This window comes from Billgrantia saliphila (genome assembly GCF_002930105.1).
Classification (GTDB): Bacteria; Pseudomonadota; Gammaproteobacteria; order Pseudomonadales; family Halomonadaceae; genus Halomonas; species Halomonas saliphila.
Genome location: NZ_PJRN01000003.1, coordinates 284328 through 341998 on the forward strand (window position 1 = coordinate 284328; position 57671 = coordinate 341998).

Consider the following 57671-nt stretch of genomic DNA (forward strand, 5'->3'; position numbering starts at 1 on the left):
ATCGCCGGTGTGGTACCAGCCGCCCTCCAGCGCCTGCTCGGTTGCTGCCTCGTTCTTGAGGTAGCCCTTCATCACGTTGTTGCCGCGCATGAGGATCTCACCGATGGTTTGGCCATCCTTGGGCACCGGCTCCAGGGTGTTGGGATCGGCCACGCAGAGCGCTTCGAGCATGTGATAACGCACGCCCTGGCGCGCCTTGATCTTGGCCCGCTGCTCGAGCGGCAGCTCGTTCCACGCCTCGCGCCAGGCGCACACGGTCACCGGGCCGTAGACCTCGGTGAGGCCGTAGACATGGGTGACCTCGATGCCGAGTGTCTCGACGCCGGTTATCACCGAGGCAGGCGGCGCGGCGCCAGCGGTGGTGACCTTCACCGGGTGATCGAAGGTGCACTTGTCCTCGGCCGGAAGATTGACCAGGCCATTGAGCACAATGGGCGCGCCGCTGAAGTGGGTCACCTTCTCGTCGGCGATCAGGTTCATGATCTTCCTGGGGTCGACCCGGCGCAGGCATACGCTGGTACCGGCGTTGGCGGCGATGGTCCAGGGGAAGCACCAGCCGTTGCAGTGAAACATCGGCAGGGTCCAGAGGTAGACCGGATGGTGCGGCATGGCCCATTCGAGGATGTTGCTCACCGCGTTCAGGTAGGCGCCGCGATGGTGATAGACCACCCCCTTGGGCTTGCCGGTGGTACCGGAAGTGTAATTGAGCGAGATCGCCTGCCATTCGTCCTCGGGAAGATGATAGGCGTAGTCCGGGTCGCCCTCGGCCAGCAGTTCCTCGTACTCCAGCTCACCGATGCGCCGCACCTCCCCCTCGAACAGGGCATCGTCGACGTCGATCACCAGCGGCTTGATGGCAAGCCGCGACACGGCATCCTCGATCACCCCGGCGAATTCCGGGTCGACCAGGATCGCCCGCGCCTCGCCGTGCTCCAGCATGTAGGCGATGGCGTCGGCATCGAGGCGAATGTTGAGCGTATTGAGCACGCAGCCGGCCAGCGGCACGCCGAAGTGCGCCTCGAACATGGCCGGCACGTTGGGCAGCATGGCGGCCACCGTCTCGCCGGGGTTGATGCCGCGCTGCTCCAGCGCCGAGGCGAGCCGGCGGCAACGCATCCAGGTCTCGCGCCAGCTGCGGCGAACATCGCCATGAATGACCGCCGGGTAGTCGGGATAGATGGAGGCGCTGCGCTCGATGAAGGTCAGCGGCGATAGCGCCACGTGGTTAGCCGGCGTCTTGGGCAGGCCCTGTTCGAAGATGCTGTCGTTCATGGTGGGCTCCGGTGGGTATCGTTATTGTGATAGGCAAGCATGCGCCGCCGGCACGCAGAAGGCCGGCGACGCCGCCGGTTCAGTGGGCCGCGACGTCAAGGTCGGCCAGGCTCGCCAGCCCCGCCTCGATGACGCGGAGGTTGCCACGGCCCACCGGCAACCACTGACGCAGAGCATAGTCGGCGGCGGCCAGCTTGTTGCGATAGAACGGCTCGCTGCTGCCGGCCGCCTGGGCGACGCTGGCCTTGAGCGCCGCCCGCCCCATCTGCCAGGCGCACAACACGTGGCCGGTCAGGCTTAGGAATGGCGTGGCGTAGGCCTGGACGGCATCGATGCCCCGCTCGGGGTCGCTGCCCTGCTCCAGCAAGATGGCCATGGCGGCGCGCAGGTCGGCCGCTCCCGCCGCCAGGTTCTCGCCAAGCACTTCCAGGCCCTCCTGCTGCTGCAGGGCGCGTGCGGTGGTCTCGACGTCATCGATCAGGCTGGCCAGGGCCGTGCCACCGTCACGCTGCAGCTTGCGCCCGGCCAGATCGAGCGCCTGGATGCCGTTGGTGCCCTCGTAGATCGGCGCGATGCGGGCATCGCGTAGCAGCTGGGCGGCACCCGTCTCCTCGATGTAGCCCATTCCGCCATGTACTTGCACGCCCAGCGAGGCGATGTCCACCGCCTGGTCGGTGGAGAAGGCCTTGACCACCGGGATCAGCACGTCGACCCGCGCCTGGGCGGCCTCGCGTTCGGTAGCCTCCGCGGCGTGGCGAGCCACATCGAGCTCGGCGGCACAGTACAGCGCCAGCGCGCGCAGGGCATCGGTGCGGGCACGCATCGACAGCAGCATGCGGCGCACGTCCAGATGGCCGCTGATGGTGCTCTCGCCATCGCCACGCGGGCTTCTGCCCTGCACGCGGTCCAGGGCATAGGCGAAGGCGTGCTGGCAGGCGCGTTCGGCCACGCCGATGCCCTGCACGCCGACCTTGTGGCGCGCCTCGTTCATCATGGTGAACATGTGGTTGAGACCTCGCCCCTCCTCGCCCACCAGGTAGCCGATGGCACCGTCGCCTTCGCCGAAGCTCAGGGTGCAGGTGGGCGAGCCGTGGATGCCCAGCTTGTGCTCTATGGAAGCGCAGGTGACGTCGTTGCGCTCGCCCAGGGTGCCGTCCGCGTCGACCAGGAACTTGGGCACCAGGAATAGCGAGATACCTTTATTGCCCTCGGGGGCATCGGGCTTGCGAGCCAGCACCAGGTGGATGATGTTCTCGCTGGCGTCGTGCTCGCCCCAGGTGATGAAGATCTTCTGGCCGAACAGGCGGTAGTGATCGCCCTCTTCATCAGGACATGGCACTGCGCGGGTACGCACCTTGGAAAGATCGGAGCCAGCCTGGGGCTCGGTGAGGTTCATGGTGCCGGTCCAGCTGCCCTCGACCAGCTTGGGAAGGTAGATCGCCTTGAGGATATCGCTGCCGTGGTGCGCAAGCGCCTCGATGGCGCCGGCGGTGAGCATCGGGCACAGCCCCAGCGCCATGTTGGCGCCATGCAGCATCTCCTGCACGCTACTGGCAACCACCTCGGGCAGGCCTTGGCCACCCAGCGCCTGGGACACGCCGATGCCGTTCCAGCCACCTTCGACATAGGCCTGATAGGCCTCAGCGAAGCCGTCGGGGAGCGTTACGCCGCCGTCCTCGCGGCGAACGCAGCCCTGCCGATCGCCGCTGGCATTGAGCGGCGCCCAGACCTCACCCGACAGCCTGGCGGCCTCCTCCAGCACGGCCTCCACCAGGTCGGGGCTGGTTTCCTCGAAGCCGGGCAGGTCGAGCGAGCGCTGCTCGAGCAGCTCCTCGAGCACGAAGCGAAGATCACGAACGGGGGCGGCGAAGGGAAACATGGCAATACCTCAGGAAAACGATAACGGCGATAGTAGATTCACTATTTCACGTTAACCATTATCCCTAGGTCGCAGTCAGGTGGCCATGGCAACCGACCGTATAACGCAACGCGCCCGGTGCGATGGCACCGGGCGCGAAGAGGAAACGGGAGTATGGATCAGGGGCGGCTGGCGCGCGTCGCATCGTCACCGGTCATGACCGGCTCGTCCGCTCGCTTCTCGTCCTCCTCATACTCATCCCTGTCACCTTCGGGATAGAAAACGATGTGCGGCTCGTCGGGCGGAGGCGGGCCGACCAGCGGTTCGGCCACTTCCACATCGGGCACAAGAGCGGACAGATCCTCCATATGCTCATGCTCGATGGCGCCCTGCATCAACTCCTCGGTGACGGCCAGCTCGGCACCCACCGACGACATCGGTGTCGAGGGAGCGAAGGGCGCCACCGGCATCGGCGCCGGGCGCACGCTGCGCCGCCAAGTGAAGAAGCCCACCAGGAACAGGCTCAGGGCACCGAAGGCCCAGAACAGTCCGGTATCGCCGACCCAGGCCATGACCGGCGAGATCATCGGCGGACTCACCGCCGAGCCGATGGCGTTGATCATCAACAGGCCCTGGCTCATGCGCACCAGCGCTCCCGCCGGCGCGCGGTCGGCGGCATGGCTCACCGCCACCGGATAGAGCGCGAAGACGCCGCCGCCGAGCAGGAACAGCAACGCCGCCAACACCCACGACTGAAGAGGTAACAACAGCATGCCGGCGGAAATCAGGGCGCAGAAGGCACCGATCAGGATCAGCACCATCTGGCGGTCGTGGCGGTCGGACCAGCGCCCGATGGGATACTGCAGCAGCATGGCGCCAAGCACCACGACGGCCATCATCTGGCCGACCTGCGCGACCGACAGGCCGACGCGCTGCAGATAGAGCGGCAACAGGGAGTAAACGGCCGCCACCGCCAGGCCGGAACCGAAGCTGCCCATTACCCCGGTGGGCGTCATGGTGATCAGGCGCATCGGCGACAGCGGCTCGGCATGCTCGATCAGCGGCGAGACCCGCGGGATCATCGCCATGGGGAGCACCGACAGCGAGGCCAGCATGCCGATGACCATGAAGGGGGCGGTTTCGCCCATGGCGTCGGTCACCCCCAGCAGCAGTTGCCCGACCACACCGGCGGCATAGAGCGAGATCATGTAGAGCGCCAGCAGGCGCCCGCGCACTTTCTGGTCGCCCGAGGTGAGCAACCAACTCTCGATCACCAGGTAGACCCCGACCGTGGCCCAGCCACCGACCAGGCGTAGCGCAAACCAGGCCCAGGGCTCGAAGAACAGCGCCTGCAGCAGCACGGTGACCGCCACCAGCGAGGCGAAGCTGCCATAGGCGCGAATGTGACCGATGCGCAGCAATAGCCTGTCGTTGAACATGGCGCCCAGCGCCAGGCCGATGAAATAGGCGGACGAGACCCAGCCGATGACCACCGGCGACTCCCCGGCCGCATCCAACCGCAGGGTAATCAGCGTGGCCAGGAAACCGTTGCCGATCCCCAGAATGAACAGCCCCAGTAGGGGAGCCAGGGCCATGGCCAGCAATTGGCGCGACATGCAGAAGCCTCACTCGGAAGGTGACACGTGACGATACGAGAAGATGGCAGATAACCCCGTTGACTGCCTACGCATGACACGTACGAGCGACTCGGGCGATACGCCGCCCTTGACCAGGGCGCGCGAATCATACGCCCGCTGCGCCACGAGTCAATCGCTTTCTCGGGGTGCCTGGTGAGATATGGTGTTTTCGCCGGGAACTCAACCCCACCGCAGCCACTTTCACTGTTTTTGCAGCAGCGCTACATCGGCGGCGGGAAACTCGACGCACATACCGAGCCGCCCCGCCAGCCATTCGAAGCTAATCTCGCTGAAGAAGCACACATGGGTCGGGTCGAGAATGTAGTGCCAGCGGGCAAAGGCCTCTTCAGAGGTCACGCGCTTGGTCATTACTCCAAGCCACCCACCGGCAGGGAGCAGCGCCGCGAGCCGCTCGAACTCACGGCCCGGCCGGAACAGGTGTTCCGCCACTTCGGTCGCGGTGACGAAGTCGTAGCCTCGATCGAGTACCGCACGATCCGGGGCGTAGAAGGGATCGTAGATCGCCATGGAGTGCCCCGCCTCCTCGAACATCAGCGACAGCGTGGGCCCGGGGCCGGCGCCGAAATCGAGCCCGCACGCGCCGGGGGCCAACCGGCTGTGCAGCGGCTCGAACAGTCGCGCCAGGAAGCGCCGGTAGCCCGGGTCGTCGGGACGGTTCTGGTGCTGGTCGTAGACGGCCTTCTCCGCCTCGGGCGCGATGCGCTGCTCGGGGGGCACGAAAGCCAGCTGGCAGCGCTCGCAGCGATAGTAGTCGCGGCGCGCATCACGATGGAAATGGCGCGTGCGGGTCGCATCGCATAGCGGGCAGGTCGGCATCGTCGTATCCTTTTATGGCTGACGAATCAAAGCGTATCGAATACACACCACAACGAGGAGGCCTGCATGCTGTCAGGTCTGGATCATCTGGTCATTACCGTAACCGACATTTCACGCGCCGTGGACTTCTACTCCCGGGTGCTCGGGCTCGAAGTGCGCTATCGCGACCGCGAGCGCGTCGATCTCATGCTCGGCGACATTGCCCTGCGCCTGCACTGGACCGACACCGACATCGTGCCGCGAGCCGCCACCCCGACGCCGGGCAGCCTCGACCTCTGCTTGCGCAGCCTGCTGCCGCTGGAGGAAGTGCGCCGCCACCTGGAGGCCCTCGACGTCGAAGTGGAACTGGGGCCCGTCACCCGCCAAGGGGCCAACGGCAGCATCGAATCGCTCTATCTTCGCGACCCCGACGGCAACCTGCTGGAAATCAGCCGCCCGTCCCGCGATGGCGGCGAATGATGCTCACCGCTGGCATTGTCGCTGTCGGCCGGTATCATTGGCGCCAACATTCCGTTTTTGGGACGCCGCATGAACGACAACCCGCAGCGCAACGATGCTTCCGATCATCATGTCGTGACCGAATCGGGCGGCAAGCCCGACACGACCCTTCCACTCGTCGTCTACGCCCTCTACCTGGCGGGCATCGTGACCGGGGGATTGACCGCCCTGATAGGCATCGTGATCGCCTACGTCTACCGGGGCAACGGGCCGCACTGGCTCGATGAGCATTACCGCTACCAGATCCGCACGTTCTGGCTGGCCATGCTCTATTTCGCCATTTCGGCCCTGCTGACGCTGGTGATGATCGGCTTCATCACCTGGTTGCTGGTCGTGGTCTGGCTGGTGGTACGCTGCGTCAAGGGCATGAAGCGACTGCAGGAACACCGCGAACCGGCCAACGTGGATGCCTGGCTGCTCTGAGCCCATGAGCGATACGTCGTCCCCCGCTTCCACCCTGCAGGGCCGGGTCATAGCCCTGCTCTGGCGCACGCTGGCCGGGCGCCGGCCGCACACGCTATGGCGGTTGGCTCACATGGCCGGCCCCCTCATCTATCGCTTCAGCCAGCGTGAACGTGAAGTCACCGAAATCAACCTGGCGGAAGTCTTTCCCGAGCGCAGCGCAGCGGCACGACGCCGCCTGGCGCGGGAGAGCCTGGTTCATTCGACTGCCACCATGCTGGAGCTGGGCTTCGCCTGGATGGCCCGCCCGGAACGGGTCGAAGCCGCCATTCGCGAGATCCACGGCCGTGAGCTGCTCGACGAGGCCCGCGCCGAAGGCCGGGGCGTCATCGTGCTGGCTCCCCATTTCGGCAACTGGGAAGTGCTCAATTTCTGGCTATCGAGCCACTTCCCCTTCACCGCCATGTACGAGCCGCCCAAGATCGCCGAGCTAGACCCAGTGATCCGCCAAGGGCGTGAGCGCATGGGTGCCAAGCTCGTCCCCACCAATCCGCGCGGCGTGGCGGCGCTACTGAAGGCGCTCAAGCGTAGCGAGGCGGTGGGAATCCTGCCCGATCAGGAGCCGAGCTGGGGTAGCGGCGTGTTCGCTCCCTTCTATCACCGTCTTGCCTACACCGCGACCCTGCTGCCCAAGCTGGTCGCGCGCACCGATGCGCGCGTGGTCACCGGCGTGGCCCGCCGCCTGCCGCGGGGCGGCTTCGCCATCCATTTCCTCGCCGCGGACGAGCGCGTCTATGCCGCCGACGACGAGACCTCTGCCACCGGCGTCAACGCCTGCGTCGAGGCTGCCATCGCCCTCGATCCCGCCCAGTACCAATGGGAGTACAAGCGCTATCGCAAGGTAGTCGAGCAGCAGCAAGGCCACCCGGATCACAAATCGTTCCGTCTCTACTGACACTGCATCGACACGCATTTACCATCGCTGGCTGGCAAGCCGGCCCTATCCTGCTAGACTGCCTGCAACGCTTGACGGGGTGCCGGTGGAACCGGCTGAGATCGCCATACGACACTGCTTGCAGGCTGTCGTCACGGCGGGGCCCGTAGAACCTGATCCGGCTCGTACCGGCGTAGGGATCAAGCGGTGGCCGCGTACCCTGCCCTTCCGCGTCACCTCTTTCTCCTCGCCCGCTCCGGATCGTGCCACGTACCGGAGGCAAGATGGGCTACCGCTTCACCGACCTTACGAACGCCTGCCAGGCCGACTGGCGTGCCTACATCGAGCACGACTTCGTGCGCGAGTTGGGCGCCGGCACTCTCGAGGAAGGCGCCTTTCGCCACTACCTGCAGCAGGACTATCTGTTCCTGATCCACTTCGCCCGTGCCTATGCCCTGGCCGCCTACAAGAGCCGCAGCCTCACCGACCTGCGCCAGGCTCATGAAGGCCTCAAGGCGATCCTCGACGTGGAACTCGATCTGCACGTGGGCTACTGCCGCGAATGGGGCATCGACGAGGAGCAGCTGGCTGCGTTGCCCGAAGCCCGGGCGACGATGGCCTATACCCGCTACGTACTCGACACCGGTAACCGCGGCGACCTGCTCGACCTGCACGTGGCGCTTGCTCCCTGCCTGGTGGGCTATGGAGAGATCGCCCATTGGCTGAATGCCCAGGCGTTTACCGTGCGTGGCGCAGCCAACCCCTCCGAGGCGTGGATCGCCATGTACGAGAGCGAGGAATTCCAGGACGCCATGCGCGCCGAGCTCGGATGGCTCGACGCACGCCTGGCCGACGTGACCCCGGCGCGCTTTGACGAGCTCTCCGAGGTGTTCCGCGATGCCACGCGACTCGAGATCGATTTCTGGCAGATGGGACTGGATCGCGCGATCTGACCCGCTGCCGTGCAAGACCGTTGCCGCTGCGAAGCATGAGGAGCGGAAACGACCTGCCCGCCGATAGTGGCGGGCGAACACGCTTGACGGGGTGCCGTTGAAGACGGCTGAGATCATGCAGCGCCGCGCGCCCAGCATGGATCCCGTTGAACCTGAACTGGCTAGGACCAGCGTAGGGATCAAGCGACACGCAGCCGGGCTCCCCCGCCTGCCCCTGTCCTCCCCAGCTGTCCTCCCTGACGACCCACAACAAGGGAGAACACCCATGAGCAAGACCACCCATTTCCTCGCCGAGACCGCCCAGGTCGACGCCGCCACCGTTCAGCCGCTGCCCGGCTCGCGCAAGGTCTACATCGAGGGTTCCCGCCCCGACGTGCGCGTCCCCTTCCGCGAGATCGCGCTGTCACCGACCAAGACCTCCGGCGCCGACGAAGCGAACCCACCGCTACTGGTCTATGACACCTCGGGCCCCTACACCGACCCGGCGGCCGAGATCGACTTGCGCCGCGGTCTGCACGAGCTACGCCGCGCCTGGATCGAGGAACGCGGCGATACCGAACGTCTCGACGGACCGACCAGCGAATACGGCAAGCGCCGCGCCAACGACCCGCTGCTCGCCCCGCTGCGCTTCGACCTCAGGCGCACGCCGCGCCGCGCCAAAGCCGGCAGGAATGTCACGCAGCTGCACTACGCGCGCCAAGGCATCATTACGCCCGAGATGGAGTTCATCGCCCTGCGCGAGAATCAGCGCCGCCAAGCGCTAGGGACGGAAGAGGTCGAGCGCATCCTCGGCCACCAGCATCCCGGCCAAGGCTTCGGCGCGCGCCTGCCCGAGGAGATTACCCCCGAGTTCGTGCGCGCCGAAGTCGCCGCCGGCCGCGCCATCATCCCCTGCAACATCAACCATCCCGAGTCGGAGCCAATGATCATCGGCCGCAACTTCCTGGTGAAGATCAACGGCAATCTGGGCAACTCGGCGGTCACGTCCTCCATCGAGGAGGAAGTCGACAAGATGACCTGGGGCATCCGCTGGGGCGCGGACACCATCATGGATCTCTCCACCGGCCAGAACATCCACGAGACCCGCGAATGGATCATCCGCAACTCGCCGGTGCCCATCGGCACGGTACCCATCTACCAGGCGCTGGAAAAGGTCAACGGCGTGGCCGAGGACCTCACCTGGGAGGTGTTTCGCGACACTCTGATCGAGCAGGCCGAACAGGGCGTAGACTACTTCACCATCCATGCCGGCGTGCTGCTGCGCTACGTGCCGCTGACCGCCAAGCGGGTGACCGGCATCGTCTCGCGCGGCGGCTCCATCATGGCCAAGTGGTGCCTCTTCCATCATCGGGAAAGCTTCCTCTATACCCACTTCGAGGAAATCTGCGAGATCTGCAAGCAGTACGACGTAGCCTTCTCACTGGGCGACGGCCTGCGCCCGGGCTCGGTGGCAGACGCCAACGACGAGGCGCAGATGGCCGAGCTCAAGACTCTGGGCGAGTTGACCAAGATCGCCTGGAAGCACGACGTGCAGGTGATGATCGAAGGCCCCGGCCACGTTCCCATGCATCTCGTGAAGGAGAACATGGACAAGCAGCTCGAATACTGTGACGAAGCGCCTTTCTATACCCTCGGTCCACTGGTCACCGATATCGCCCCCGGCTACGACCACATCACCTCGGGCATCGGCGCGGCGATGATCGGCTGGTACGGCTGTGCCATGCTCTGCTACGTCACGCCCAAGGAGCACCTCGGCCTGCCCAACAAGGACGACGTCAAGACTGGCATCATCACCTACAAGATCGCCGCGCACGCCGCGGACCTGGCCAAGGGCCACCCGGCGGCCCAGCGGCGCGACAATGCGCTATCGAAGGCACGCTTCGAGTTCCGCTGGGAGGATCAGTTCAACCTCGGTCTCGACCCCGACACCGCGCGCGAGTACCACGACGAGACCTTGCCCAAGGACTCAGCCAAGGTGGCACACTTCTGCTCCATGTGCGGGCCCAAGTTCTGCTCGATGAAGATCAGCCAGGAGGTGCGCGACTACGCAAGCGAGCATGGGCTGAACGGTGATCAAGAGGCAGTGATGAAAGGCATGGAGGAGCAGGCGAAGAAGTTCCAGGAGCTGGGGGCGGAGCTCTACAAGGAGGTGTAATCTCACTTCCACCTAAACACGCCGGCCTGAAAACCGGCGTGTTTTTTGTTACCGAGCAGGCGACAGCCGTCAAGGCTCGGATGTAGCCTGTAGGGACATGGAAGATTTGGGAGCGAGCCCATGCCTCACCTGCATGTCGCGTTGGTGACCGAGCGCCCCGAAGCGAGCCTGATACCGGTACTGCAGCTGCGCCCACAGGAGGTCGAGCTGGTGCCGTACCGGTCGACGCAGTTGGATGTGGAGCGTCTGGCGATCCTGCTGCGCCATGAGCTGCCCGCGGGTACCGATATACACGTTCATGCCGACATGCCTTCGAGCGCCCCTCAGCGCACCGGCGAATACTTCGACGCTCTCGCCGAGGCGCTCCAGCGCCGGCAGTTCGACGAACCCAACCTGTCGATCACCTACGATCCGGGCAACTGCGATATTCCTACCGCCCTATTGCTGCAGCAAGCCATGCGGCGTTGTGACGCCGATTGGCTATACGTGGACGAAAGGGCCAATGCGCTCTACCGCATGGCCTCGGGTTCCCCTTCCTCCAACCCCGAGGTGCTGGCCATCGAGCCGGTACTGGACATCGATCGTTATCTCCAGGCCAACGGTCGCAAGCGGGTACGCGCCCTTTCCGACGGCACCGAATGGCAGCGAACCTGCGAGCGGCGCAGATCGCTGACGCACTACCTGGCGCAGCATGCCGACCGGCTGGCCGGTCTGCTCGGAGAGCTCAACGACATCGTGCATGGCCCGGGTGGCGTACTGGAACGGCGCGCCCAGCACGCCCCCGTCCTGCGCCAGGGCGCCAGCCGCCAGCGCCTGCATCGTCCGCCCCAGTTCCCCGCTACCGACGCCTTGACCAAGCTGCACGAAGCCGGCCTGTTGCGCTGGACCAGCGCCCAACCGCTGGAGGTGGAGGTGGCCACGCTCGAGGGTGCGCTCTATCTCGGCGGCAGCTGGCTCGCCGAGTACGCCTGGCACAGTGCACGCGAGGCGGGGTTGTCCCAGGTTTGCTGTGGCACCCATATCCTCGACCTGGACGTCGACCGCAACGACCAGCCGGTGATACCGGCCTGTCTGGCCGTCGAGAACAACCGCTTGCTGTTCCTCGAGAGCCTGATCGCGCGCCCCGGGCCGCAGGCTTGCCTGCAGCAGGGCCTGCAGCGCCTGCATGAGCTGCTCAATCATTCGGCCGGGCTCGCCGCCACCCGGCTATTGCTGGCCTGCGGCGAGTTCGACCGGGCCCAGCGGCGCCTGACCGAATTGCAGCGCGCCCAAGGGCCGCGAGTCGAGGTGGTGGAAAGCGGCGACTTGAAGCATCTGCCTGCCCTGCTGGCGCACTGGAAGGAGCATGGCCGCTGGCCGGGCAGCTGAATTTCGCCTTGTCGCGGCACGAAAAACGCCCTCGGCAGAACCGAGGGCGCCAGGCGCGTATCGTTGACGGGCCTCGCTTCAGAAGCGGTAGCGAACCCCGACGCTGGCGGCGTCGAAGGTGTAGTCGGACTTGTCGAGATAGCGCATGTAGTCGGCACCGACCGCCAGGTTGGGAGCGATGTCGAATTCGGCGCCACCGCCGTACGAGAAGCCGCTCTCCTGATCGGTATCGAAGTCCACCTCGGTGAAACCCGCCAGGCCGTAGAGGCGGAACTCCTCGGAAACCGGCAGGATGCCCTTGGCGTAGGCGCCGACCAGATATTCCAGTTCCGTCGGGCCATCGGAACCACCGGTTCCCAAATGGGCCTCGGCGCCAAAGTATTCGGAGAACTGAGCCCCGCCGTTCAGGCGCAGCCCCACGCTGTCACCGTCGGCGCCATGGTCGTAATCGAGATCCCAGAACATCGCATCGGCCCCGACATACGTCCGCGGGTACATGGGCATGCGAGCCTGGTTCTGGCTGCGGTACTGCGAACCCTGGACCTGACGCTGGCCCTGTCCCTGCATCTGCTGGGTTCGCTGCTGCGTCTGTCCCTGCTGTGTTTGCGGCTGTGCTTGCGGTTGCTGGGCCTGGGCGGAGACAGCAACGCCACTGGCGATGGCAACGGCTGCGGTGATGGCTAGCGGTTTCATCTCGCACCTCCATTAAAAAACAGCGTTTCCTTACGTCCAAGCCAAGTTTGGTACAGAGTCTCGCCAGCTGCAAGCGAAGCCCGCCAAGAATGGCAGACGCTCAGTGCGGTGACAGGCTCAGCGCGGTGAAAGACTCAGTGCAACGATCCCGCCCAGGACGATGGTGGCCCCGACGAGCTGGGTCGCCGAGAGCATCTGCCCTAGGACCAGATAACCCAGCAGCAGCGAGGCAACGGGTTCCACGTTCATCACCGGCGCGTTGCGCGCCATCTCCAGCCTCGGCACGCTGATGAACAGCACCGAGAACGCTACGCTGTAGAGCAGCGCCAGTGCCACCAGCGCTCCCCAGCCGGTTCCGCTTCCCGGAAGCGCCATACCGCCCGGAACCAGCTGCAGGGCGCCGGCGGCGAGCATCGCCACGAATACCGTGAGCATGGTCAGCAGGCTGCGCAGGGTGCTGCCCACCGCACCGAGGTGGTGTTCGGTGATCCATAGTGCACAGGAGAAGGCCGCCGCCGCCCCCAGGCCGAACGCCACTCCGGGCAACCATGCCGGACCGAGCGCCTCGGGGCTCGCCAGCCAGGCCGGAACGTCGAGCACCACCACCAGCCCCACCAGGATGACGGTCATGATCAGTGCCGCACGCAGTGTCGGGCGCGGCCCACCCAATGCCCAGGTGAGCAGCGCCAACTGAATGGGAAAGGTATTCATCAGCAGCAGCGCCACGACTACAGGTATGCGCGCCACCGCCGAATAGAGACATAGGCTCTGGACGGCGACCATCAGTCCCGCCAGTAGCTGCCAAGGGCGTGAGCTGGCCGGAATCTGCAAGCGCTTGCCCTGCCATAGGAAGAGCGCCACTAGCACGGTGAGCGCCACAGCCGAACGCACCAGCACGGCGAGCAGCAGTCCGGTACCTTCGTCGAAAGCCAGCCGGGCCGCGACATGGTTGCCGGCGAACAGCGTGGCGACGGAGGCGAGCAGCAATACGGCAACATGGCGCGGCAACAGCAATGCGCTGCCAGGCGCCGCGGTATCGGTCGACATGACGGGTTCCATCGGTTTGGGTGTCGACAGCATGCCAGGATTTTCGATAGACGCCTAATCAAGTGCCGGCTTGATCTGGAACAGGGCTCGCGCTGACACCAGAGTGGTAGACTAAAGTCTTACGTCTATCCTCCCTCTACATTCTCATCATGCGGAGCCCCGATGAACGCTTCGGTACTGGTCATCAACTGCGGTTCGTCGTCGATCAAATATGCCCTGGTGCCGTCAACGCCGGACCAGCCTCGCCTGGCCGGGCTGGCGGAACGCCTGGGCGGCGGCGACGCTCGGCTCAAGGGCATCGACAGCCACGGCGAACCTTTCACGCAGGCGCTCGGCAATGTCGATCACACCCGTGCGCTGGAGGCCATTCTCGATCGCCTGGAAGGGCGCCGGCCAGTCGCGGTGGGCCATCGCATTGTGCATGGCGGCGAGCACTTCACCCGCGCCGCGCTGATCGATGACGCTGTCGTCGAGGCGATCGAACGGACCTCGGCCCTGGCTCCGCTGCACAACCCCGCCAATCTGGAGGGGGTGGCGGCCACGCGACGGCTATTCCCCGATTTGCCCCAGGTCGCTGTATTCGACACCGCCTTTCACCAGTCCCTACCACCGCGGGCCTATCGTTACGCCTTGCCGGATGCGCTCTACCGCGACCATGCCATCCGCCGCTACGGTTTCCACGGCACCAGCCACGCCTACGTCAGCCAGCGCGCCGACCGTCTGGGCGGGTTGGAAGGAGGTGCCTGGCTTACCGCCCATCTGGGCAACGGCTGCTCCACTTGCGCCGTATGGCAGGGTCAGAGCCTCGACACCAGCATGGGGCTGACTCCGCTGGAAGGGTTGGTGATGGGCACGCGCAGCGGCGACGTCGACCCGGGCCTGCACGCTCATCTCTCGCGCCAGCTGGGTTGGTCGCTGGAACGCATCGACGAGGTGCTCAACCGCAACAGCGGCCTGCTGGGCCTGTCGGGTCTGACCAACGACATGCGCGAGCTCGAAGCCGCCGAGGCCCAGGGCCATCCAGGCGCGACGCTGGCCATCGAAGTGTTCTGCTACCGCATCGCCAAGTCGCTGGCGGCTCTCTCCTGCGCCCTGCCCCGCCTCGACGGCCTGGTCTTCACCGGCGGCATCGGCGAGAACTCCGCGCTCGTTCGTGAGCGGGTGATCACCCAGTTGCCCCACTTCGGCCTGCAGCTCAACCGCACCGTCAATAGCGAGACGGTGCGGGGACGCGAGGGTCGCATCGATGCCGGCGGACGCCAGCTCTGGGTCATACCCACCGACGAAGAAGGTCAGATCGCTGTCGAAACCCGCCAGCGCCTGGCCCAGTGAAGGAAGAGACGAACGCATGACGCCACGCCACGTACGACCGCAACCCCAGATCCTGCTCATGGTGCCCACTGGCGTCGGGGTCGGCCTGACGTCCGCCAGCCTCGGGCTGATGCAGGCACTGGACACCATCGGCCTGAAAGCCGGCTTCTTCAAGCCGTTCCGCCAGGATGAACTCAACGGCCCCGGCCCCGACCGTTCTACCGCCCTGGTCGGCAGCACCCTCGGCCTGCGTCCGCCGGCCCCTATTGCCCAGGCCGATATGGAACGCCTGCTGCGCCAGGATCGCCTCGACGTGCTGATGGAGCAGGTGATCGAGTTGCACGACATGGCGCTGGGGGACGACGATGGCTCGGCGCCCGACCTGATGGTGGTCGAGGGCCTGGTGCCCACCGCCCATGGCACCTACGCCACCCAGCTCAACACCCAACTGGCCCACGCACTCAATGCGCGGATAATCCTGGTCGGCAGCGGCGACGCCGCCAGTCCCGAGGCCCTGGCCGAGCAGCTCGACATGCACGCGCGCGCCTTCGGTGGCGTGGGTTCCACACGCACCCTGGGCTGCATCCTGATGCGCATGCAGAATCTGCCTGGCGCCGAGGAGCCGACGCTGGTGCCCGGCGGTACCCCCACCCGACTCGACGACGCCTTTCTCGCCGAGCTGCGCCGCTATTCGCCGGCACTCGCCACCGACCGCTTCCACCTGATCGGCGTGGTGCCCTACAACCCCGCACTGATCGCCCCACGCGTGATCGACGTGGCGCGGGCGCTGAACGCGCGCATGCTCAACGAAGGCGACGCCGCCACCCGCCGGGTACTCTCCACCAGCCTGTGCGCACGCAGCGCCGCCAACGCGCTGCACGTGTTCCGCCCCGGCAGCCTGATCGTGACCTCGGGCGATCGCGACGACATCGTGCTGGCATCGGCACTGGCGACCATGAATGGGGTACCCATGGCCGGCGTGCTACTGACCAACGGCTTCATGCCCAACGACAACATGGTCGAGATGTGCCGGCCGGCGCTGAAGACCGGCATGCCGGTGCTGGCGGTGGACACAGACAGTTTCACCACCGCCAAGAACCTCGGCCGGATGGGCAACGACATTCCCATGGACGACCTGGAGCGCGCCGAGCAGGTGACCCGCTTCGTGGCCGGACATATCGACCTGCAATGGCTCAAGGATCACCTGAGCCGCGGGTTCACGCCGCGCCTGTCGCCGTCGGCGTTCCGTCACGAGCTGGTCAAGCTGGCGCAGCGCGCCAACCGGCGCATCATCCTGCCGGAAGGCAACGAGCCACGCACCGTGGAAGCCGCAGCGATCTGCCAGCGCCGCGGCATCGCCAACTGCGTGCTGCTGGCCCGTCGCGAAGAGGTCGAGGAAGTGGCGCGCAACCGCGGCATCGAACTGCCGGAGGGGCTCGAGATTCTCGATCCCGAGCGAATCCGCCACCGCTACGTGGCGCCCATGGTGGAGCGTCGCCGGGGCAAGGTGAACGAGCTGACGGCAGAAGACCAGCTGCAGGACAACGTGGTGCTGGGCACCATGATGCTGCAACTCGACGAAGTCGACGGTCTGGTCTCGGGGGCAGTGCACACCACGGCCAACACGGTGCGTCCGGCCTTCCAACTGATCAAGACCGCCCCCGGCTACCGCCAGGTGTCGTCGATCTTCTTCATGCTGCTGCCCGAACAGGTGGTGGTTTACGGCGACTGCGCGGTGAATCCGGACCCCGACGCAGAGGCGCTGGCCGAGATCGCCATTCAGAGCGCACGCTCCGCTCAGGCCTTCGGCATCGAGCCGCGGGTGGCGATGATCAGCTATTCCACCGGAGAGTCGGGCAGCGGCGCTGACGTCGACAAGGTTCGCCAGGCCACGCGACTGGCTCGCGAGCAGGCCCCCGACCTGCTGATCGACGGTCCGCTGCAGTACGACGCCGCCGCAATCGAGAGCGTCGGCCGTCAGAAGGCGCCCGACTCGCCGGTGGCCGGCAACGCCACGGTGTTCGTATTCCCCGATCTCAACACCGGCAACACCACCTACAAGGCGGTGCAGAGAAGCGCCAGGGTGGTCAGCGTGGGGCCGATGCTGCAGGGCCTCAACAAACCGGTCAACGACCTCTCGCGTGGCGCCCTGGTGGACGACATCGTCTATACCATCGCGCTCACGGCCATCCAGGCCGCCCAGCGCAATTAAGCCTCCTGCACCTGGACGATCGCCCTGGCCAGGCGCTCGGGGCGGTAGGGTGCAGGATCGATGGCCGGTTCGCGCGCCAGCAGCAGGTCGACCAGCAGCCGGGTAGACGCCGGCGCCAGCACCAGGCCGTTGCGGTAGTGCCCGGCATTGACGTGCAGCCCCTCGATGCCGGGCACGGCGCCGATGAAGGGGATGCCGTCCGGCGCCGCGGGCCGCAGCCCGGCCCAATGATGCTCGACCTCGCACTCGGCCAGGGCCGGCAGCATGGCCACTGCGCTGCGCCACAGCGAGTCGCGGGCTTCCGCGGTGGTGCACTTGTCGAAGTCGGTCTGCTCCAGGGTCGAGCCGACCAGCACGCGACCATCCGAGCGCGGAATCAAATAGCGGCCGTCGGCCAGCACCACCCGCTCAAGCAGCTGCCGACCGCCGGGCATGCTCGGCGTGGCGAACAGCATCATCTGCCCCTTCACCGGACGCACCGGCAGGGCCATGTCGAGCTCCGCCAGCAAGACCCCGCTCCAGGCGCCACCGCACAGCACCACCTGTTCGGCGTCGATACGCCCCCGTGCGGTCATCACGCCCTGCGCACGGCCACGCTCGACGACAAGCCGTTCGACTGCCGTCTCCTCCCTCAGGTTGACGTTGGCCAACGTCTGAAGCCGAGCGCGCAGCGCCCGGCACAGCCTCGGGTTGCGAACACTGCCCAAGGTCGGCATCCATAGCCCGCCGGCAAGGCCCTCGCGCAGCCACGGCTCCTTGGCGTAGACGAACGCCGCGTCGACCGCCTCGAGCGGGCGGTCCTGACGGCGCGCCCAGTCGAAGGCGCGCTCGGCATCGTCCACCCGCAGGTAGAGCAGGCCTTTCTGGCGGTACTCGATGTCGATGCCGGTACTTTCGCGCAGCCGCTCGGCCAGTTCGGCATACTCCCTCTCGGCGCGGTGCGCCAGCGTCGAGACCGGATCGCTGTAACGCCAGGGATAGAGCGGCGAGACGATGCCGCCGCCGGCCCAGGAGGCCTCCCGGCCGCAGCGGCCTCGCTCCACCAGGGTGACGGTATGGCCGGCCTCGGCCAGCTGGCAGGCCGTCAGCATGCCGATGACGCCGCCACCGATGATCAGAAAATCGTTCACGAAGGGCTTCCTCGGGTCGTACCCGCGCGGACGGGCGTACCCGCATGGTACCCAATCGCCGCGCCGAGTTCAGGGCTCGGGACGGTCACATGCTGCAGTGGCGGGATCGGAAACGCGCCAGCCGCCCGGCTCCCATATGACGAAGATAACGAACGCCGTTCTTTCACGCTGGCGCTGGCTGGCCTAGAGTGGAGGCATGTTTCGCAGGAATTCAGGAGGAGTGCCCATGGCGGTTCAAGAGCGGCCCTTGGCCCAAGCTGGCCCCGAGCGACGTGCTCAGCTCACGCTGTTTGCGCGCAATTTCTTCAAGCACCCCCGCATGCTGGGTTCGATCATACCCAGCTCCCCGTTCCTGGTCCGGCGCCTGCTGGAGCGGGTGGACTGGGCGCGTGCCCGCGTGGTCGTCGAGTACGGCCCCGGAGTCGGCACCATCACTCGGGAGATTCTGAACCGCCTGCACCCCGACGCCACGCTGGTGGTGATCGAGACCAACGACGATTTCGTCGAATTCCTCAACCGTTCGCTGCACGACCCGAGGCTGAAGGTCATCGCGGGGTCGGCCGAGGACATCCAGGAACAACTGGACCAACTGGGCTTGCCGCCCGCCGACTATGTGCTGGCCGGGCTTCCCTTCAGTACCATGCCCGCCGAATGTCGCGAACGTATCCTCTCGGCCAGCCGGGAAGCGCTGGGGCCGGGAGGCGCCATGCTGATCTACCAGTTCTCGCCCCGGGTCTCGTCCGATCTGCGCCAGACCTTCTCCCGGGTGGAGAACGATTTCGAACCGATCAACGTACCGCCGGCACGTCTCTACTACTGCCACAAGTGAACTGCCCCAAGGGAATCCCTGACGAGCCGGCAACGCCGCCGGCTCTCGCATCGCCAGCCTGCTCGCCTTGCCTGGCCGTTGGCCACGCTCGCGCTGGCCCATGGCCGGGAAACGGCATATCCTCGTGGGTTCGATAGTCACGAACCCAACGGAGAACCCAATGCCCGGCCTGCTGCCCGATGTCGATCCCGATGGCCTGCTCGAGTACTCGGTGGTCTATACCGACCGCTCGCTCAACCATATGTCCCGCCGTTTCCAGGGCGTGATGCGCGATGTCTCGGCGACCCTCAAGCAGGTCTATGGCGCCCACAGCGCGGTGATCGTGCCCGGCAGCGGCACCTTCGGCATGGAGGCCGTGGCGCGCCAGTTCGCCACCAACCAGCACTGTCTCATCGTGCGCAACGGTCAGTTCAGCTACCGCTGGTCGCAGATCCTCGAGATGGGCGCCATCGCCGAATCCACCATCGTGCTCAAGGCAAGCCGCCTGGATCCGAACGATGCCGAGTCCCCCTTCGCCCCCGCTCCCATCGAAGAGGTCGAGCGCACCATCCGCGAGGAGCGCCCTGCCGTCGTCTTCGCTCCCCATGTCGAGACTTCCGCCGGCATCCTGCTGCCCGACGAGTATCTCAAGCGGGTGGCATCGGCCGTTCACGAGGTCGACGGCCTGTTCATACTCGATTGCATCGCCTCCGGCACGCTGTGGGTCGACATGCGCGAAACCGGCGTCGACGTGCTGGTCAGCGCTCCGCAGAAGGGCTGGAGCGGCCTGCCCTGCTGCGGCATGGTGATGCTCTCCGAGCGGGCCCGGGAGCGCATCGAGCACACCGTCAGCACCAGCTTCGCCTGCGACTTGCGCAAGTGGCTCGCGATCATGGAAACCTACGAGAGCGGTGGCCACGCTTACCACGCCACCATGCCCACCGATGGCCTGGCCCGGCTACGCGATATCATGCAGGAGACCGCCGAGTACGGTTTCGACCGGGTGCGTGGCGAGCAGCTCGCCCTGGGCGAAGGGGTGCGGGAACTGCTTGCCCGCTACGGCTACCGCAGCGTGGCGGCGCCAGGCTTCGAGGCCCCCGGCGTGGTGGTCTGCTACAGCCGCGATCCAGGCGTTGTGGCCAAGTTCGCCGAGGCCGGCATTCAGGTCGCCGCGGGAGTACCGCTGATGTGCGACGAAGGGGAGTCCTTCCAGGCTTTCCGGATCGGTTTGTTCGGGCTGGACAAGCTGCACCATCGCGAGCGCAGCCTGGCCACCCTGGATGCCGCGCTCGAGCGTATCGCCTGATCCCAAGCCAGTCGTGGGCGGCCCTCCGGCCGCCCCGTTCGTACCGGTCAGTTCAGATCAGGTCCAGTAGCCACTCACGCCACGTGGCATCATGCCCAGGTTATTCTCCACCGATTTCACCCCCGGGGTGTTCTCGGCCGCCACCTGCACGGCCATTTTCTCCTCCTGGCTCTCCACCAAGCCCCAGAGCTGTACCGCTCCATCGGTGACGATCACGTTGATACGATCGACCCACACACCGGTGTTCTCGTCCACCTCCTGAAGGATGGCGTCGCGGATCTCGCGGTCGTCGACGCTCACCGGCGTCGCGGTATCCGGCGCCGTGGCGGAGAAGCCGCGCAGCAGGTTGGCACGGCTGACGATGCCCACCAGCTTGCCGTCGCGCACCACCGGCACCCGCTTGATGTGCTCCTTCTCGAGCAGCCTGGCCACGCGATGGAGCGGCTCGTCTTCCTCGATGGTGATGGGATCTGGCGTCATGATCTCGCGCGCGCGGCGGGCGTGTGACTTGACGTATTCGTTGGCGCTATCGCCGCCGGCGAATATTCGCAGCCACCAAGATTTGCGCCGCCCCTCGTCGCTCTCGACACGGCGCATGAGGTCCCCTTCGCTGACGATGCCGAGTACGCGCTGGGCATCGTCCACCACGGGTACTGCGCTGATGTTGTGCTCGAGCAGAAGGCGTGCGATTTCCTGAACTTCCGTCTCGGGCGAGACGGTGATGACCTGAGGGGTCATGACATCGGCAGCTAGCATCGTGGCATCTCCGAGTGGTATCTCAGAAAAGGGAAACGACGGTCATCTACTAGAAAGCTAGACCGACTTGGGAGGGCTCACAAACACGCTCACCATTCCAACGTTAGCAGAGCGCTTTCCCTGGGTTGGATCTACCGCAACATAAGCCCGACAAGGTCATGTCGAGTCAGTCCTGGGCTTCCTCCCGCTCGGCCTCGGTATCGCCCCCTTCCTCGTGCACCTTGACCACGTCGACGATGCGCGAGCGGCTCATCACGATTTTCCAGCGCATCACGAGCGGCTCGCTAATTCCACCCTGTTCACGGATCACCAGGTTGAGCAAGTGGCGTTTTTCGACCGACTCACGTGCTACCTGGCCATCCTTGAGCCGATATATCTGGTGGCTGCCCTTGTCCATCAGTCGGGTCAGCGGCGTCAGGTCGAGTGACAGGGTTTCGCGGGTTTTCTCGTAGCCGCTAAGAAAACGCGTGGGCGACATGCGCGAGCTCGAGCGGTAGTGCAGCACCACTTCCTCGCGCTGAGCCACGTTGCGCTTGCGCACCCGCTTGATTTGTTCGTCGAGCCTGCCGAAGCGCTTGTAGTCGAACCACTCGAGCTGACGCCCCACCAGGGCGTTGCTGGTGGCATCGAAGTATTGCCGGCGCCATTTCGGTCGCCCCTTGCGCAGCCAGCGCCACAGAGTGTTGCGCAGGTCGTCCTTGAACACCTCGCGCATGGCATAGAGCAGCGCCATGGTCAGCACGAATAGCGCGGTGATGTTGCCCAGCGCATCGCGGGCTTCCAACAGGCCCAGCGAGACGAAGATCATTACCAACCCGGTGGCCAGCCCCTTGACCGCCTTCTGTTCGCCCCCACCCAGCTCCTGGGTAGTCTGTTTCAGCGTCACGGGGTACTCGATGAGCCGACGCAACAGACGCATCTTGTTCGACATGCGGGTCGGATCGTGCAACACCCGCTGGGCGTTGTACTCCTCCCGCTCGCGGTGCTCGCTCTCGTCCTGGCAAATCGCCAGCAGACGCTCGCGAATGGCCCGATAGTCGCGTCCCCGTGGCAAGTGCGCCACCAGCGCCAACAGGCGTTGTTCAGTAAACCACGACAGGTAATTGTCGATGTTGGCGTAGTACTTGTGCAGGCTGTCGTCCCCCGGCCGGTTGCGCCGCAGACGACGCAGAATCCCCTGGGCCAGCTCGCACAGTTCCTCGAGTCGCACATGCAGGTCATTCGCCTGCGCCTCGCCCTCTTCAGCATCGGCGGGTGTGTCGTCCGGTCGGCTCCTTTCATCGGCGCGCCGCCCGGCCCGCTGCAACTCGCGGGCGGTGTCGAGCAGGGTCTGAGTGGCGCGATCGAGCGCCACCACGTACTGGTAGGCGTAGAGACTCAGGCTCAGCCGGTACTGCCCGCTGCTCAGCCGGCCACGACTCGCCAGGCGGCTGAGCACCAGCGGCAGATGATGCTTGTCGCTGTAGTAGGTGCGCTTGACGTGGATGGCGCTGTAGTAGAATTCGCTCTCGGAGATGACGTGATCGTTGAGCCCGAGCTCGCCGGGCACGAACAGGAAGAGCTCCAGCCGATGCGACGTCTCCTCCTGCATGACGCGAGAGATCTTGAGATGAAAGCTGTCCTTGCGCTCGACGGTGATCACGTCGTCGCCGCTCCTGTTCCATGGTCTGCTGGCTCATGCCTTCTATCGATGGTACTGCCTAAGCCGGCCCCCGGCCACGCCGCAACAGGCGAGGAGATCGCGTATAACGCTTGCCGCCGAGCGTTCAGCCGGTCTGCCGCACGACCAGCTCAACGGGCAGGGAGACGTGACGCGGCGGCTTTCCGGCCACGGCGTCACCGAGCAAATTGACGCTCTCGTTGGCGAGCGCGGCGATATCCTGCCGTACCGTCGTCAGTCGCGCCGCCAGTGTCGGCAGGTCGTCGAATCCGGTGACCGCCACCTGGCCCGGGACATCGATACCGTAATCCTCCAGCGAGGCCAGGCAGCCCAGGGCCAATTCATCGGTTTCGCATACCAGTGCATCGAAATCCGGCATGACGCCTCCCGCCAGGCCGGCCAGCCGTCGGCTCAGGTGGCGATACGCCGTGAGGGCGGCATCGTGGCAGTGAGGTACGCTGATTGCCTGAGGCGCCAGGCCGGCCTCGGCCAAGGCGTGCCGATACCCCTCCAGGCGTCGCTGGCCCAGGGGCTGTTCCAGTTCGTCACCCATGAACACGATCCGCCGACGGCCGCCGGCGATCAAATGACGGGTGGCCAGATAGAGTCCGTGACGATCGTCCGGCGCCACCGAGAAGCCGTCGCCGGGCTCGCCCACGCGCACGAAAGGCACCTGCCGCTCGCGCAGCAGCGCCGGACGCGTATCGTCGGGAAACTCCCCCAGCAGAATGGCGGCGCCGGCGCGCTCGGGCAGTGTCGTCGTCTGGTCGTGGGCAAAGAAAATGGGCACCGTGCCCTGGCGGTGGAGCGCCAGGGTCAGGTGTTGGTAGAGCAGAATATAGTAGGGACGCAGATCGATATCCTGGCGGCCCAGTGAGATGCCGACCACCGCGGCCTTGCCGCTGATAAGCTGGCGGGCAGCCGCGCTGGGGCGATAGTGAATCTCGCGGCTGATCGCCAGGATATGTTCGCGCAGGGCCTCGCTGATGCCCGGCTTGCCGTTGAGTGCCCGGCTGACGGAGGCAATGGACACCTCCGCACGCCTGGCAATCTCCCGTATGGTCGCCGTCTTGGGCGCTGCTCTGGTCATGTCCTGTCTCATTGTCGGAAGAGCTGCGCCCTCCCCTGTCTGGCCAGCGATTGTGCCGAAAACCGGCGTTCAGCGCGACAGGGGGGCGGGCGAGCCCCGCCCGCTCAGGCCGGCACCGGCTCCTCGATGCCATCCCCGACAAGACGCAGGCTGCGGTCCTGTGCATCGGAAACGAAGCAGGCATCCAGCACCCGCTGCAGCGCGACACCGCGGGCAAAGTCGGGCTGATCGTTGCGCCCGGTCCGGATGCCGTCGATGAAGCGACGGTAGATGCTGGGCGTATCCGGCGCCTCCACCGAGACCCAGCGGGCGGGATGCACGTCATCGCCGAGGCAGACCCGAACCCTGTCCCTGGCCTCGTCGAGCTCCACCCGCAGGGCACCGCGATCGCCATGCACGCTGAGACACAGTGAGTTGTGATGACCGGTCGCCCAGCGCGTCGCCTGGAGCGTGCCCAAGGCGCCCCCCTCGAATTCGACCCGCATCAGCGCGGTATCGTTGACGTCCAGGTCGTAATCGCCGATACGGTTGTCGGGCGCCTTGTCGAAGCACTTCAGTTGGCAGTTGACGGAAACGATGTCCCCAACCGGGAAACTCGCGAAGTCGACGATGTGCACCCCCACGTCGCCCAGCACGCCCTTGCTGCCATGCTTCTGCGAAAGCCGCCACAGCCACTTGCTGTCCTGGTCCCAGCGCCCCCAGGCATGGCTCACCAGCCAGCTCTGGCGATAGCTGGCGTCAACGTGCAGCACCCGGCCAATGGCGCCGGCCGCAATCAAGGTCCGGGCATGCTGTATCGCCGGAGCGTCGCGGTAGCTCAGGTTGACCATGTTGATCACGCCGGCCCGACGCGCCGCCACCTCCATCTCGCGTGCATCCGTCTCGTTGGTGGCCAGCGGCTTCTCGCAGAGCACATGCTTGCCGGCGGCAATCGCGGCGAGGGTGGTCGCCTTGTGCTCGCCATCGGGCGTGGCGTTGCTCACCGCCTGGATGTCCTCGCGAGCGAGCATCGCGGACAAGTCGCCATAGGCCGAAGCAATGCCGTGGCACTCCGCGAAGGCGCGCGCCCTGTCGCCATCCACGTCGCACACCGCCACGACCTCGACATCATCGAGCGCCTGGAAGTGCCGGGCGTGGCCGCTGGCCATCTTGCCGGCACCGATGATCGCCAGTCGAATCACCTGAACCCCTCCTCACCGGGTTTATGGAGACTTTCACCCTTGACTTCCACGGGATCGGGAGCCTGATCGGGCGGCACGTTGGGACAACGGTCGATCCAGCGCGAGCCCTCGGGGCGCGCCCACTTGGCGGCGTTGCGCAACACCTGGCGCACCTGGGCATTGTGGTAGATCGGGTAGGTCTCGTGCCCCGGGCGGAAATAGAAGATCTTGCCGTTGCCACGTCGGTACACAAGCCCGGAACGGAATACCTCACCGCCCTCGAAGGCACTGATGAAGATCACCTCGTCGGGGTTGGGTACCGCGAAGGGCTCGCCATACATCTCGGTATGCGGCAGCTCGATGTATTCACCGAGCCCCTGCACGATGGGATGGCCGGGGTTGACGACCCACAGTCGCTCGCGCTCTCCCGCCTCGCGCCACTTGAGCGAGCAGGTAGTGCCCATCAGGCGCTTGAAGATCTTAGAGTAATGAGCGGAGTGCAGTACCAACAGCCCCATACCCTGCAGCACCCGAGCCTGGACCCGGTCGACGATCTCGTCGCGCACCTTGCCATGCGCGGCATGCCCCCACCACACGAGGACGTCAGTACGATCGAGAAGCTCCTCGGTCAGGCCGTGCTCCGGCTCCTGCAGGGTAACCGAGCGAGCCTCGAGCTCCTCGTCCTCGTTGAGAGCCTCGGCAATGCAGTTGTGCATGCCATCCGGATAGAGGCGCGCCACCACGGCGTTGGTACGCTCGTGCACGTTCTCGCCCCAGACGGTGACCCGTATCGTCATCGTGCAGCTCCTTTTTTCGTTTGCCTTGCGGCGTTGGAAGGTACGCGTCGTAACGCGAATGGCACAAAAGTAAACGTTTACGTCATCCTCGTAAACGCTTACTTACTCAATCCTTGGTCTAATCGGTCGGGGTTTTTAATCGCGGGTAAGGGCGATGCTGATACCTCTGCCACCAGCCACAGTAGACGCGACTGCCGCCCGCCAGCGTTGCAAGCTGGTCAGGAGGAATCCGGCGCGCCGCGCCGCGGGCCGATGTCGCCGTGCGGATCGGCGACGCCCACCTCGCCCGGCGCACGGCCCTTGGCGTCACGCCGCTGGGAGTGGCCCTCCATCGACTCGGCGGTCTCCTGCAGGGGGTCGCCGGGCTGCCCCTCCATGCTGATACTGAGCCGCGGTACGCCGAGATCGATGTCCTGGGCTTCCATGCGCTGCTTGAGCAGCAGGTTGAAGGCACGCGCCACGTCCCACTGCATCACCGGCGCGGTGCGAAAGCGCATGCGCAGCACGGCGGCACCCTCGTCGAAGCGGTCGATGCCCTGCATCTCCAGCGGTGACCAGATGTGGTGGCGCATCACCGGGTCCTGGCGCAGCTCCTGGGCGGTCTCCTGCATCAGGGTGATCGCATCGTCGATCTTCATGGCATGAGGAATGCGGATGCGCATCAGCGCAATGCCGAAGTGGCGCGACATGTTGTGGATCGACTGGATGGCGCTGAAGGTGATGATATGCAGGATGCCGTCCAGATCGCGCAGGCGCACGGTGCGAAGGGTAAGGCTCTCGACGGTACCCATGTGACCGTTGATCTGCACGAAGTCGTCCACCGCCAGCGAATCCTCGACGAGGATGAAGATGCCGGTGATCAGGTCCTGGACCAGGGTCTGGGCGCCGAACCCCACGGCCAGGCCGATGACCCCTGCACCGGCCAGCAGCGGCGTGACGTTCACTCCCAGGTTGGCCAGCCCGACGATGGCGGCAATGATCACGATGGTGGCGAAGATCACGTTGCGGATCATCGGGGTGATGGTCTGGGCGCGAGCTTGGTTCACACGGCGCCCGCGCGAGCGGGCCGAGGACATTAGGGCGCGCTGGATGGCGGTATCGGCAAAAATCCACGCCAGCCAGGCGGCCAGTACCGTGAACCCCAGCGCCAGCAGTGCCTGGCCGATGCGTATCCCGGCCACGCCCTCCCGGCCCAGGCCGAACAGCGAGCCGCCCCATATCTGCAGCGACAGCTCGGCGAAGACGATCCAGGCCACCATGTGCGAGAGCGCATAGCCGAAGCGCTCCAGGCGACGACGGTACTCGCTGACCCGGCGCCGCTGGGTGCGCCGCTCATTGTGACGCTGGATCAGCCCGGTGATCACCAGCGCCAGCACCAGCAGCGCGGCCGAGATGATCGAGCGCGCCAGGGCCGTACCGACATCCCCCACGGTAAGGAAGATCGCCAGCAGCGACCCGATCACCATCAGTAGCGCCGGCACATGCCATAGCTCGCCGACAATGCGGGCCAGCTCCACGCTGCTGCCGCCATCACGCCGCATCGGCCAGGGGCGGTTGCGGATCATGTGCTTGATGGGACGCTTGAACTTGACGATGAAGCGTATGCTGAGCAGTGCCGCCAGTATATTGGCCAGTACCGAGCCCAGCGCCGCCAGTTCTACGCCCACGATGACGGTGAGCCGGTCGGAGTGCAGCGCATCGCCCAAGGCGATCAGGGCGCCGATCACGAAGAGCTTGCGCAACCCACGCTGCTGCAGGATCTGTACCGCCGTGAAACGATGTCCGCGAGTGAAGACCGAGACAACGCATTCCACGACGACCGATAGCGTGCGCCCGCACAAGGCCAGGTAGGCGAAGATCAATGCCAAAGTGCGGCCGGGGCTCGGCGGCAGCAATTGCACCACTCCCATGACCATGGCGAACGCCAGGGCCCACGGCAACATGCGCCGCAGGAAGTGTAGCGCCAGCAGCCAGGCGCGCGGTTCGCGCGGTAGATCGAGCGGCAGGCCGCGACGCACGAACAGCAACCTACCCAGAGCGATCAGCGTCACCAGCAGCACGGCCCAAATCGTCAACAGCACAGCACTTTCTATGGTGAAGCGAAGCAGTTGCCCCGGGCCTGTCTCGACCACCAGGTCGCTGAGATCGTCCCAGCCATGCTCCAGCTGGCGCTGCCAATTGTCGAGCGGCGACTCCCCCGCCTCAGCCTGTTCTCCCAACTCGGTGAAGGTATCCGCCAGCGCGCCAAGCAGTCCCTGGCGCTGCACACCGTCGCCAGCGTCGTCGTTCCCCGTTTGTACCGCCTGGATGTCGCGCAACTCGTCGAGCAGGGCATCGCGCCGTTCGTCGTCTTCGAGCGTGGCAATCACCTCGTCGAGGGATTGCTGGAAGGATTCGGCATCATTCGCCTCTCGTGCCGGTTCCTCCTGGCCCAACGCTCCGAGCGGCAGTCCCTGCGCCTGCAGGGCTCCCGCCTGCACCAGCAACGTCACCACCGCCAGCCAAGCGAATCTCCGCGCCACGGCGCCGAGGGGCGCACGACAAACGGCGAGGCCCACGCTGGCGAAAATGCGCACGCAGGCGAAAATAGGAAGACCGGCGAGGAAAGCGCCTCCTAGCATCGCAACATAGCTCCTGTTCCATTCGTCATGCACCCGTGACAGCGGTCGAACGGCGCCGGGTTCCTGCCGGACCTCCGCCGCACTGTGCTAGGCTGGCGATCAGACTCTCGAGTCGCACAGGATGCCTTCATGCTGCCTCAATCACCACCCGAGCCGCTGAATGTCCAGGGTAGGACACGCCGGGTCGGCGTCGAAATCGAATTCGCCGGCCTGCCACCGCAGCAGACCGGCGAGCTGGTTTGCGACCTGTTCGGTGGCGAACTCCAGCCGATCAGCCCTCATCGCTATCGCGTGGCGGGCACGCGCTGGGGGGATTTCACCATCGAGCTGGATACCCAATATGCGCATCCCGATGCCAGGCTCCAGGGAATACCCCCGCGACACGATACCGAGTGGGAACGACAGCGCCACCAGATGCGCCTGGAGTTCCACAACAAGACACGTGAGCTGATCGGCGACGTGGTGACCGGCCTGGTGCCGACGGAGATTGTCAGCCCTCCGGTGCCCTGGGACGAGCTGGGAGAACTCGACGCCCTGTTCGCCGCCCTCTACGCTCACGGCGCCAAGGGTACCGATGCCAGCCTGCTCTATGGCTTCGGCCTGCATCTCAATCCCGAAGCCGCGCGTCTCGATATCGAGTATCTGCTGGCGCAGTTTCGTGCCTACCTGCTGCTCGCCCCCTGGCTGCGCCGGGAGATCGATATCGACATCACCCGCGAGGTGTTGCCCCACGCCAATCCTTTCCCCAAGCACTACGCGCTCAAGGTGCTCGACCCCGACTATGCGCCGGACCTGGATGGCCTGATCGCCGACTACCTCGAGTTCAATCCCACCCGGAACCGGGAGCTCGATTTCTATCCGCTGTTCGCCCATCTGCGCCCGGATTACCCGGACCCGCTGTTTAGCGACAACCTGATCAAGCCCCGGCCGACCTTTCACTATCGCCTGCCCAATGCCCAGCTATCCCAACGAGGCTGGGGAGCCGTGGTGGAGTGGAATCGCTGGGTGGCCGTGGAGCGGCTGGCCGCCGACCGCAAGGAGCTGCGCGAGCGCGCCGCCCGTTATGTCAACCACCATACCCGTTCGCCCCTGGCCCGTATGGTCGGTAGGCTACGCGACTGGATCAAGGAGGTCCGCCCGCACTCATGACACGTCCCGTGATCGGTATCACCACGTCGGATTACAAGAGTCGCATTGCCTGGTGGTTCGACTGGTTCGCCGTATGGCGACACGGAGGACGTCCTCTTCGCCTGTCGCCCTCACGTCCCCTGCCCGAGGCTCTGGACGGCTTGATCATCGGTGGCGGCGACGACATCCAGGCCCACCTCTACGGCGGCGAGGTGCAGCTCGACGTACGCCTCGATCCCCAGCGCGACGAGCTGGAACTCGAACTCATGGAGCGTTTCATTCCTCAAGGCAAGCCGGTACTGGGCATCTGCCGTGGTGCCCAGTTGCTCAACGTGCACCTGGGCGGCACGCTCGACCCCGATATCTACACCACCCACGAGGGACTCAAGCGACGCCGCACCGTCCTGCCCCGCAAGACGGTGGATATCGTCCCCGATAGCCAGCTCCACCGTATCCTCAAGGTGAGCTGGTGTCGCATCAACAGCCTGCATCATCAGGCCGTACAGGAAGCGGGTCGCGATATTGCGATCGTCGCCCGCGATCGCGACGGACTGGTGCAGGGCATCGAGTCGCGCCAGCACGACTTCTTGATCGGCGTGCAATGGCACCCGGAGTGGTTGATCTTCAACCGTCCCCAGCAGCGTCTGGTTCACGCCCTGGTCGATGCGGCTCGCCGTGGCATGGCATGAACGTATGACGGCCACCGCTGGGGTGGCCGTCGATCACGTCGGCTGCGAGTAGCGCCGATCAGTTGTCCAGCGAAGCGTCGAGGGTGATCTCGGCCTTGAACAGCTTGGAGACAGGGCATCCCTCCTTGGCCTTGTCAGCGGCCCCCTGGAACGCGGACGCGTCCGCCCCGGGGCTGCGCACGCGCGTCTTCAAATGCACGGCGGTGATGGTGAACCCACCGTCGTCCTGGTCGAGCGTGACGGTGGCCTGAGTCTCGATGCGCTCGGGGGTCATGCCGGCCTCGCCCATGATCATCGATAGCGCCATGGAATAGCAGCTGGCATGGGCCGCCCCGATCAGTTCCTCCGGGTTGGAGCCCGGCTGGCCCTCGAAGCGCTTGCCGAAGCTATAGGGCACGTCATCGAGCGCCCCGCTCTCGGTCGAGACCTGACCGTTCCCTTCTTTCAGGCTACCCTGCCAGACAGCGCTACCGCTCTTCTTGATGCTCATGTCGACTCCTCGCGATGATGGAAACGGACCAATGCGACGACACACGGTGCCGTCGCCACTCCTCACCATAGCGCATCGACTTGTCTTCGCCATCCTTGATTTGCATAATTGTGAAAATATTTTCCAAAAAAGGCATCCCATGGCTTCGACAACTTCGCCCCGCGTGACCCTGCCTGCCACCGCCTACGAGCCCGCCGTCGAACTGCCGGCCGTCGGTCAAGGTACCTGGTACATGGGCGAGGGCCTCGCCCCCCGGCGCGATGAGGTACAAGCCCTGCAGCATGGCCTGGAGCTGGGCCTGACGCTGATCGATACCGCCGAGATGTATGCTGACGGTGGCGCCGAGGAGGTGGTCGGCGAGGCGCTTGCGGGTCGCCGCGACCGGGCCTTCCTCGTCTCCAAAGTCTATCCGTGGAACGCCGGCCGCGACAGCGCCATTGAAGCCTGCGAACGCAGCCTGAATCGGCTCGGCACCGACCATCTCGACCTCTACCTTCTCCATTGGCCGGGCAACGTCCCGCTTGAGGAAACGCTCGAAGCCTTCGAGCGCCTGCGTGAGCAGGGCAAGATCCGCCGCTACGGGGTATCCAATTTCGATGTCGACGACCTCGAAGCGCTGGCTGCACTGCCCGGAGGCGACGCTTGCGCGGTGAACCAGGTGCTCTACCACCTGGGCTCGCGGGGTATCGAGTATGCCCTGCGCCCGATGATGCGCCGCCTGGCCATGCCGGTGATGGCCTACTGCCCGCTGGCCCAGGCCGGACAGTTGCGCCGGGACCTGTTCGACCATCCGGCGGTGCGGGAGCTGGCGGACGAACTCGGCATCACGCCTGCCCAGCTGCTGCTGGCCTGGGCCATCCGACCTGTCGAGGGCCGGAGAGACGTCATTGCCATTCCCAAGGCGGTACAGCCGACCCATGTCGAGCAGAACGCCGGGGCGCTCGAGGTCAGGCTCGACGGCGACGCCCTGGCCCGGCTCGACGAGGCCTTTCCGACACCGAACCGTAAGGTGCCCCTCGATATCGTCTAGGCGGAGAGGCGCTGCATTCGCCGACGTTTCAGCCGGGGTTCGCCTGTCCGCTCTGCTCGCGCAGGCTCGCCAGTTCGGCGGCCAGCCGCTCGGTGCCGAGCCGGCGCATCGCCTCGATGTTGCGCTCGGGAATCGCTTCCGGATTGGGATAGTGCACCAGCGCCCGCTCGATCCCGGCCTCACGCAGCAGATGCAGCATCGGCCAGGGCGAACGATTGGTGAAATTGGCGGGATCGTTCTCTTCGGTGCCCTCGAAGCCGTAGTCGGGGTGGAAGCTGGCCAGCTGGTAGGTTCCCTCGTAGCCCTGCTCGACCAGCAGCGCTTCGGCCACCGCGAGAAAGTCGAGGTAGTCGTCGAAGGCTTCTAGCCCCGGGTGCAGCACGATCAGAGTGGTCTCGATGGCGGGCGTGGCGTCGAGCCGGCGGCATTCGTCGACAAGCGCCTCCAGGGCGGGCTCCCAGCGCTGCGCTACCACTTCGACGAAGCGAACGGTGTCGTTCACCAGCTCGCGACGGGCGAAAGGGCAGACGTTGCGCGCGACGACGAAGCGCTCGACCCAGGCACGGGTGGCGGCACAGGCGGGCGTCGGGATATCGGACATGGCAAGGACTCGCGATCGAAAGCCGTCATGGTCCAGCGCGACGACAGGAATTGCAAAGCCTTTGGCTCAATCCGCCGGACGCGGCATCGCCCCTCGGCGTGAGGCCAGACGATCCGCCAATCGAGTCGGCTCGGGGAGCTTGGTGCGTCCCAGGCAGCGTCCCACCCAATCGAGCGACGTCTCGAGGCTGATGCGATGGCCCAGCGAGACGAACACCGGCTTGACGCCGACCCGCGTGCGCATCACCACACCGATCACTTCGCCGCGGTGACGCAGCGGCGTCCACTCGCCGCGAGCCTCGGGCACCTCGTCGTGCACGCCGCACAGCCGGGACTTGGCCACGCCGATAGTGGGAAGGTCGAGCCATAGCCCCAGGTGCGAGGCCACACCGAGACGTCGCGGGTGGGCAATGCCCTGGCCGTCGACCATTACCAGCTCGGGCCGCGTCGTGAGTTTGTCGAAGGCCGCCAGTGCCGCCGGAATCTCGCGAAAGGAGAGTAGCCCGGGAATGTAGGGCATGCGGGTCGGCTCGCGATGTACGACGTGCTCCACCAGCTCGAGCCCCACCTGTGGATCGCCGGGCCAGGCCAGTATCACTACCGCCGCCCGGGTGATGGTCCCTTCCTCTTCGAAGCCGATATCGACTCCGGCGATGTGGCTCACCGGCTCGAGCCGGTCTTCGCGCTCAATCCGCGTCGCCATTCGCTTCTGCAGGGCGATGGCCTGTTCCGGGTTGAGGTTCCAGTCGTGCAGCGTCTCGATGGGCATCCCTGACCTCCTGTCTCATCCTCGGGCTTCGCGTAGACTATCGCCTCAGGGTAGACGGACACCATAGCCGCAAGGGGTACGATGAAGCTCATTCACACCGCCGACTGGCACCTTGGCCAGACCTTCCACGGCCAGGAGCGCCATGCCGAGCACAAGGCCTTCCTCGCTTGGTTGCTCGAGACTCTCGTCGCCCGCGAGGCCGACGCGCTATTGGTGGCCGGCGACGTCTTCGATGTGGTCAACCCCTCGCTGCGCGCCCAGGAACTGCTCTACGACTTCATCGTCACCGCCCACGAGCGCCTGCCGGCGTTGGACGTCGTGTTGATCGCCGGCAACCACGACAGCGGCAACCGCATCGAGCTACCCGCCCCGCTGATGCGCCGCCTGCGCACCCATGCCCTGGGCCGGGTGAGCTGGCTCGAAGACGGCAACCTCGACGCCGAGCGCCTGCTGGTGCCGCTCACCGACGCCCGCGGCGAAACCCGCGCCTGGTGCCTGGCACTGCCCTTCCTGCGCCCCGCCGAGGTGACCGGTGTCGGTCGTGTCCGCCCCGACGACGACGAGGACAACGATCGCAACGACTACGTGGCCGGCATCACCCGCGTACATGAACGGCTGATCGAGGCCGCCCGCGCACGGCGAGAGCCCGGCCAGGCGCTGGTGGCCATGAGCCACGCCCACCTGCGCGGCGCCACCGTCTCCGAAGCCAGCGAACGCCCCATTGTCATCGGCGGCGAGGAGTCGATCTCCGCCGGACTCTTCCCCACCGATATCGCCTATGTGGCACTGGGACACCTGCATCGCGCCCAGCAGGTGGGCGAAACGCGCATCCGCTACAGCGGGAGCCCCTTGCCGCTGGATTTCAGCGAGGTCGCCTACCCCCACCAGGTCGTCGAAGCGGTGCTGGAGGGCGAAGCTCTCGCCGGCGTGGAGGCGATCCCCGTGCCGCGCCCGGTGGCCATGCATCGCATCGGCCCGGGCGATCTCGATACGGTCCTGGCCGAGCTGGAAGCATTGGAAGCCGACCCCAGCCTGCCCAGGGAGCGCTGGCCCTGGCTCGAGGTACGCGTCTCGCTCAGCGCCCCGGTGCCCGACCTGCGCGCCCGGGTAGAAGCAGCGTTCGAGGGCCACGCTCTGCGCCTGCTGCGTCTGGAGCGCCGCCTGCCCCGGGTCGACGGCGAGAGCGCACCGGAGCGTATCGACCTGGAGCAGCTGGGCCCGAGAAAGCTGTTCGCCCTCACCTGGGAGGCCCGCTGGGGCGAGCCGCCCGCCGACGACGTGATGACCGACTTCGACCGGCTGCTGCAGGAGGTACTCGACCGGCCCGAGGAGGAAGGCGCATGAAGATTCTCGCCCTGCGCCTGGAGAACCTGGCTTCCTTGCCCGGCCCGCTGGAGCTCGACTTCAGCGCCCCACCCCTGCGCGATGCGGGCCTCTTCGCCATCACCGGCCCCACCGGCGCCGGCAAGAGCACCCTGCTCGACGCCCTGTGCCTGGCGCTGTTCGGCAACACGCCACGGCTGCGCCAGGCGCCGGTGCGCGATGCACACCTGCCCGACGTGGAGGGCGAGACGGTGAGCACCGCCGACCCGCGGACCCTGCTGCGCCGCGGCACCGCCAGCGGCCATGCCGAGGTCGACTTCCTGGGCCGCGACGGCCGCCGCTACCAGGCCCGCTGGTCCGTACGCCGCGCCAGGGAGAAAGCCGCTGGGCGCCTGCAGGCCGTGGAGCAATCGCTGCGCGACCTCGATGACGACCGCCTGCTCACCGCCCAAAAACGCGAATTCGACCGCCTGCTGCCGGAGCGCCTGGGGCTCACCTTCGACCAGTTCACCCGCGCCGTGCTGCTGGCCCAGAGTGAGTTCGCCGCCTTCCTCAAGGCCGACGACAACGAGCGCAGCGACCTGCTGGAACGCCTGACCGGCACCGCCGAGTACTCGCGTATCTCCATCGCCGCCTACCGACGCGCCAGCGAAGCCAGGAAGCGTGTCGACGCGCTTGAAACCAGGCTAGCCGACGACCTTCCGGCCGAGCCCGAGTCACGCGCCGCACTGGAGCGCAGTGCCGACGCCGCCGAACGCGAGCTGACCGACCTTCAGCAACAGGCCAAGCATCTCGAGGCCCGCCGGCAGTGGCATGCTATTGACGAGCGGCTGCGCCAGGCCCACGACGAGGGCCGGCGACAGCTAAGCGATGCCGAAGCCCACTGGCACGCGCTCGCCGGCGCACGGGCCGATCGCGAATGCCGCCGCGTGCTGGCCCCCCAGCGCCACCACTTGCTGCGCCAGGCCGCGCTGCCCGACGAGCTAGCCGCGCTGGACGCGACCCACGCCGAGACGAGAAAGGCACTGGATGCCGCCGGGGCTACTCAGCGAGGCGCCAAGAGCGCGCGCGATGAGGCCGCACGGCAGTTGGACCAGGCCACCCGTGCCCGTCAGCAGGCCGAACCCGCTTTGCGCCAGGCGCGCGAGCACGCCCAGGCACTCGCCACCCTGGAGCGTCAGCTCGCCGAGCTCGAGGCGCAGCGACACGACTGCCGCCAACAGGAAGCGCGACTGGCCGAGCAGCGCCGAGAAGCCGACGCCAGCCAACGCGAGCACAGGCAGCGGCGCGAACAGTGGCAAGCCACCCTGTGCCAGCTGATGGGCAGCCACGAACGGCTCGACACCGCGCGCCAGGCGACCCAGCAGGTCCATGACCGGGCCGCCCGTCGGAGCCTGGCCCTGGGCGAACTGGCCAGTGCCTGGCAGGAGGCCTGCCGCGCCGAACAGGCCCAGCGGCAGCTGGCCAATCGGCTGGTTGAAGACGAAGCGCGCCAGGCCGAGCTAACCGCCCAGGGCAAGGCCGCCCGGAAGCGGCTCGACGAGCGGGAGCGTCACTATCGCACCCTGCACAACTTCATCGAACGCAGCCGCGCCGCCCGCAGCGAGAGCGTGGCGAAGCTGCGCGAAGGGTTGCAGGAGGGCGAGCCCTGCCCGGTGTGCGGCGGGCTCGATCACCCTTGGCGCCACCGGCCGCCAGAAACGCCCGAGGCGACCCAGTTGGCCGCCCAGCAGCGGCAGGAAGAGGAGCAGTTGGCCGAGGCCCGGCAAGCCTGGGAGCAGGCCCAGCGGGAGCGCGACGATCTCGAAGGCGAGTACCGTACCGTGCTGGCGGCGATCGTCCGTTGTCGTCAGGAAGGTCAGGCGGCCGCTGCGCGCCTGGCCCAGGCGCGGCATGCCCTGGCCGAGCATGCGCTATATACCGAGTTCACCGCCATCGACGCCGCCGAACGCGATGCCTGGTTGATGCACCAGCGCCAGCAGAGCGACGCCGAGCGGGAACAGGGCGAGCAAGCCCTGCAGGCACTGGCCCGCGCCGAAGCCGAGCTGGCACCGCTGGAGGAAGCCCTGCGTCAGGGCGAGCTCGGCCTCGCCCAGCTCGATGCCAGGCGAGCCACCCTCGAGGCGGAACTGGCCAAGCTGGACGAGCGGCTCCCTTCCCTGCGCCGGCAGCGCGACGAACTGGCCGACACGCTCAAGACCCTGCTCGGCGGGCATGCCACGGTCGATGCCTGGCAGCAGGCGCTGGAGGCGCGCCAGGAGACCGCCCGCCGACAGCGCGACCAGGCCATCGAGCGCTGCCATGGCGCCGAGCGCGAGCAGGCGCGCCTGAACCAGCAGGAGCGCCACGAGGCGGAACGCATTGAAGCGCTGACCAAGGAGCGCGCCTCGCTGGACAAGGCGTTGCACGAGTGGCGCGAGGCGCATCCGCAGCTCGACGATGCCACCCTGGCCCGGCTGCTGGCCGAGCCCGAGGAAGAAGCCCGCCGCCAGGAGCGCGAACTGGCCGAGGCCGACGAAGCCCGCCAGCGCTGTGAGGCGAGCCTTGCCGAGCGGCGCCATGCTCTGGTCGAGCATCGCCGCGAGCAGGCGTTGACCGAAGGCGCCGGAAGTGACGACGCGCTCCTGAGCGAAGTCGTCGAGGCGGAGATCGCCGGACGCCGTGAAGCGCTTGACGCCGAGCGGCAGGCCCTCGAACCCAGGCTGGCGGAAGCCCAGCAGGTGCGCGACGATGCCGTCCACACCCTTCGCGACGACGATCGCCGGCGTGCACGCCAGCAGGAAGGCCAGGCCGAGCTGGAAGCAGCCCGTGCCGAGCTGGTGCGCTGGGGGCGTATCGGCGAGCTGATCGGCTCCGCCGACGGCAAGGCGTTTCGCCGCATCGCCCAAGCCTACAACCTGGAGCAGTTGCTGGAGCATGCCAACGCCCACCTGGGCAATCTCAGCCGGCGCTATCGTCTTGCCCGCGGCGGCAGCGAGCTCGGCCTGCTCGTAGTGGATCACGACATGGGCGACGAGCGCCGCTCGGTGCATTCGCTCTCGGGCGGCGAGACCTTCCTCGTCTCGCTGGCGCTGGCCCTGGGGCTCGCCTCCATGGCCTCGGGCGAGCTCACCATCGAGTCGCTGTTCATCGACGAAGGATTCGGCAGCCTCGACCCGCAGTCGCTGGCACTCGCCATGGAAGCGCTCGACGGCCTGCAGGCGCTGGGCCGCCGCGTCGGCGTGATCTCCCACGTGCAGGAGATGCATGAACGCATCCCGGTACAGATTCAGGTGGAACCGCTGGGCAACGGCACGAGCCGGACGAGGTTGGTCAGCCTTTGACGTCTCGTCGCCCTTCATGGCCCATTGCGCCGGCCCATCCCGTGCGCCATCTTCTACAGGGCAGCATTCCAAACGTGAGGGTCTTCCATGAAGTACCTCTGTCTCGCCTATGAGGAAGAGCGAATATTCAGCGAAATGACGGAAGCCCAGTGGCATGAGCTACTACAGGAAACCCTGGATTATGTGGCCGACCTGCAGAGACGAGGCAAGCTGGTCCTGACCAACGCCTTGCAGAGCGCCACCAAGGCTCACACTCTGAGAATTCGTGATGACGAACTCACCATGACCGATGGGCCCTTTGCCGAGACCAAGGAGCAGCTAGGCGGCTTCTTTCTGATCGAGGTCGCGTCAGAAGAGGAGGCCCTGAAGATTGCTGCCGGCTGGCCGTCAGCGCGACTTGGCACCATCGAGGTGAGGCCCGTCGAGGAGGAATTGAGACCCGAAAGCCGCTACTGAGCGGGGTATCCTCCCTCCCCTATCTCGACGGCCACCAGCATCGGCTCTACGCTTCCCGCCGTTCAGCCAACATGGTGGTCAGAGGGCTTTGTTACGGTGACAGGGCAAACAAATTTCGCCAAGCCCGTTGCGCTCTGGAGGTCGACAATAAACTTTGATGCAAGAAATGTGCGAAAGAATTCCGGTACAGATCCTGGTCGAGCCGCTGGGCAACGGCACCAGCCGGGCGTGGTTGGTGAGTGTCTAGCAGCCCGAAAGACGTCGATAGGCGATCTGCCTCAGCTATTCTGCATGATTCAAGAGTCTTTGAAGGGAGGCGTCATGCAGGCTTTTGCATTGCACGGCATGCGTTACCTGGGCCTGACACTGCTGTTGGGGCTGTTGGGGCTGGCGGGTCAGGCATTCGCAGCCGAAGTGAACTGGCCGCGCATGACCGAGTCGGCAGACGGTGTTCCGATTGCCTATGAGGTGCAAGGCAACGGCGAGCCCACGCTCGTGTTCATCCACGGCTGGAGCTGCGACGGGCGCTACTGGCGCGGACAGGTGCCGCACTTCTCGCAGCAGCATCGGGTGGTAACGATCGATCTCGCCGGTCACGGACATTCCGGCCTGGAGCGCGAAGACTTCACCATGCCGGCCTTCGGCGAGGACGTGAAGGCGGTGCTGGAGGACCTGGAAGTGGAACAGGCCATCCTCATCGGGCACTCCATGGGTGGGTCGGTCGCCGTGGAAGCGGCGCGCCTGATGCCGGAACGCGTCATCGGCATCGTGGGCGTCGATACCTTCCACCATGTCGCACCGCAAATGACCCAGTCCGATCTCGAGCAAATGCTGGCACCAATGCAGGAAAATTTTACCGATGCCGCACACCATTTCACGGCTACGATGTTCGTCGAAGAGACCGATGCCACGCTACGCGATTGGGTCATACAGGACATGGCAGCCGCTGTACCAGACGTCGCCCTCAGTGCATTCCAGGACATGGGAACACGCCACATCGATGGGGAAGCGGCGCAGCACTTCCAAGAACTGACCGTGCCGGTAGTCACCATCAACGCCGACCTGTGGCCGACCGACATCGAAGCCAACCGGCAGTTGCTGCCCGAATTCGACGCCGTGATCATGGAAGGCACCGACCACTTCCTACACATGGCCAATCCAGATGCCTTCAACCGAGAGCTGGAACGGATGATCGGTACGCCGCCATGACAGTTGGAGCGCCAGGTAACGCCTGGCGCCACTTTTCCCTTTAGGAAAAAGTAAAATGGAAGCCATCAGCTATACCACCGCTCGCATCCACCTGGCCAAGACCATGCAGCAGGTCTGCGATGATCATGCCCCGATGATCATTACTCGCAGCAAGGCCGACTCCGTAGTGATGATGTCGCTGGAGGACTACGAAGCCCTTCAGGAAACTGCCTACCTGCTGTGCTCACAGAAAAATGCGCGGCGCCTGCTCAAACCATCGCTCAGTTGGAGGATGACAAGGGCCAGGAGCGGGAGCTCATCGAGGAATGAGACTGACCTTCTCCGAGCACACCTGGGAGGAATACCTCTACTGGCAGAAGAGCGACAAGAAAGTGCTTCGCCGCATCAACCAGCTCATCAAGGAGATCCAGCGCGCGCCCTTCGAGGGAATCGGTAAGCCGGAACCGCTCAAGCACGGCCTGGCAGGGTACTGGTCACGTCGCATCAACGACGAGCACCGTATCGTCTACAAAGTCACAGAGGATGCGCTGTTGATTGCGCAGCTGCGGTATCACTACTGACCTCAGTATTCCGACGCTTGAGGTGACCAGGCATCCTCTCGGCTCCGCCAGGGCCGGAAAGTCGGGGTAATCCGAGATATTCAGGAGATGCGCTAACGCATGCCTCTACAGATCAAGGTTGTCCAGGTGGAAATGGCGCCTGTCGGGCGAAGTTGGTGAGTGTATGAAAAGCATGCAGGCGCTCAATGTTAATAGTCCCAATCATCATGAGCCAGCGGAGCACTGTTGAGTTCATCCCGACGCACACGCCAATCGGGTAGCAACCGGTCGATCAGAGACCGGAATCGCTCCGTATGGTGACGCTCCAGCAAATGCACCATCTCGTGCACCAGGATATATTCCAGGCAGCGCGGTGGTTTCTTGATCAGTTCGAGGTTTAGCCAGATCCGTCGGGCCTCGATATTGCAGCTACCCCAGCGGGTCTTCATCCGCTTGATACGGCACTCGGCCACCCGCTCGCCGACCACCGGCTCCCAGGTAGCGAGTAGCTCAGGCAGAAGCTGCCGCATTTGTTGCCGGTACCAGCGCTCTAGCACACAACGGCGGCCCTCGATACCGGTACCCGGGGAAACCTGTAACTCCAACCAGCCATTGCGAGTCTGATGCACCTCTGCCCGCCCCGGCGCCTCGATCACATCGAGTCGATAGCGTCGCCCCCGAAAATAGTGGCTTTCGCCGGAGACCATTTCACGCTGCGACTCACGCGGCTGGTCGTTGAAGGCCTGCTGCTGACGGCGAATCCAGGATAGTCGGGAGACGAGGGCCAGCCGCACGGCGTCATCGTCCAGTCGCTCGGGCGCCGCGACCCGCACTCGGCCATCGGGGGGATAGACCCCCACATGCAGGTTCTTGATCGCCTTGCGGTGGATCTCCACCGGGATGCCGCTGACTTCGATCCAGTGACGCTCAATACCCATGCTGGGCCTTCACCAGTTCCAGCACCGCATCTACATCGTGGGCACCTGACGCACGGACTTCGCTTTCCAGTACGGCCCGTATGGCGTTTCGCACCTCACGCTCCTTGAACGTGTTATTGCGCCAGTCAGCCTTCTTGACCGCACAAATCCGCTCATCCAGACGAATCGCGAGCATCGTGTCCTGGCCCAGGTTGTCGTACAGGGATTGCAACGCTGGTGTATCAATACCTGCTGGGTAGCTTGCTACCGGCTCCTGGCGTCCTGCCTGACGGGCAAGCGCCACGATCTTCGCGAGATATTCCTGATACTCGATAGCCTCCTGACGGCGTTGCTTGATCAGCGCATCCAGCAGTTCGGACATGTACTCATAGTACTTCGGATTGACCGCCATCTCATCGATGATCAGCCGCCGGACATTGTTCTCGATGGTCTCAGCCATGGCTTCCTTGTCATCTGCCATGGCATCCGGCAATGCCTTGACCGCATCCTCGCCCCGCTCGATGATCAGCTCGACCAAAGTCATGTCGTCGAAGGCGGAGAGCTTTTCGGCATCATCGGCACGTATGTAGGTATCCAGCAGGTGGCGCATCGCCGGCTCATAGAGCTTCATGTCGATATAGTCGCCGCTGGCCAACTTCACCTCTTCGCGCACCTTCTCGAAATGAACCACTTCATCCCGGATACGGACAACCTCTGCTTCGGTATATCCCGCTTGAATCATCTCGTTGGCCAGATTGGCGTATGCACGCAGTAAGGCGCCCACCTGTTTATACAGCGCCATACGCCTGGGTTCGTTGTCCTTTTGCACCTCAGGGGCATCGCTGGATCCAACGAAGTAACGCCGGTAGGCCGCGCTATCCTGAGGGCGCTCCACGCCCTCGCATAGGGCCTTGACCGCCTCGCGCGTCTCTTCCAGACGTTCACGAGCCTTGGTCAGCCGGTCTTCTAGCAGCCCCTCGACGTCTTCGGTATCGAAGGCTTCGAAAGCCCCACCGGTATAGTCCTGGATCGACTGCTCCAGCGACTTGAACAGATCCTTGTAGTCGATGACATAGCCTACCTCCTTGTCCTCGGTATGTAGCCGATTGACGCGACAAATGGCCTGAAACAGGGCATGGTCCTGCATCTTCTTGTCGATGTAGAGGTAGGTAGCCGGTGGAGCGTCAAAACCGGTCAGAAGCTTGTCGACCACGATCAGCAGCTTCATCTGCCCTGGCTCATCGATGAAGCGCTTCTTCACTTGCTGCTCGAACTTTTCCACCTTGGTGACCGCCGTCTCTGCCGGCTCATCGAAGTGTTGGGCCAGCATCTGCCGGTAGATTTCGTACTGGTGCAGCTTCTCAGTCTCACCCTCAGTGGCTTCCCCCTTGATATCCGCAGTGGATGGCACATAAGAGGTCACAATGGCGCATTTCCCCTTCAGCTCGGTCTGCTGGAACATCTCGAACAACCGGCAAGCCGAGTAGATGCTACCCGCCACCAGCATGGCATTGCCGTGGCCGCTCATCAGCCGATCCCGGGTCGCCATATCCCAGAGGATGTCGGCGACGATCTTCTCCAGGCGATCACGCGAGCTGAGCACCTTCTGCAGCGTGCCCCAGCGCTTCTTGAGCTGGGCCCGGGCGTAGTCATTGAGCCCCTTCGTCTTGAGCTCGAACCACTCGTCGATCCGCTTCTGATTGGTCAGGTGCTGGTCGATGTCCCGTGCCTCGTAGCGCAGGTCCAGCACCACCTTGTCTTCCACCGCCTCGTCATACTTATAGGTATGGATATAGCGGCCGAAGACCTCGATGCTCTTGCGCTTGTCCTTCTTCAGCAGTGGCGTGCCGGTAAAGCCGATCAGCACCGACTCGGGCAGTATCGCCTTCATCGCTTCGTGCAGCTTGCCGGACTGGGTCCGGTGGCACTCGTCAACGAACACAAACAGATTACCCTGGACCCGAAAGCCCTTAGGCAGATGACGGTGAATATCCTGAACAAAACCCGCCACGTCGCCTTCCTCGGCGGTACCGAACTTATGGATCAGCGAACCGATCAGCCACTCCTCGCCGCTGCCCAGCACACGGATCAGATCGGCGCCGCTGCGAGTGCGGTGTATGTGCTCGTCCACACCCTTGAACACCTTCTCTATTTGCTCATCCAACTCGGTGCGGTCGGTAATCACCAGTACCCGGGCATCACGGACATTCTCGCGGATCCACTTGGCTAGCCACACCATGGACAACGACTTACCGCTGCCCTGGGTGTGCCAGAGAATACCGCCCTCGCGTCGATGAATGTGCTTCTGCGCTGCCCGCACGCCGAAATACTGGTTGTGGCGACAGGCCTTTTTGATGCCGGCATCGAAGACAATGAAATCATGGATCATTTCCAGCAAACGCGGCTTTGCGCATACCCAGCCAAGCTGGTAAGTCAGCTTCGAACCGGAACCATCGTCCCAGGGGGCAAGAAATTTCGGATCAACGGGAGTTTGAGGGGTCCAATCCGGAGTCTGCTCTTGCCATTCGAGCCAATACTTCTCCGGCGTTTCGATCACGCCGTAGCGCAACCCTTCACTAGGGTTGCCTGCCATCACCAGTTGGTTGGTGGCGAAAAAAGGGCGGATGAACTCTCGCTTCTGGTTGTCCAGGTTCTGACGGATGCCCTGGGCCACCGAGACAGTGGAGCGCTTGAGTTCCAGCACGCCCAAGGCGATGCCATTCACGTAGAGCACTATATCCGGGCGCTTGGTGTTCGCTCCGGCCACCGTGACCTCCTCTGCCACGGCAAAGTCGTTATGCTCCGGATGTGCCCAGTCGATCAACCAGATAGTCACCGACTGCATATCCACAGTCGGTTTGACCTTAACCCCGTAGCGCAGCAGACCGTAGACGGCCCGGTTGGCGTCATACAGCGTTTTGCTGCCGCTTACCGCCGCCGCCAAGTCGAGTTCGCGCAGCGCCTTGCCGATCAGATTGTCATCGTAACCACGGCGGGATAGCCAGTCACGCAGCAGATCCTCTTCCACGCATCGGTTGCCTCCGCGATCTTTCCAGTCGCCCAGGTAGCGGTAGCCCAGGCTCCGCTGGAAAAAATTCACGACCTGCTGCTGGCTAAGACGTTCGCGCTCCCCGACCTTCGTCATTCCCCTCTCCTTCCCCTTCATTATTGTATCTTCGCCCGGCTCGCCAAAGCAGTGGCGGTGTTCTCGCAGCGCCAGCACGGGAAATAGCGCAACGCTGAATCTAGTCCCTTTATCGACCCATCTGTCTAATGCTTAAGGACTGCAGTTTCAGTTCAATTAATGGCAATAGTGATTATTACCCGTCACCTCCTACTGATTGAGCACGGGCATTCTGCAAGGCCTTCAGCGTGCGACCTGCCTCGTCCTTCCAGGCAATCCGTCCGTTCGCTGCCCCACCGACCAGTACGCCAGCCGCGGTAGAAGGCGAGTTGAAACGGTAGTCCTGCGTGAATACCAGCGCATCACCATCCACGCGAAGCACTTGGCGCTCAAGAAGCTGCACACGCAGATCATGCATATAGTCGTGGATGGAGGCGACTTCCGTGGCACGCGCACGGGAACCCTCGAACACGACGAAACCATCGCCCACTTCACGCCCGGTAGCCTTCGCGCCGCGCTCTTCCAGATAGAGGGTTTCATCCAGAAGCGCCTCTCCCACTGCTCCTTCCCGGGCCTGCCCAGCTGCGGCCTCAAAGGCATCGATTCCCAACAGAGGAAAAATCACCAACATCTCCTGTAGAAACCACTCAGCATCGGCTCTGTCCGGTTCCGATAAGGGCGGTGATGCCGGGCTAGTACCATTCTCGAGGCTCCACTGATTGGCCGCCTTCGCCAGTTCCAACAGGCGAGCCTCAAGATACCGTACATGTGCCTTGTTCAATCCCTCATTGGTGCTGGTGAAGGCGACGAAGCGGGTCCAGAAGTCTTTGCCCGCCACATGTTGGCGCAATCGATCGCGAAGGACGTCCGCCTCGCCCACATAAAGACGCGATGTCCCCTCTTCTGCCGGGCCCGTCAGTACATAAACCCCGGGCTGCCCCAGCTCATCCCGCGACAAGGCTTGACTCAGCTGCGCCCGCCCGGCCACTACGGCACGACCGGTCCAGTTGGATTTCTCGACGATCCGCAGTCCCTCCGGTACGCCATCGGCGAGAAAGATACGAATGGAAGTGGGACGGGCTTGCGATTGCATCATAAGGCGGCCTCCGGCCGCACCAGCCGCACCCGTCCGGTAAGAAGCTGCTGCATCATGCCCTGCTTGATCTGGCGAGCCTTATCACGACGGCGCTCCAGGGCCTCAATCTCGGCGTCCATATCGGAGAGGGCATTGGCAATGGCAACTTGTTCGTCAGTTGGAGGCAAAGAGATTTCGATCTCAGCAATATGCTTCCTGTTTGTAGCAAGTACCTTGGTGCCGGCAGCCAAGCGTTTTAGCATTTTCGAGAAGGCTGGACAGAACTGAAGATAGCCCTTGAACCCATCTGCCAGGACATCCTTGTTAAACCTCGCGGCCACCGTATGCAGTCCGGCCACGATCCCTTCTGCGGGAACCTGTCTAATTTCAACAGACTTCCCGACCCCGTCTAGGTCTTCCGATGCATCAACAAGAATAAGATCGCCGACTTGCAGACGGTCCAATCGGCTCACCTTATTCTTTGATATTCTTGGCAGGTCGGCAATGCCAGTGCCCAAGCCTGGAGCGGAAAGTCCATGGATATCACCATAGTGAAGGTAGGCAACACCCGCGCCTTGACTTAGTTCCGCCCGAGAATTCGCACCCGTTTTTAGGAACATCACATGATCCCCCAGCCGCTTACTCTCCCAGTCTCCGGTAAAGCCCGGCAGGCGGGCCTGGCCGGTAAGGAGTTGCTGCATAGCAGCCTGCTTGATAGCGCGCTTCTTGGCGATCAAGAGGTCGAGGGAATCGATCAGCGCGTCGACATCTGACAAGGCGGTGGCGATGGCATGCCTTTCTGAAAGAGATGGGAGCTGAATCTGCAACCGAGAAAGTGCACCTTGGTTGAGGTTCGTCATAGTTGATCCGACAGAGCCATCTTCAATAGCATCAATTACACGTTTGGTTGTAAGAATCCGCTGAATGAAAACTGAATTTGCCCTATCTGAGCAACGAATAATCAGAGATCCAGTTCCACATAGCCAGCCGGCCTGGTCCTCATGAACCACTGCACAGCGCCCCATATCGCCGCGCCGTCCAATCACGATATCGTCAGGCCTCATACGATAGGAAGCCAGTCGACGAGCTGCTTCTTCCGAAATGGACGTTTTCGGGTCAGGTAAAAGTTGGCCATCGGTGATATGCATCGGATTTATAAGAGGTACTCCACCTTCAATATAGTCCGACTTATGTAATGCAGTACCGAATGGCCCAGTCCTGAATTTGGCCAATTGGTCTAGCTTGGTAACACTCCAATCCTTCGGAATCACTCCTACCTCGGTCCGCTTGTACCCCGGCGGCACATCGTCCTGTGCCGCCGGGGCAACCACCGGTAGATAGCCCTGAGGGGCTTCACGCACGGCGAAGTCTTCCATGGCCTCGCTATGCTCAGACATCGGCACACACCCCCATTGTCTCAAGGTGACCCGTGACCTTGCGGGTCAGCGCTTCCACCTCACGTTCAATGGAAGGCAACGGTTCGGCGTAACGTTCCTCCAGTTCGCGTACGCGGCCGGCGAGACGGTTGGTGATACGTTCCACCTCGGCTTCGATGGCGGCGCGGATGTCGGCCAGCCACTTATCATCCACGACAAGCCACTTGATCTCGTACTCGGTCAGCTCACCGTAACGGGCCAGTACGGCCTGGTTGAGTTCGGCCTCGGCGTCCTTGGCCGCCTTCTTGGCGCTGGCCTCGGCGTCCAGGAGTTTCTGGCAGCGCCGGAGGACTACGATCTCTTCATCGCTGTCGGGCTCCCCCTTGAGGGCCTTGAGACGTTTGGGAATCTCGGTCTTGGTGACCTTGCCTTTGTCGTTCTTGACCTCGCTGAGCGGGTCTTCCTCGCCATCTTGCTCCTCAATGAATTCCTCCAACTCGCGGGTGGCAGCCTCAGACTCGGCCTGTAGCCGTTCCAGTTGCGCCTGTTCTTCGGCGAAATAGCGGGCGATCACCAACGTTGGCGGGACCAGGTCAAGCTTGTATTTCCTGGCCTTCTTGCCATTGCCGATCACCAGGTCCGGCTCTTCCTTGATCTTGCGTTCCTTGTTCTCGATCACGCCACGAGGCCTGGCCGCTTCCTGCCACCCTTCGGCAGCGATGAGATAAACATCGTCCTGCATGACGCCGGCCCAGTAGTCCATCAGACGCTGGTAGACGGCGTAGCGGTCCAGCAGGGGCACCGAGGCGAAGCGCTCGAGCAGGTCCTCGGAGAGTTCATGAATCACCTGACGGGGCTGAATGCCAGCAGTTAACCCCATCAGTAGTGACCAGTGGGCCGACTGCCAACTCTCGATGATTAAATTTACGCGTCCAGCGAAGGCCTGGAAATCGGGGTGAGTCAGCACCGTGGGCTTGACTTGCTGTGTCTCGACCTTTGCTTCCAGGTAACCTGGCCGCCCACTATCCTGGAACAGTGCCTCGCGTAAATCAGGCAGCACGGACCAATAGGGCTGAAGGGCATCCACATCGCGCTGCGGAATGCCGCCGTTGAGATGCGCGTCCAGGTCATGCAGATCCTCGCGCTCGCCGGCATCGATATAGCGCGGGATATTGAGGTTGTAGCCATTGGACTCAGAGGCGATCTCGTTCAGCGATACCAGGCGAGAATAGCCAGGCACTTCCTTCTGGTGGTTGAACACATCGACGATCTTGTGGATATCACGCGAGCGCAGGCGGTTCTTGTTGCCGTCCTTCACGTACTCGCGGCTGGCATCCACCATGAAGATTCCACGACGTGCCTGTGCATGCTCCTTGTCGATAATCAGTATGCAGGCCGGAATACCGGTACCGTAGAAGAGGTTGGCCGGCAGGCCGATAACGCCCTTGATCAGGCCCCGCTTAACGAGGTTGCGGCGAATGTCCGCCTCTTTGTTACCGCGGAACAGCACGCCGTGGGGGAGGATGATGGCCCCTTTGCCGGTGGACTTCAGCGACTTGATCATGTGGAGCAGGAAAGCGTAGTCGCCATTCTTGGCCGGAGGGATACCGTACTCGAAGCGACCGAACTCGTCATGTTCGGGGTCCAGACCGTTGCTCCAGGACTTGGCAGAAAACGGTGGATTGGCAACGGCATAGTCGAAGGTCTTGAGCCCCCCGTAATTGTCAGCCCCTCCTCCAATGGGGTTTCCTTCTCCATCCCGAAAAAAAGATTTGGGCTGAGGGCCTGCATTATTTTTGAAATAGGGGCTAGACAGTGTATTGCCACGCCATATCTCAGCGGTGGGATAGTCGTGGAGGATCATGTTCATCTTTGCCAACGCCCAGGTGGCAATGTCATTCTCCTGGCCGTAGATGCTCATGCCATCGGGCGCCTCATAGGCGGCGCGCAGCAGTAGCGAGCCGGAACCGCAGGTCGGATCATAGATGGTTTCGTCAGGGCGGGTGCTCGGCCCGATACCCACCACCTGGGCGATCACCCGCGAGACCTCTCCCGGCGTGTAGAACTGCCCCTTGCTCTTGCCCGACTCGGTGGCGAAGTGACGCATCAGGTATTCGTAGGCGTCACCCAAAAGGTCGTCGCCATCGGCCCGGTTGGCGCCTAGATCGAGCTGATCGAAAATCGCTACCAGCTTGGAGAGTCGATCCTGCATGTCCTTGCCGGAGCCAAGCCGGGTCTCATCGTTGAAGTCGGCCTGATCGATGACGCCCTTGAGGTCATTGGCCTCGGCCAGCCGGCGAATGATCATGTTGATCTTGTCGCCGATCTCCTTGTCGCCTTTCAGGGCAACCATGTCGGCAAAGCTACCGCCCTCGGGCACTTCAATCAGAGAGTCCTTCTTGTCACTGACATACTTCATGAACAGCAGGGTCAGTACATAATCCTTGTACTGGGAAGCGTCCATGCCACCACGAAGTTCATCGCATGACTGCCAGAGAGAGCTGTAAAGCTGGGATTTCTTCAGTGCCATTGATATTCCTAAACGCTGATACAGTGCTTGCCGTTTTCAGGCTTGTACCGTGCACCGTGGTGATAATATCTTGTCCGTACCCTTCGCGTCGGTCATCGCTAACTACCATCGACTGTGCGGGCCAGCATATTCATGATCAGCCGGATCATGGTCTCCTTATTGGCCGGATCGGACTCGGCGATCAGTAGCGTCAGCGCCGCCAGGCCTACGTCGTTCACCACCACCTCGCCATGCTCGTTAAGCAATCGGTTATTACGATAGAGGAAGTCGACGAAAAGGTAGGCGGCACTTCGCTTGTTGCCATCGGCGAACGGGTGGTTCTTGACCACGAAATAAAGCAGATGCGCCGCCTTGGCCTCCACCGATGGGTAGGCCGGTTCGCCGAAGATCGTCTGGTCGAGATTGCCCAGCAGCGCGTCAAGGCCATCGCCACGCTCGCGAGCGAACAGCTCGGTCGCCTCCCCTCGCGCCATCAGCTCAGCCTTGAGCGAAGCAAGCGCCGTGCGGGCTTCTTCCGGTGTTGGCAGCAGGCCGCCGGCCTGAGACCGGGGCTCGGTCAGCAGGCCCTCGTCGTAACGCTGGAGCAAAAGGAAAGTCTGGGCATAGCGGGTAACGATATCGACGAGTCCGCGGCCGCTATCGGTATCCAGCGCTGGGCTGCCGGCCGTCTTGCGCACCAGAGCCATGGCTGCCTCCAGCTCGCGAGCGTTCTCCTCGAAGCGCTGGCGACTCAGCGTCCAGCCCTGAGTGAGATGCTCACGCAGAACCCGTGTGGCCCATTGGCGGAACTGCACCGCCCGCTGCGAATTGACGCGATAACCCACGGAAATTACGGCATCAAGGTTATAGTGCCTGACGCGCCGCGTCACCTGGCGACGTCCCTCTTGGCGAACTACCGAGGATTCCTCGGTAGTTGCCGATTCGTTCAGTTCCGCATCAGCATAGATATTCTTCAGGTGCAGGCTGATGTTATCGGTTGAAGTGTCGAAGACCTCTGCCATCTGTCGCTGGCTCAACCAGACGGTATCCCGTTCGGTGTCGAGCTTCACCTCCACGGAGTGATTGCCATCCTGGTAGATGACCAGGAGGCCCGGGCTATGTGTATTCATGTCGTTGTCCCTGTCACTGCCGCCTCTCTGAACCGGAGGCTCAAGGCTCTTATGATACAGACGACCAACGGCCGCGGATGAATCGTGCCATAATGCTACGCGGTGTCGCCTCGGGTCGCCAAGCGCCCATGACGCCCGTCCTCGTCCCAGACAAGATCTCGTTGCTATCCTCGATCGTCAGTGAGACCAGCTTGGGGCGCACGAGCTTCTCGCGCCCGGCGCGGATCTCTCCTGGTTGGGCAGCAGCTACCCAGCCTGTTTCAGCGCCGCCCAGGCCACATGGACCAGAAAGCGAATTCTTTAAACATGTCAGAGGGACATGTTTACCGCATCGACATGTCCTCGGGACGTGTCGAAAAAATCGCGTTCCATAAACATGTCGTGGTGACATGTCGACGCCATGGATACGCCAGCGAGCACTTCATCGAAGTGGTTTTCGAGCACACACCCCACACCCGATAATCTAAGTAAATCAATAAATTAACCATGTTAGCGCGGCAAAAAAAGCGCCCCGCTGTCGGGGCGCCTTTTTACTACGCTTGACCCAGATCATGCCAAATCGAAGCGATCCGCGTTCATCACCTTGTTCCAGGCGGCGACAAAGTCGTTGACGAACTTCTCCTTGGCGTCGTCCTGGGCGTAGACCTCGGCGATCGCCCGCAGCTGCGAGTTGGAGCCGAACACCAGGTCGACTCGGGTGCCGGTCCACTTCACTTCGCCAGTCTTGCGGTCGCGACCCTCGAACACGTCGGCCTCCGCCGAGGCCGGCTGCCACTGAGTACCCATGTCGACCAGGTTGACGAAGAAATCGTTGGTCAGCTGGCCGGGGCGGTCGGTGAAGACGCCATGGCGAGAGTGGCCGTAGTTGGCCTCGAGCACCCGCATGCCGCCGACCAGCACGGTCATCTCTGGCGCACTGAGCCCCAGCAGTTGAGCCTTGTCGACCAGCATCTCCTCGTCGGAGACGGTGAAGCGAGCCCGACGATAATTGCGGAAGCCGTCGGCCTCGGGGCGCAGCCACTCGAAGGAGTCGGCGTCGGTCTGCGCGTCGCTTGCATCGGTACGGCCCGGGGCGAACGGCACGGCGATGGCATGGCCGGCTTCCTTGGCCGCCCTCTCGATGGCGGCGACACCGCCTAGCACGATCAAGTCGGCCAGCGAGACGCGCTTGTTGCCGGCCTGGGTGGCGTTGAAGTCGCCCTGGATGCTCTCCAGCGTCTGCAGCACCTTGGCCAATTGCTCGGGCTGGTTGACCTCCCAGTTATTCTGCGGGGCCAGGCGGAGGCGTGCACCGTTGGCGCCGCCACGCATGTCGGAACCACGGAAGGTCGAGGCGGACGACCAGGCGGTGTAGACCAGTTCGGCGACGGTCAGGCCGGACGACAGGATCTTGTCCTTGAGGTCGGCGATATCCTGCGCGTCGACAAACTCGTGGTCCACGGGGGGCACCGGATCCTGCCAGATCAGTTCCTCGACGGGTACTTCCGGGCCGAGGTAGCGTGCCTTCGGGCCCATGTCACGGTGGGTCAGTTTGAACCAGGCGCGGGCGAAGGCATCGGCGAACTCATCCGGGTTCTTGTGGAAATGCTCGGAGATCCTGCGGTACTCCGGATCCTCGCGCATGGCCATGTCGGCGGTGGACATCATGATACCCACGCGCTTGTTCGGGTCTTCGGCATCCGGCGCCATGTCCTGCTCGGCGAGGTTCTTGGGCACCCACTGCTTGGCACCGGCCGGGCTGGTGGTCAGCTCCCACTCGTAGCCGAACAGCACGTCAAAGTAGCTCATGTCCCACTGGGTAGGCGTCGGGGTCCAGGCCCCCTCGAGGCCGCTGGTGATGGTGTCGCGGCCCTTGCCGCTCTTGTAGCGGCTTTGCCAGCCGAAGCCCATCTCCTCGATCGACGCGGCTTCCGGCTCGGGTCCCACGTTGATCGGATCGCCGGCGCCGTGGGTCTTGCCGAAGGTATGCCCGCCGGCGGTCAGCGCCACCGTCTCGTAGTCATTCATCGCCATGCGGGCGAAGGTGTCGCGGATATCCCTGGCCGAGGCGAGGGGGTCGGGATTGCCGTCCGGGCCTTCCGGGTTCACGTAGATGAGACCCATCTGTACCGCGGCCAGCGGATTCTCGAGGTCGCGCTCGCCGGAATAGCGGCTGCTGGCGTGGTCGCTGGTCGCCAACCACTCGTCCTCGGCGCCCCAGTAGATGTCTTCCTCGGGCTGATAGACATCTTCGCGTCCGCCGGCGAAGCCGAAGGTCTTGAAGCCCATGGATTCCAGAGCGACGTTGCCGGTCAGGATGTACAAGTCGGCCCAGGAGAGCTTGTTGCCGTACTTGCGCTTGATCGGCCACAGCAGCCGGCGCGCCTTGTCCAGGTTGCCGTTATCGGGCCAGCTGTTGAGCGGGGCGAAGCGCTGCGTTCCGGTACCGGCGCCGCCACGGCCATCCCCCACGCGGTAGCTGCCGGCACTGTGCCACGCCATGCGGATGAAGAGCGGGCCGTAGTGGCTGTAATCGGCCGGCCACCACTCCTGGGAGTTGGTCATCAGCGCTTCGAGGTCTTTCTTGACGGCCGCCAGGTCAAGCGACTTGAACGCTTCGGCGTAGTCAAAATCCTCGCCCAACGGGTTGGATTTCGGAGCGTGCTGGTGAAGGATTCCGAGATTGAGCTGATTGGGCCACCAATCGTGGATGGAGTTGCCGGTATCGCCTTGCTTGGTGCGAGACCCATGCATTACCGGGCACTTGCCTGCGGAACTACTCACCTTCTGATCCATACCGTTCTCCACCTATCATTTTTCTATGGCTGTGCAATGATTCAGCCTTTAACAAAGGGTCGTTCCTTGACGGCAATGACTCGCTCAAGCCTCGCCGGCCTCCCTTTTGTGACAATAGGTATATCAGCTTTGCCGTTTCGTTTGGATTTGGTTTAAACAACAGGATCGATAGTCAAATTCAATTGAAAACACCTATCTAATTTTTCCATGCAATGGGTCCATTGCGGGCTGGCCCAATCGGAACACAGCGGTCTGTTGGCTTTCTTGCAGTGACCAAGGCGTGCAATATGATTTATTACCAACATTTGTCGCTCTTTTATTTTGCGCACTAGATATCCCGGCATTCCCTGGCGCATCTCGGCCAATGCCTGCACCGCCAATGTGATGGACAAAAGCCGACGGCCTGGGCTACCGGCCTGCCTCCGTGCGTCGAGCGTGTTAGGCTGTCGGCAACGCTGATTTCAGGAGTGCGCCATGACCGCGGCCGAGCTGCTCGAACGCCTGGTGGGCTTTCCCACCGTCTCCCGTGAATCGAACCTGGAGCTGATCGGCTTCGTCGAGGCCTACCTCGACGAGCTTGGCGTCGAGCATTGGCGCATCGAAAGCGACGATGGCGGCCGAACCAACCTGTTGGCCCGCATCGGCCCCGAGGTGGAAGGCGGCGTGGTGTTGTCGGGCCACACCGACGTGGTGCCGGTGACCGGCCAGCCGTGGAGTACCGATCCGTTCGCGCTGGTCGACAAGGGGGACGGCAAGCTCTACGGACGCGGCACCTGCGACATGAAAGGTTTCATCGCCTGTGCCCTGGCCGAGGTGCCCGACTGGACGAAGCGGGACCTGCGCGCACCGATCACCCTGGCACTCTCCTACGACGAGGAGATCGGCTGTCTCGGTGCGCCGCGCATGATCGACCGGCTAATGGCCGATCACCCCCGGCCCGCCGCGGTGATCGTCGGCGAGCCGACCCTGATGCAGCCGGTGGTCGCGCACAAGGGTGCCACCAACCTGCGCACCACCGTGACCGGCCGCGCCTCCCACTCCAGCCAGATCGACCAGGGCGTCTCGGCCATCCACGTGGCCGCGCGGCTAGTGACGAAGATCGAGGACGTGATGGCCGAGCTGCGTGCCGAGGGTCGCATCGACGAGGCCTTCAATGTCGCCCACTCGAGCCTGCACGTGGGCAAGATCGCCGGCGGCACCGCCATCAACATCATGGCACGCGAATGCACCTTCGAGTGGGAGATACGCCACCTGCCCAAGGATCGCTTCGAGGATCTGCTCGGCCGGGTGAACGACTACGCCGCCGAGCTCGAAGCCGAGATGCAGCGCCGCGCTCCCGAGGCCGGCATCGTCACCGAGGCACTCAACGTTACCGTGCCGGCGCTGGCCGATGACAACAATACCGAGGTGCTCGCCCTGTGTCGCGAACTCCTCGGCGAGCAGCCCAGCGGCGCGGTGGCCTATGCCACCGAGGCCGGGCAGTTCCAGCGCGTAGGGCTGCCCACCGTGATCTGCGGCCCCGGCAGCATCCGCCAGGCGCATCAGCCGGACGAATACATCGAGATCGAACAGCTCGCGGCCGGCACCCGCTTCATGCAGGTCTTGGGGCGCCGGCTGGCTAGCCGTTAGCCGCTAAAGTCAGGCTCGGCGAGCCCCGCGACGCCGGTCCGCATCTGCAGCAGGCTACCGGCCAAGGGCCAGCGCGCCTTGCCTTCGGCGTCGAGATGCTGGGTCGCAGTGGTGATGTAGAGCGTGCGCAGGTCGGCTCCGCCGAACGCCACCATGGTCGGGTGCGGGCACGGTACCTCGTGCTCCGCCACCAGCTCGCCCTCGGGCGAGAAGCGCACGACGCGGCCGCCGTCGTAGAGCGCGCTCCAGTAGCACCCTTCGCTGTCCACCGCCGCGCCGTCGGGCACGCCGGGCAGCCCCAGCGCCTCCAGGTCGACCCAGGTTTCGCCTTCCCCCAACGCACCGCTGTCGACATCGAAGGAATAGCGCAGGATGCGGCGGGTCAGCGAGTCGGTGTGGTAGAGCCAGCGGCGGTCGGGACTGAAGGCGAGCCCGTTGGAGATACCGATGTCCGTGAGTCGTCGCGTGAACTCGCCCCGGTCGAGGCAGTAGAGCGCCGCCGTGGGGCTCGACTCGTCGGCGGCAATTGTGCCCACCCACAGCCGTCCGGCGGCGTCGCAGCGTCCGTCGTTGAAGCGGTTGCCCTGCCCCGCCTGCCATTCGGCGTTGGCGGCCAGGCGTTCGGGCTCGCCGCTCTCGGGCAGGCGCACGATGCCCGACGCCGCGGCCACCACCAGGCCCACGTCGGTGAGCGCCACGCAGCCCACCTTCTCACCCAGTTCAATACGTGTCGGCGCACCGCCATCCCGGGGACGCCAGGCGTAGACATGGCCTTTGTTGATATCGGCCCAATAGAGCGTCTGACGCGCCACCGACCACACCGGGCTCTCGCCCAGGCTCATGTCGAGTTCGACCGCCACCTCGACTCCGTCGTGCTGCATTCCTTGCCTCCGTTTCATCTCAATGGTTATCCCGCGGCGGGCTCCGGCGGGCAACGTCACGATACTTGGGCGCCGGCCGGAGCACCATGCCCTGGTCGTGCTGGTCGACCAGGCTGCGCTGGATCTCTTGCCACGGCGTCTGATGTGCGGGGTAACGGTAGCCACCCTGCCGCTCCAGCCGCTCGCGTCGCGCCGCGAGTTCGGCATCCTCGATCAGCAGGCGCACCTCGCCGCGCTTCAGGTCGACGCGCAGCCGGTCGCCATTCTCGAGCAGCGCCAGCCCACCACCGGTAGCCGCCTCGGGGGCGGCGTTGAGGATCGAGGGCGAGCCGGAGGTGCCCGACTGACGGCCGTCGCCAAGACACGGCAGCGACTCGATGCCGCGTTTGATCAACGCCTCGGGCGGCTGCATGTTGACCACCTCGGCGCCACCGGGATGCCCCACCGGACCGGCACCGCGCATCACCAGAATCGTATCCTCGTCGATGCCTAGCGCGGGATCGTCGATACGCGCGTGGTAGTCCTCCGACCCGTCGAATACCACCACCTTGCCCTCGAAGGCGTCGGGATCCTGCGGATCGGAGAGGTATCGCGAACGGAAGTCGGCGGAGATCACGCTGGTCTTCATCAGCGCCGAGTCGAACAGATTGCCCTTGAGATTGAGGAAGCCGGCCTGCTCGACGAGCGGATTGTCGTAGCGGCGAATCACCTCGGGATCGCGGGTCTCGCAGCCCCGCACGTTGTCGGCAAAGGTGCGACCGTTGACGGTGAGCGCCTCGCCGTGGAGCTTGCCGGCGCCGAGCAGTTCGCACGCCACCGCCGGCACGCCGCCGGCACGGTGAAACTCTTCGGAGAGATAGGCCCCAGCGGGCATCACGTTGGCCAGCAGTGGAATGGCATGACCCAGCGCCTGCCAGTCGTCGTTGGTGATCTCGATCCCGGCGTGACGGGCGATGGCATTGATATGGATCGGCGCATTGGACGAGCCGCCCAGCGCTGAGCACACCACGATGGCGTTCTCGAACGCCTCGCGGACGAGAATGTCGCAGGGCCGCAGATCCTCCCACACCATGTCGACGATGCGAGTGCCCGTATCGTAGGCCACCATCGAGCGCTCCTTGTAGGGCGCTGGAATCATCGCAGAGCCGGGCAGGCTCATGCCCAGCGCCTCGGCCAGGGAGTTCATGGTCGAGGCGGTACCCATGGTGTTGCAGTGGCCCACCGAGGGGGCCGAGTCGCTGGCCCGTGAAAGGAACTCGGCGTAGTCGATGTCGCCGGCGGCGAGCCGCTTGCGCAGTTCCCAGACGATGGTGCCGGAGCCGACTCGCTCGTTGCTGCCACGCCAGCCGTTGAGCATCGGCCCGCCCGAGAGCACGATGGCGGGAATGTTGACCGTGGCGGCGGCCATCAGGCTCGCCGGGGTGGTCTTGTCGCAGCCGGTGGTGAGCACTACGCCGTCGAGCGGGTAACCGTGCAGCACCTCGACCAGGCCCAGGTAGGCCAGGTTGCGATCGAGCGCGGCGGTGGGCCGGCGCGCATTCTCGTGGATGGGATGCAGCGGAAACTCGAACGGCACGCCGCCGGCGGCGCGGATGCCGTCCTTGACGCGCTTGACCAGCTCGATGTGGTGGCGGTTGCACGGCGTCAGGTCCGAACCCGACTGGCAGATGCCGATGATCGGTTTGCCGCTGGTGAGCTCCTCCAGAGTGATGCCGTAGTTCATGTAGCGCTCGATACACAGCGCCGTGGTACCCGGATGGTCGGGGTTGTCGAACCACCAGCGCGAACGGAGCTGGTCGGGCGTGATCCTGCGGTTGGTCATGTCGCGATCCTCATGCGGGTCGGCGGTCTTTGGGCTTGGCTGTCGTCTGCCGTGCTGACAGTGATACACGACATTGGCCCGCAGCGTCATTCATAGGCCATCTCCTCGAGCTCCTTGCCCCGCGTCTCCTTGACGAAGCGCAGCACGAAGGCCACCGAGATCACGGCACATAGCGCATAGAGGCCATACGCCCCGGCCAGGCCGATGGACGCCAGCAGCATGGGAAAGGTCATGGTGATGCCGAAATTGGCCAGCCACTGGCACAGCCCGGCGATGGCCAGCCCCGAACCGCGCATCTGGTTGGGAAACATCTCGCCGAGCATCACCCACATCACCGGCCCCCAGGAGACGTTGAAGAAGAAGACGTAGGCA

45 protein-coding genes, 1 pseudogene and 2 riboswitches (2 of these 48 cut by a window edge) are annotated in these 57671 nt (G+C 64.4%); of the genes and pseudogenes, 20 read left to right on the forward strand and 26 right to left on the reverse strand.

Going from position 1 to position 57671, the window contains the following annotated elements:
* The 4 genes from CYJ07_RS05010 to CYJ07_RS05025 form a co-directional block, all read right to left on the reverse strand.
* Window positions 1-1272: the 5' portion of an acyl-CoA synthetase gene (locus CYJ07_RS05010; protein WP_104202579.1), read on the reverse strand. It extends 360 nt beyond the left edge of the window; the window shows 1272 of its 1632 coding nt (coding positions 1-1272); its start codon is at window positions 1270-1272; its stop codon lies off the left edge, out of view.
* 79 nt (window positions 1273-1351) lie between these two features.
* Window positions 1352-3151 carry an acyl-CoA dehydrogenase gene (locus tag CYJ07_RS05015; RefSeq protein WP_104202580.1) on the reverse strand — a complete coding sequence of 600 codons (1800 nt, stop codon included), beginning with the start codon at window positions 3149-3151 and terminating at the stop codon, window positions 1352-1354.
* 158 nt (window positions 3152-3309) lie between these two features.
* Complete coding sequence (locus CYJ07_RS05020) at window positions 3310-4746, reverse strand: MFS transporter (RefSeq protein WP_231489536.1); 1437 nt, start codon at window positions 4744-4746, stop codon at window positions 3310-3312.
* Window positions 4747-4968: 222 nt separating this feature from the next.
* Window positions 4969-5604: a class I SAM-dependent methyltransferase gene (locus CYJ07_RS05025; protein ID WP_104202581.1), complete on the reverse strand. Its 636-nt coding sequence runs from the start codon at window positions 5602-5604 to the stop codon at window positions 4969-4971.
* A 66-nt stretch (window positions 5605-5670) separates the two neighbouring features.
* On the opposite strand from CYJ07_RS05025, the gene CYJ07_RS05030 reads away from it, so the two are divergent.
* The 6 genes from CYJ07_RS05030 to CYJ07_RS05055 all read left to right on the forward strand — a co-directional run bounded on the left by CYJ07_RS05030 (window position 5671) and on the right by CYJ07_RS05055 (window position 11914).
* Window positions 5671-6063 carry a VOC family protein gene (locus CYJ07_RS05030; protein ID WP_104202582.1) on the forward strand — a complete coding sequence of 131 codons (393 nt, stop codon included), beginning with the start codon at window positions 5671-5673 and terminating at the stop codon, window positions 6061-6063.
* Window positions 6064-6132: 69 nt separating this feature from the next.
* Window positions 6133-6525 carry a DUF4870 family protein gene (locus tag CYJ07_RS05035; protein WP_197038257.1) on the forward strand — a complete coding sequence of 131 codons (393 nt, stop codon included), beginning with the start codon at window positions 6133-6135 and terminating at the stop codon, window positions 6523-6525.
* A gap of 4 nt (window positions 6526-6529) precedes the next feature.
* Window positions 6530-7459: a lysophospholipid acyltransferase family protein gene (locus CYJ07_RS05040; RefSeq protein WP_104202583.1), complete on the forward strand. Its 930-nt coding sequence runs from the start codon at window positions 6530-6532 to the stop codon at window positions 7457-7459.
* A gap of 65 nt (window positions 7460-7524) precedes the next feature.
* A riboswitch (TPP riboswitch) is annotated at window positions 7525-7655 on the forward strand.
* Between the two features lie 67 nt (window positions 7656-7722).
* Window positions 7723-8391: a thiaminase II gene (tenA, locus tag CYJ07_RS05045; protein WP_104202584.1), complete on the forward strand. Its 669-nt coding sequence runs from the start codon at window positions 7723-7725 to the stop codon at window positions 8389-8391.
* Between the two features lie 77 nt (window positions 8392-8468).
* A riboswitch (TPP riboswitch) is annotated at window positions 8469-8587 on the forward strand.
* Window positions 8588-8656: 69 nt separating this feature from the next.
* The gene (thiC, locus tag CYJ07_RS05050; RefSeq protein ID WP_104202585.1) at window positions 8657-10546 is read left to right on the forward strand and encodes a phosphomethylpyrimidine synthase ThiC; all 1890 of its coding nucleotides are present in this window, start codon (window positions 8657-8659) and stop codon (window positions 10544-10546) included.
* 120 nt (window positions 10547-10666) lie between these two features.
* Window positions 10667-11914 carry a PDDEXK family nuclease gene (locus tag CYJ07_RS05055; RefSeq protein ID WP_104202586.1) on the forward strand — a complete coding sequence of 416 codons (1248 nt, stop codon included), beginning with the start codon at window positions 10667-10669 and terminating at the stop codon, window positions 11912-11914.
* Between the two features lie 78 nt (window positions 11915-11992).
* On the opposite strand, the gene CYJ07_RS05060 is transcribed toward CYJ07_RS05055, so the two are convergent.
* Complete coding sequence (locus CYJ07_RS05060) at window positions 11993-12607, reverse strand: porin family protein (protein WP_104202587.1); 615 nt, start codon at window positions 12605-12607, stop codon at window positions 11993-11995.
* Window positions 12608-12724: 117 nt separating this feature from the next.
* Window positions 12725-13654: a DMT family transporter gene (locus CYJ07_RS05065; protein ID WP_104202588.1), complete on the reverse strand. Its 930-nt coding sequence runs from the start codon at window positions 13652-13654 to the stop codon at window positions 12725-12727.
* 162 nt (window positions 13655-13816) lie between these two features.
* Here CYJ07_RS05065 and CYJ07_RS05070 point away from each other — a divergent pair, with 162 nt between their 5' ends.
* Together CYJ07_RS05070 and pta are read left to right on the forward strand one after the other, a co-directional pair.
* Window positions 13817-14986 carry an acetate/propionate family kinase gene (locus tag CYJ07_RS05070; RefSeq protein ID WP_104202589.1) on the forward strand — a complete coding sequence of 390 codons (1170 nt, stop codon included), beginning with the start codon at window positions 13817-13819 and terminating at the stop codon, window positions 14984-14986.
* 16 nt (window positions 14987-15002) lie between these two features.
* Window positions 15003-17177, forward strand: coding sequence for a phosphate acetyltransferase (pta, locus tag CYJ07_RS05075; RefSeq protein ID WP_104202590.1), 2175 nt, complete (start codon window positions 15003-15005; stop codon window positions 17175-17177).
* Here the strand turns inward: pta and thiO are convergent.
* Complete coding sequence (gene thiO / locus CYJ07_RS05080; RefSeq protein WP_104202591.1) at window positions 17174-18307, reverse strand: glycine oxidase ThiO; 1134 nt, start codon at window positions 18305-18307, stop codon at window positions 17174-17176. The genes pta and thiO overlap by 4 nt on opposite strands.
* 226 nt (window positions 18308-18533) lie before the next feature.
* On the opposite strand from thiO, the gene CYJ07_RS05085 reads away from it, so the two are divergent.
* Both CYJ07_RS05085 and CYJ07_RS05090 read left to right on the forward strand, forming a co-directional pair.
* Window positions 18534-19136 carry a class I SAM-dependent methyltransferase gene (locus CYJ07_RS05085; protein ID WP_104202592.1) on the forward strand — a complete coding sequence of 201 codons (603 nt, stop codon included), beginning with the start codon at window positions 18534-18536 and terminating at the stop codon, window positions 19134-19136.
* 160 nt (window positions 19137-19296) lie between these two features.
* Window positions 19297-20421 carry an aminotransferase class V-fold PLP-dependent enzyme gene (locus CYJ07_RS05090; RefSeq protein ID WP_104202593.1) on the forward strand — a complete coding sequence of 375 codons (1125 nt, stop codon included), beginning with the start codon at window positions 19297-19299 and terminating at the stop codon, window positions 20419-20421.
* 57 nt (window positions 20422-20478) lie between these two features.
* On the opposite strand, the gene CYJ07_RS05095 is transcribed toward CYJ07_RS05090, so the two are convergent.
* The 6 genes from CYJ07_RS05095 to CYJ07_RS05120 form a co-directional block, all read right to left on the reverse strand.
* Window positions 20479-21177 (reverse strand): CBS domain-containing protein, encoded by a 699-nt coding sequence (locus tag CYJ07_RS05095; protein WP_104202594.1) that lies wholly within the window; start codon window positions 21175-21177, stop codon window positions 20479-20481.
* Between the two features lie 166 nt (window positions 21178-21343).
* A complete protein-coding gene (locus CYJ07_RS05100; protein WP_104202595.1) occupies window positions 21344-22819 on the reverse strand; it encodes a hypothetical protein in 1476 nt (491 codons plus the stop codon).
* A gap of 124 nt (window positions 22820-22943) precedes the next feature.
* Window positions 22944-23927 (reverse strand): LacI family DNA-binding transcriptional regulator, encoded by a 984-nt coding sequence (locus CYJ07_RS05105; protein WP_231489537.1) that lies wholly within the window; start codon window positions 23925-23927, stop codon window positions 22944-22946.
* Between the two features lie 104 nt (window positions 23928-24031).
* Window positions 24032-25108: a Gfo/Idh/MocA family protein gene (locus tag CYJ07_RS05110; RefSeq protein ID WP_104202597.1), complete on the reverse strand. Its 1077-nt coding sequence runs from the start codon at window positions 25106-25108 to the stop codon at window positions 24032-24034.
* On the reverse strand, window positions 25105-25884 hold the full coding sequence (locus tag CYJ07_RS05115) for a ThuA domain-containing protein (protein ID WP_104202598.1): 780 nt from the start codon (window positions 25882-25884) through the stop codon (window positions 25105-25107). The genes CYJ07_RS05110 and CYJ07_RS05115 overlap by 4 nt, the downstream gene beginning before the upstream one ends.
* 218 nt (window positions 25885-26102) lie before the next feature.
* Entirely contained in the window at window positions 26103-28505 is a 2403-nt protein-coding gene (locus tag CYJ07_RS05120) for a mechanosensitive ion channel family protein (protein ID WP_104202599.1), read from the reverse strand.
* Between the two features lie 129 nt (window positions 28506-28634).
* Here CYJ07_RS05120 and CYJ07_RS05125 point away from each other — a divergent pair, with 129 nt between their 5' ends.
* Together CYJ07_RS05125 and CYJ07_RS05130 are read left to right on the forward strand one after the other, a co-directional pair.
* The gene (locus CYJ07_RS05125; RefSeq protein WP_104202600.1) at window positions 28635-29654 is read left to right on the forward strand and encodes an amidoligase family protein; all 1020 of its coding nucleotides are present in this window, start codon (window positions 28635-28637) and stop codon (window positions 29652-29654) included.
* Window positions 29651-30322 (forward strand): gamma-glutamyl-gamma-aminobutyrate hydrolase family protein, encoded by a 672-nt coding sequence (locus tag CYJ07_RS05130; protein WP_104202601.1) that lies wholly within the window; start codon window positions 29651-29653, stop codon window positions 30320-30322. The genes CYJ07_RS05125 and CYJ07_RS05130 overlap by 4 nt, the downstream gene beginning before the upstream one ends.
* A gap of 58 nt (window positions 30323-30380) precedes the next feature.
* Here the strand turns inward: CYJ07_RS05130 and CYJ07_RS05135 are convergent, their stop codons facing one another.
* Window positions 30381-30812, reverse strand: coding sequence for an OsmC family protein (locus CYJ07_RS05135; protein ID WP_104202602.1), 432 nt, complete (start codon window positions 30810-30812; stop codon window positions 30381-30383).
* A gap of 139 nt (window positions 30813-30951) precedes the next feature.
* Between CYJ07_RS05135 and CYJ07_RS05140 the strand changes: the two genes are divergently transcribed.
* A complete protein-coding gene (locus tag CYJ07_RS05140) occupies window positions 30952-31842 on the forward strand; it encodes an aldo/keto reductase (RefSeq protein ID WP_104202603.1) in 891 nt (296 codons plus the stop codon).
* A gap of 28 nt (window positions 31843-31870) precedes the next feature.
* Here CYJ07_RS05140 and CYJ07_RS05145 read toward each other — a convergent pair whose 3' ends face one another.
* Complete coding sequence (locus CYJ07_RS05145) at window positions 31871-32443, reverse strand: DUF1415 domain-containing protein (protein ID WP_104202604.1); 573 nt, start codon at window positions 32441-32443, stop codon at window positions 31871-31873.
* Between the two features lie 66 nt (window positions 32444-32509).
* Window positions 32510-33211: a deoxyribonuclease V gene (gene nfi, locus CYJ07_RS05150; RefSeq protein WP_104202605.1), complete on the reverse strand. Its 702-nt coding sequence runs from the start codon at window positions 33209-33211 to the stop codon at window positions 32510-32512.
* Window positions 33212-33292: 81 nt separating this feature from the next.
* Between nfi and CYJ07_RS05155 the strand changes: the two genes are divergently transcribed.
* From CYJ07_RS05155 to CYJ07_RS05180, 6 genes and pseudogenes are all read left to right on the forward strand, one after another.
* Window positions 33293-34555, forward strand: a complete 1263-nt coding sequence (locus tag CYJ07_RS05155) for an exonuclease SbcCD subunit D (RefSeq protein ID WP_104202606.1) — start codon at window positions 33293-33295, stop codon at window positions 34553-34555.
* On the forward strand, window positions 34552-37857 hold the full coding sequence (locus CYJ07_RS05160) for an AAA family ATPase (RefSeq protein ID WP_104202607.1): 3306 nt from the start codon (window positions 34552-34554) through the stop codon (window positions 37855-37857). The genes CYJ07_RS05155 and CYJ07_RS05160 overlap by 4 nt, the downstream gene beginning before the upstream one ends.
* An 87-nt stretch (window positions 37858-37944) precedes the next feature.
* Entirely contained in the window at window positions 37945-38313 is a 369-nt protein-coding gene (locus CYJ07_RS05165) for a YciI family protein (RefSeq protein ID WP_104202608.1), read from the forward strand.
* A 321-nt stretch (window positions 38314-38634) separates the two neighbouring features.
* Window positions 38635-39522, forward strand: coding sequence for an alpha/beta fold hydrolase (locus CYJ07_RS05170; protein ID WP_197038258.1), 888 nt, complete (start codon window positions 38635-38637; stop codon window positions 39520-39522).
* 103 nt (window positions 39523-39625) lie between these two features.
* Window positions 39626-39715 (forward strand): annotated as a pseudogene (locus CYJ07_RS20940) (type II toxin-antitoxin system Phd/YefM family antitoxin); the annotation flags it as partial.
* 112 nt (window positions 39716-39827) lie between these two features.
* Entirely contained in the window at window positions 39828-40082 is a 255-nt protein-coding gene (locus tag CYJ07_RS05180; RefSeq protein WP_104202610.1) for a Txe/YoeB family addiction module toxin, read from the forward strand.
* Between the two features lie 188 nt (window positions 40083-40270).
* Here CYJ07_RS05180 and CYJ07_RS05185 read toward each other — a convergent pair whose 3' ends face one another.
* From CYJ07_RS05185 to katG, 7 genes are all read right to left on the reverse strand, one after another.
* Window positions 40271-40999, reverse strand: a complete 729-nt coding sequence (locus tag CYJ07_RS05185) for a M48 family metallopeptidase (RefSeq protein ID WP_104202611.1) — start codon at window positions 40997-40999, stop codon at window positions 40271-40273.
* Window positions 40989-44123, reverse strand: coding sequence for a type I restriction endonuclease subunit R (locus CYJ07_RS05190; RefSeq protein ID WP_104202612.1), 3135 nt, complete (start codon window positions 44121-44123; stop codon window positions 40989-40991). Before CYJ07_RS05190 ends, CYJ07_RS05185 begins: the two co-directional genes overlap by 11 nt.
* Window positions 44124-44298: 175 nt before the next feature.
* Window positions 44299-45198, reverse strand: coding sequence for a GIY-YIG nuclease family protein (locus tag CYJ07_RS05195; RefSeq protein ID WP_104202613.1), 900 nt, complete (start codon window positions 45196-45198; stop codon window positions 44299-44301).
* Entirely contained in the window at window positions 45195-46574 is a 1380-nt protein-coding gene (locus CYJ07_RS05200) for a restriction endonuclease subunit S (RefSeq protein WP_104202614.1), read from the reverse strand. Before CYJ07_RS05200 ends, CYJ07_RS05195 begins: the two co-directional genes overlap by 4 nt.
* Entirely contained in the window at window positions 46567-49083 is a 2517-nt protein-coding gene (locus tag CYJ07_RS05205) for a type I restriction-modification system subunit M (protein WP_104202615.1), read from the reverse strand. Before CYJ07_RS05205 ends, CYJ07_RS05200 begins: the two co-directional genes overlap by 8 nt.
* 98 nt (window positions 49084-49181) lie before the next feature.
* A complete protein-coding gene (locus CYJ07_RS05210; protein ID WP_104202616.1) occupies window positions 49182-50192 on the reverse strand; it encodes a virulence RhuM family protein/type II toxin-antitoxin system death-on-curing family toxin in 1011 nt (336 codons plus the stop codon).
* Between the two features lie 549 nt (window positions 50193-50741).
* Entirely contained in the window at window positions 50742-52967 is a 2226-nt protein-coding gene (gene katG, locus CYJ07_RS05215; RefSeq protein ID WP_104202617.1) for a catalase/peroxidase HPI, read from the reverse strand.
* 474 nt (window positions 52968-53441) lie between these two features.
* Here katG and argE point away from each other — a divergent pair, with 474 nt between their 5' ends.
* Entirely contained in the window at window positions 53442-54596 is a 1155-nt protein-coding gene (gene argE / locus CYJ07_RS05220) for an acetylornithine deacetylase (RefSeq protein ID WP_104202618.1), read from the forward strand.
* On the opposite strand, the gene CYJ07_RS05225 is transcribed toward argE, so the two are convergent.
* The 3 genes from CYJ07_RS05225 to CYJ07_RS05235 all read right to left on the reverse strand — a co-directional run.
* Window positions 54593-55477: an SMP-30/gluconolactonase/LRE family protein gene (locus tag CYJ07_RS05225; protein ID WP_104202619.1), complete on the reverse strand. Its 885-nt coding sequence runs from the start codon at window positions 55475-55477 to the stop codon at window positions 54593-54595. The genes argE and CYJ07_RS05225 overlap by 4 nt on opposite strands.
* A gap of 19 nt (window positions 55478-55496) precedes the next feature.
* Window positions 55497-57299 carry an IlvD/Edd family dehydratase gene (locus CYJ07_RS05230; protein ID WP_104202647.1) on the reverse strand — a complete coding sequence of 601 codons (1803 nt, stop codon included), beginning with the start codon at window positions 57297-57299 and terminating at the stop codon, window positions 55497-55499.
* An 86-nt stretch (window positions 57300-57385) separates the two neighbouring features.
* Window positions 57386-57671 carry the 3' portion of a sugar porter family MFS transporter gene (locus CYJ07_RS05235; protein ID WP_104202620.1) on the reverse strand. 1121 nt of this gene lie beyond the right edge of the window, so the window shows 286 of its 1407 coding nt (coding positions 1122-1407); its start codon lies beyond the right edge, outside the window — the gene reads right to left on this strand; its stop codon occupies window positions 57386-57388.

Coding starts and splice junctions, on each gene's coding strand:
- katG (WP_104202617.1), bottom strand. CDS start 52,967: ATGGATCAGAAGGTGAGTAGTTCCGCAGGCAAGTGCCCGGTAATGCAT.
- CYJ07_RS05145 (WP_104202604.1), bottom strand. CDS start 32,443: ATGTCCGATATCCCGACGCCCGCCTGTGCCGCCACCCGTGCCTGGGTC.
- CYJ07_RS05060 (WP_104202587.1), bottom strand. CDS start 12,607: ATGAAACCGCTAGCCATCACCGCAGCCGTTGCCATCGCCAGTGGCGTT.
- tenA (WP_104202584.1), top strand. CDS start 7,723: ATGGGCTACCGCTTCACCGACCTTACGAACGCCTGCCAGGCCGACTGG.
- CYJ07_RS05170 (WP_197038258.1), top strand. CDS start 38,635: ATGCAGGCTTTTGCATTGCACGGCATGCGTTACCTGGGCCTGACACTG.
- CYJ07_RS05185 (WP_104202611.1), bottom strand. CDS start 40,999: ATGGGTATTGAGCGTCACTGGATCGAAGTCAGCGGCATCCCGGTGGAG.
- CYJ07_RS05205 (WP_104202615.1), bottom strand. CDS start 49,083: ATGGCACTGAAGAAATCCCAGCTTTACAGCTCTCTCTGGCAGTCATGC.
- CYJ07_RS05090 (WP_104202593.1), top strand. CDS start 19,297: ATGCCCGGCCTGCTGCCCGATGTCGATCCCGATGGCCTGCTCGAGTAC.
- CYJ07_RS05035 (WP_197038257.1), top strand. CDS start 6,133: ATGAACGACAACCCGCAGCGCAACGATGCTTCCGATCATCATGTCGTG.
- CYJ07_RS05020 (WP_231489536.1), bottom strand. CDS start 4,746: ATGTCGCGCCAATTGCTGGCCATGGCCCTGGCTCCCCTACTGGGGCTG.
- CYJ07_RS05210 (WP_104202616.1), bottom strand. CDS start 50,192: ATGAATACACATAGCCCGGGCCTCCTGGTCATCTACCAGGATGGCAAT.
- CYJ07_RS05130 (WP_104202601.1), top strand. CDS start 29,651: ATGACACGTCCCGTGATCGGTATCACCACGTCGGATTACAAGAGTCGC.
- CYJ07_RS05125 (WP_104202600.1), top strand. CDS start 28,635: ATGCTGCCTCAATCACCACCCGAGCCGCTGAATGTCCAGGGTAGGACA.
- CYJ07_RS05070 (WP_104202589.1), top strand. CDS start 13,817: ATGAACGCTTCGGTACTGGTCATCAACTGCGGTTCGTCGTCGATCAAA.
- CYJ07_RS05115 (WP_104202598.1), bottom strand. CDS start 25,884: ATGACGATACGGGTCACCGTCTGGGGCGAGAACGTGCACGAGCGTACC.
- CYJ07_RS05015 (WP_104202580.1), bottom strand. CDS start 3,151: ATGTTTCCCTTCGCCGCCCCCGTTCGTGATCTTCGCTTCGTGCTCGAG.
- CYJ07_RS05165 (WP_104202608.1), top strand. CDS start 37,945: ATGAAGTACCTCTGTCTCGCCTATGAGGAAGAGCGAATATTCAGCGAA.
- CYJ07_RS05065 (WP_104202588.1), bottom strand. CDS start 13,654: ATGTCGACCGATACCGCGGCGCCTGGCAGCGCATTGCTGTTGCCGCGC.
- thiC (WP_104202585.1), top strand. CDS start 8,657: ATGAGCAAGACCACCCATTTCCTCGCCGAGACCGCCCAGGTCGACGCC.
- CYJ07_RS05120 (WP_104202599.1), bottom strand. CDS start 28,505: ATGCTAGGAGGCGCTTTCCTCGCCGGTCTTCCTATTTTCGCCTGCGTG.
- CYJ07_RS05230 (WP_104202647.1), bottom strand. CDS start 57,299: ATGACCAACCGCAGGATCACGCCCGACCAGCTCCGTTCGCGCTGGTGG.
- CYJ07_RS05105 (WP_231489537.1), bottom strand. CDS start 23,927: ATGACCAGAGCAGCGCCCAAGACGGCGACCATACGGGAGATTGCCAGG.
- CYJ07_RS05200 (WP_104202614.1), bottom strand. CDS start 46,574: ATGTCTGAGCATAGCGAGGCCATGGAAGACTTCGCCGTGCGTGAAGCC.
- CYJ07_RS05155 (WP_104202606.1), top strand. CDS start 33,293: ATGAAGCTCATTCACACCGCCGACTGGCACCTTGGCCAGACCTTCCAC.
- CYJ07_RS05135 (WP_104202602.1), bottom strand. CDS start 30,812: ATGAGCATCAAGAAGAGCGGTAGCGCTGTCTGGCAGGGTAGCCTGAAA.
- CYJ07_RS05195 (WP_104202613.1), bottom strand. CDS start 45,198: ATGATGCAATCGCAAGCCCGTCCCACTTCCATTCGTATCTTTCTCGCC.
- argE (WP_104202618.1), top strand. CDS start 53,442: ATGACCGCGGCCGAGCTGCTCGAACGCCTGGTGGGCTTTCCCACCGTC.
- CYJ07_RS05095 (WP_104202594.1), bottom strand. CDS start 21,177: ATGCTAGCTGCCGATGTCATGACCCCTCAGGTCATCACCGTCTCGCCC.
- CYJ07_RS05025 (WP_104202581.1), bottom strand. CDS start 5,604: ATGCCGACCTGCCCGCTATGCGATGCGACCCGCACGCGCCATTTCCAT.
- CYJ07_RS05085 (WP_104202592.1), top strand. CDS start 18,534: ATGGCGGTTCAAGAGCGGCCCTTGGCCCAAGCTGGCCCCGAGCGACGT.
- CYJ07_RS05180 (WP_104202610.1), top strand. CDS start 39,828: ATGAGACTGACCTTCTCCGAGCACACCTGGGAGGAATACCTCTACTGG.
- CYJ07_RS05140 (WP_104202603.1), top strand. CDS start 30,952: ATGGCTTCGACAACTTCGCCCCGCGTGACCCTGCCTGCCACCGCCTAC.
- CYJ07_RS05055 (WP_104202586.1), top strand. CDS start 10,667: ATGCCTCACCTGCATGTCGCGTTGGTGACCGAGCGCCCCGAAGCGAGC.
- CYJ07_RS05030 (WP_104202582.1), top strand. CDS start 5,671: ATGCTGTCAGGTCTGGATCATCTGGTCATTACCGTAACCGACATTTCA.
- CYJ07_RS05160 (WP_104202607.1), top strand. CDS start 34,552: ATGAAGATTCTCGCCCTGCGCCTGGAGAACCTGGCTTCCTTGCCCGGC.
- nfi (WP_104202605.1), bottom strand. CDS start 33,211: ATGCCCATCGAGACGCTGCACGACTGGAACCTCAACCCGGAACAGGCC.
- CYJ07_RS05040 (WP_104202583.1), top strand. CDS start 6,530: ATGAGCGATACGTCGTCCCCCGCTTCCACCCTGCAGGGCCGGGTCATA.
- CYJ07_RS05190 (WP_104202612.1), bottom strand. CDS start 44,123: ATGACGAAGGTCGGGGAGCGCGAACGTCTTAGCCAGCAGCAGGTCGTG.
- CYJ07_RS05225 (WP_104202619.1), bottom strand. CDS start 55,477: ATGCAGCACGACGGAGTCGAGGTGGCGGTCGAACTCGACATGAGCCTG.
- pta (WP_104202590.1), top strand. CDS start 15,003: ATGACGCCACGCCACGTACGACCGCAACCCCAGATCCTGCTCATGGTG.